A 57112-nucleotide genomic window follows, 5' to 3' on the forward strand; every position below is an offset into this window, starting at 1 on the left:
TTAAGGGACACTAGTTGGCGCCTGTACCAATCTGGTGAATAACAGCCTGGAGGCCGGCGCTCGCCATGTGGCGGTTCGGGTAACCGAGGAAACCGGGGAACTGGTCATCCGGGTTGTGGACAACGGCCCAGGTTTTGAGCCCTCGGACGCTGCCCGGCTGACCGAAGCTTTTTATACAACCAAGTCCCATGGCACGGGTCTCGGCCTTGCGGTGGTGCAGGCCGTTATCAAGGCGCATCAGGGACGGTTTTCCATTGAATCGCCGGAGCAGGGCGGTGCTGTAGCCACCCTGCGTTTGCCGCAATTACGTAACAGACACTGATCGGAGGCAACCATGGCCAAGGCCCAGATTCTGATTGTTGAGGACGACCATGACCTGCGTGAAGCGCTGGTAACCACCCTCGAACTGGCAAAATTCCGGGTTCGGGAAGCATGCAATGCCAGCGAAGCCCTTGAGCGACTGGCCGAGGCTCCGGTGGATATGGTGGTCAGTGATGTCAACATGCCGGGTCTGTCAGGGCACCAGCTTCTGGCAGAGGTGCAGCGGTTGTACCCGGGCCTGCCGATGATGCTGATCACGGCCTATGGCCAGATCAGCGATGCGGTATCCGCCATGCAGGCCGGTGCTATCGATTATCTGGTGAAGCCATTCGAACCGCGTTTCCTGGTGGATGCCGTCAGCAAGGTTGTTGGCGGCGGGCGTGAGAAAGCCAGTGATGAACCGGTGGCAGAAGACCCGATCAGCAAGCGGATGTTCCAGCTGGCGACCAAAGTGGCCGGCAGCGATTCCACCGTCATGATCTCGGGGGAAAGCGGAACTGGGAAGGAAGTCCTTGCCCGGTTCATTCACCAGCAGTCCCCACGGTCAGAGCAGCCGTTCGTAGCGATCAACTGTGCTGCAATACCGGAAAACATGCTGGAGGCTATCCTGTTCGGTCACGAGAAAGGTGCCTTTACCGGTGCCGTCGCCTCCTCGCCCGGCAAATTCGAGCAGGCCAACGGCGGCACCATTCTGCTGGACGAGATTTCGGAGATGGATCTGGGGCTTCAGTCCAAGCTCTTGCGGGTATTGCAGGAGCGGGAAGTGGAGCGGGTTGGTGGTCGCAAAACCATCAGCCTGGATGTCCGTGTTGTAGCGACCACCAACCGGGATCTGGCGGATTACGTTCGCGAAGGCAAGTTCCGGGAAGACCTTTATTACCGTCTGACAGTGTTCCCGATGCACTGGCAGCCGCTCCGGGAGCGGCCGCTGGATATCATGCCACTGGCTACTTCGCTGCTTAAAAAGCATTGCCGCAAAATGAAGCTGACCGGGATTACCTTTGCCCAGGACGCAAAAAGTGCGCTTATGAATCATCAATGGCCGGGGAATGTGCGGGAGCTGGACAATGCCATCCAGCGAGCGCTGGTGCTGCACCAGGGAAATGTCATTCACTCTGGCGATCTGTGTCTGGAGCTGGGCATCACCGGCCGGCCGGACCTTCGCAGCGCGGCGCCGGTTTCGATGACCGAAACCGTTGCCAACATAGCAGCGGGCGAGCCGGATATTTCAGACTCTGGCTTTTCCCCCCTAGACGAACCTTCTCATTTGCGCAGTGACGAGCCGGAGGGCGCGGTTTCGCTGGGAGATGATCTGAGGCAGCAGGAATTCCGTATTATTATTCAGACACTCCGGAAAGAGCGTGGGCGTCGCAACAGGGCCGCAGAGCAATTGGGGATCAGCCCCCGCACGCTCAGGTACAAGCTGGCCCAGATGCGCGACGCCGGAATCGATCTGGACGCCGAGATGGCCTTGGTCTGACCCCCTGCAAGACGAACTCCTTCATTGGCACCCCTCGGGGTGCCGTTTTTTTATCTTCGATTCCCCATGCCGGTGGGGTCATCCTGCCCCTCGTCAAAAGTCCGTCATGGAACTTTCAAGATTCCGTCCTTTGGTTCATAACCATCTGATATTTATATCTAAAATCTACTTGGCCTGCCAATTGCTTTACTGGAGCTAAGATCATCCCAAGAGCAATTCCGTCCCTGGGAGGGCGGAGCCAGGAGAGAGTTATGGTTCAGCGTGCCGACATCAACAGTGTTTTGTCCGATATCCGGTCCCTGCGTTCACAGATGATGCAGAACCAGCGGGTCGAGCAGGATCAATCGGTTCGTGGTCGCATAGACGGCCCTCGCCAGGTTCAGGAAACCCAGGAGACGCCCAGCTTCAATGACATGCTTAGCAACGCGGTGAACAACGTGAACGACCTCCAGAAAACGGCTGGGGATCTGCGAACCGCCTACGACATGGGCGATCCGAACGTAGACATCACCCGTGTGATGATTGCCGCCCAGAAATCCTCTGTCTCCTTCGAAGCGCTGACCCAGGTACGTAACCGGGTGGTTCGGGCCTACGAAGACATTATGAACATGCCGATCTGATAACGGAGCAGAGTCATGGCCAGCGTACCTGCAGAAACCAATGCCTCCAACATGCCCGCAGCCCGGGAGGGAGACGCGCCAGAGAGCCGCAGCGACCTGTTCATGGGGTTCAACCGGCTCAACCTGCTGCGCCAGATCGGGCTTATGGTGGGGCTTGCCGCCAGCGTGGCGCTGGGGCTGGCGGTCGTGCTCTGGGCTCAGGAGCCGAACTATCAGCCGGTGGTGGGTGATCTTTCATCCTACAATCCCCAGGATGTGACCACCATCCTCGAAAGCAACGGTATCGACTACAAGATGGATCCGCGTACCGGCGCATTGCTGGTTCCCTCGGATCAGGTCTACAACGCCCGTTTGAAGCTGGCGGCCGAAGGTGTCACCGATCGTCAAACCATGGGCTACGAGCTGCTGGACCAGGAGCGTGGTCTCGGCACGTCGCAGTTTATGGAAACCATCTCATACCGGCGCGGGCTTGAGGGTGAGCTTGCCCGCACCGTTGCCAGCATGCGTGGCGTTCGGAATGCCCGTGTGCACCTGGCTATCCCGGAGCGCTCTGTCTTTGTTCGCGATGCCCGTGATCCCTCTGCCTCGGTGTTTCTTGAAGTTTTCGCTGGTCGCCGGCCAGAACAGGAACAGATCAACGCTATTGTGAATCTGGTTGCCGGCAGTGTTCCCATGATGAGCAAGGAACACGTAACCGTTGTCGATCAAAACGGCAATCTGTTGACGGGCAAGCAAAGTCAGAGCAGTGCGGATCAGATGGCGGACCAATACGAATACACCGCCAAAGTCGAGGAGCGTCTGACACGTCGGGTTGCCTCTCTCATCGGACCCATCGTGGGTGATGGCCGCTATCGTGCCGAAGTGTCGGCGGATCTCGATTTCTCCTCGGTGGAGCAGGCAGAGGAATTGTTCAACCCCGAACAGCAGGCGGTGCGCAGTGAGCGTGAGCTGACCGAACGGCGCACTGCCGGCGCACAGGGCGGCATTCCCGGTGCGCTGGCAAACCAGCCGCCGGCTAATGCTACGGTGCCAGAGCAGGCTGCCGGCGGTGATGGTGAGCAGGCGGCGCCAGCACCGGTCAACGTGCGAAGTGAATCCACGCGGAATTATGAAATGGATCGTACTGTCAGCTACCGACGTCAGGAGCTGGGCAGAGTCAAGCGGGTGACCGTGGCTCTGGCGGTGGACGACATGAAAGTAGTGGATCCACAAACGGGCGAAGTCAGCTACGAGCCCTGGCCGGAGCAGGAGCTGCAGCGGCTCAGCATGCTGGTTCGGGACGCCGTGGGCTATTCAGCTGCCCGGGGTGACAGTGTTACGGTGATGAATACCGCATTTGCGCAGGAAGAATCCGTTGAATTCGAGGCTCCGGCCTTCTGGGAACAGCCCTGGTTCTGGGATCTGATGAAGCAAGTGCTCGCAGGCCTGGTGATTCTGGTGCTTGTGCTGGGGTTGCTGCGCCCAACGCTTAAAAGCCTGTCCGGCGGTGGCCAGCGGGAACGCGGCCTGGATTCCGGCTCCGGCAGTGGCGGTGGTTACGGGGGCCTTGATGACATCGAGGGTGGAGATGAGCTCCGCAAGGCCATGTCCGCCCAGGATGATCTGCTTTTGCCGGGTGCCACAGACGGTTATGATAGGCAGCTGAACGCATTGAAAGGGCTGATTGCCGAAGACCCGGCGCGGGTCGCACAGGTAATGCGCCAGTGGGTGAACGTCGATGACTGAGCAAGCCAATCAACAGGGTGGCGGTGAGCCGTCAAAGCCGCAGCGAAAAATTCCGCGTGTGGAGCAGGCTGCGATTCTGCTCATGTCACTGGGCGAAGCGGATGCCGCAGAAATCCTCAAGCACATGGGCCCCAAAGAGGTCCAGCGTGTGGGCGTGGCCATGGCCCAGATGAAGGATGTCAGCAAGGACGAAGTGACCTACGTGATGAACCAGTTTGTTGATGCCGTAGGCGGGCAGACCGGGCTTGGCGTAGGCAATGACGAGTACATCCGGACGATGCTCACCCAGGCGCTCGGCGACGACAAGGCATCCAGCCTGATCGATCGCATCCTGATTGGCGGCAATACCACCGGCCTCGATACTCTCAAGTGGATGGAGCCCCGGGCCGTTGGCGACATCATTCGCTATGAACACCCGCAAATCCAGGCCATTGTTATTTCCTACCTGGATCCGGATCAGGCCGCTGAAATTCTTGGCACCCTGGATGAGAAGGTCCGCCTTGATGTGATGATGCGTGTTGCGTCACTGGAGAGTATCCAGCCCCAGGCCTTGCAGGAACTCAACGATATCCTGGAGAAGCAGTTCTCGGGTGGCGCCGCCTCCCAGACCAGCCGCATTGGCGGGGTCAAGCGCGCAGCGGACATCATGAACTTCATGGATCGGAGCATCGAAGGCAATCTGATGGATTCCATAAAGGATATGGATCCGGACCTTGCCAGCACCATCGAAGACCTGATGTTCGTGTTCGATAACCTAAAGGAAGTGGACGACCGCGGAATCCAGGCGCTGTTGCGGGAAGTGTCCTCGGAAGTGCTGGTGGTGGCCCTCAAGGGCGCCGACGAGGAGGTTCAGAACAAGATCTTCAAGAACATGTCCAAACGCGCTGCGGAATTGCTGCAGGATGATCTTGAGGCCAAGGGGCCGGTCAAGGTCAGCGAAGTTGAATCCGCCCAGAAAGACATTATCACCATTGCACGCCGTATGGCCGAGGCCGGTGAAATCTCCCTCGGCGGTGCCGGCGAAGAAATGATGTGATGAAAGATTCCACCCGTGACGTCAATCGCATTCCCAAGGAACAGCTGACCGCCTATGAACGGTGGGAGCTGCCCCTGCTGGATGCCCGTGGCAATGAAGTAGCGCGGGAAGAGGAGCGCGAGGTCAAGCCCCTCACCGCCGCCGACATTGACGAGATTCGCGAGGCGGCCCGGGAAGACGGCTATAACGAGGGCCGGGAACAGGGTTACCAGGATGGCCTGAAGGCCGGCAAAGAGGAAGGCCACCAGGAGGGGCTGGAAACCGGCCTGGCAGAGGGCAGGGAGCAAGGCAAAAGTCAGGGCTACGACGATACCCGCAAGGAAATCGACACCAAGCTTGACCGTCTCGAACATCTACTCGGTGAGTTACTGCTGCCGATCAAGCGCCACGAGGACGAACTTGAAACCTCTCTGGTCAACCTGACCACGGTTCTGGCCCGGGCGGTGGTCTATCGTGAACTGACCATCGACTCCTCCCAGATCCGTCACGTGGTTCGCCGCGCCATGGAGGCGCTACCCTCCACCGCGGAAAACATCCGCATCCATATAAACCCGGAAGACTGTGAAATGGTTCGCGAGGTGACCGCCCGCCTCGAAGCGTCCGCTTCCGTCATTGAAGACGCCAGTATTCTGCCCGGTGGCTGTAAGGTGGAAACCCGTCACAGCCTGGTGGATTTCACGGTTGAGAAACGTTTCCAGCGGGCCGTGCAGAGCATGCTGGACCAGCAGATGAGCGACAGTGAGGGCGGAGAAACCGAGGAACTGGACTCCATGATGGAAGACTTGACCGGTTTCCATCGGGACGTGCTGGATTCCCCGGAGACCGGGGATTCCTCAGACGATCCGAAGCCGGCGCAAAATACAGGTGACGGTGATGACCTCGAGCCTCGCTGATCGCCTCAACCGCTTTCAGGAGTTTCTGGGAAGCGAGCCCGAGCCTGAACTTTCCGGCCGACTGACCCGCATGGTGGGCCTTACCCTCGAATGTGTCGGCTGCCCCATGGTGGTCGGTGACCGCTGTGTCATTTTTGGCCAGAACACCGGTAATGTTGAGGCGGAAGTGGTGGGCTTTGAGGACGACCGGGTGTATCTGATGCCCCTGACAGCAATCGAGGGGCTCAAGCCCGGTGCCAGGGTTGTGCCTCTGTCTGCCGCAAGCCGGGTGCCGGTTGGCCCCCAGCTGCTTGGCCGGGTGGTCGATGGCAGTGGCGAGCCCCTGGACGGAAAAGGCCCCTTGCAGGCCGAAGCCAGCGTGGCGCTCACCGGCGATATTATCAACCCGCTGAACCGCGCCCCGGTGCGGCAGTCGATGGATGTGGGTATACGGGCGATCAATGCGTTGATGACCGTCGGCCAGGGGCAGCGCCTGGGTCTGTTTGCCGGCAGCGGCGTGGGCAAGAGTATGTTGCTGGGCATGATGACCCGCTTTACCGATGCCGACATCACCGTGGTGGGCCTGATTGGTGAGCGGGGCCGCGAGGTAAAGGAGTTTATCGAAGACATCCTGGGCGAAGAGGGCCTTTCCCGCTCGGTGGTGGTGGCCGCGCCCGCGGACGATTCGCCACTGATGCGGTTGCGCGCCGCCATGCTGACCACCCGGATTGCCGAGTATTACCGGGATCAGGGCAAACGCGTGCTCCTGTTGATGGATTCTCTTACCCGTTACGCCCAGGCCCAGCGGGAAATTGCGCTGGCCGTGGGTGAGCCGCCGGCGACCAAAGGCTACCCGCCCTCGGTATTTGCCAAACTGCCCCAGTTGGTGGAGCGAACCGGCAATGGTCGCCCCGGAGGTGGTTCTATCACGGCGTTCTACACCGTACTGACCGAAGGCGATGACCAGCAGGATCCGATTGCAGACGCTGCCCGGGCGATTTTGGATGGCCACATCGTACTCTCCCGCCGGCTTGCCGAAGAGGGACACTACCCCGCCATTGATGTGGAAGCGTCGATCAGCCGGGTGATGCCGCAGGTAACCGAGACCGAACATTTTTCCAGGGCCCAGCGATTCAAGCAGGTGTACTCACGGTACCAGCAGGCCCGGGATCTGATCTCTGTCGGCGCTTACGTGAAGGGTTCCGATCCCGAGACCGATTTTGCCATCACTCACATCGGTAATATGCGCCAGTTCCTGCAGCAGGGCCTGAATGAGAGTGCACCACTGAAGGAAAGTGTTGACCAGTTGCTGGCGGTGGTGCCAGAGCGTCGATCCCCCGATCGGCGTAAGTCGGCCGTGCCGAATCCGGCAGCTGGCGGCGGAGGTGATGCCTGATGCTGCGTTCCCGGCGTCTGGAAGTGGTTCTTTCCCTGGAGGAGCGCAAGGAGCAGGAAGCCCTGGAGCGAATGGGAGAGGCCAGGAAGCTGGCGGAGCAGCAGCGCGAACAGGTCCAGAACCTGAATCGCTACCAGCAGGAGTACCGGGATCAGATTCGCAACAGCCAACAGGGGATTGTGCAGGTGTCCAGGCTCCAGGCGTGGCAGGCCTTTATTGCGCAACTGGATCAGGTAATCCGGCAGCAACAGACGCAGCTGGAGCAGGCGGAAAAGGTCTTCGAGGCGCGCAAAAAGGAATGGCAGCACGCCTGGGAGCGCCGGCGTGGCATGGAAAAATACATAGAAACCTGCCGCCAGCAGGAGCAGAGGGAGCAGGATCTCCGGGAACAGAAGCTTTCGGATGAGGCCGCGGGGCGGGCTTTTAACCAACGTCGACGCTGAATCTTGCTCCGCATCAAGCAAATACAGATGCAAAATCAGACCACTCAGCTATCCTTACCGGATGTAGGGCTGGTAGAACACGCCGGTCAAATGCTGCTCTTGATAGCCCGGGAGGTTTTGGAATGCCGATCCAGACGCGCCGCTATGATGACGGTCAGACTCTTGTTATCAGGATAGAGGGGCGTTTCGACTTCAGCACCCATCAGGCGTTCCGTGATGCTTACGAGCACGGTGATCCGCACATCCGGAATTACATTGTGGATCTGTCTGACACCACCTACCTCGATAGCTCGGCGCTGGGAATGCTGTTGTTGCTCCGTGATTATGCCGGAGGTGACAGTGCCGGAATCGTCATCGAAAACTGCAATAACGATGTCCGTCGTATCCTTTCAATCTCCAATTTCGAGCAACTTTTCAATATCCGCTGATGCTCGCGGACTGCCGGAGTACTCATGGATGATTCCGTTGCAGAACATAGCCGTCCCCTGAGAATACTGATCGCTGACGATTCAGACAGCGATCGCCTGATCCTCAAAACACTGCTGAAGCGACTGGGGCACGAAGTCCTTGATGTTGCAAACGGACTGGACGCGGTCTCTGTTTTCCAGCGGGAGGCGCCGGATCTGGTGCTGCTGGACGCCCTGATGCCTGTCATGGATGGCATGGAAGCGGCCCGTCAGATCAAGCTCCTGGCTGGCGAACGGCTGGTCCCCCTGATTTTCCTGACCTCCCTGTCTGAAGCCGGTGCCCTGGCCCGATGTCTGGAGGCCGGTGGCGATGACTTCCTGGGAAAGCCCTATAACCGGATCATCATTGAAGCCAAGATCAAGGCTTTCAACCGAATGCGATTGATGCACCGGACCCTCTCGGATCAGCGGGATCTCATTCGTGAGCGCAACCGACAACTTACCGAAGAGCAGGAAATCGCCAAACGGGTCTTCGATAACGTGGCTCATTCCGGCTGCCTGGATGCCTCCAATATTCGTTATCACGCTTCGCCCCTGTCCATTTTCAATGGTGATGTGTTGTTTGCCTCGCCCCGGCCGGCGGGCGGGATGCTGATCTTCATGGGGGATTTCACCGGCCATGGTCTGCCGGCTGCCATCGGCGCCATGCCTGTAGCCGAGATCTTCTACGGCATGGCCAATAAGGGTTTTAACGGCCAGGACGTGTTGCGCGAGATCAACCAGAAACTCAAACGGATTCTGCCGACGGGCATGTTCTGCTGTGGCGCCATGATTGAGGCGGATTTCAAACTTAATCAGTTGCAGATCTGGAACGGCGGTCTGCCGGATGGCTGGCTGATCCGGACCACCGGAGAACTCCTGGCATTGCCATCGCGGCATCTTCCCCTCGGTATCCTTGCACCAGATCAGTTCAATGCCGATTTCGAGAGGGTTGGTGCCGCCCCTGGCGACAGAGTGCTGATGATGACCGACGGCTTTCTGGAATCTGCCGACAGCGCCGGCAACGTGTTCGGTGAGCAGGGCGTTACCGGCACGCTTGACCGGCTGGACGATGGGGACCATCCGTTCGATGCCATGATGTCCGCGGTTCACCGGTTCACCGGCAACTTTGAGGATGGCGATGACCTGACGCTCTGTTGTCTGGAAATGATGGACGAGGCGGGGCTGGCTACCCTGCCAGATCGTGCCGCACCGTCTGCTCTTGCCGGGCCGGCGGAATGGCGCTGCAGCTATGAAATCCGGGAAAGGACCCTCGGAGAGTTCAGTCCCCTGCCTCTGTTGCTTCATATCTGTATGGAGGTGCCGGGTCTTCGACGGAAGAGCGGCGAAATCTATACCCTGCTGGCGGAACTCTACAACAACGCGCTGGAGCACGGTGTTCTGGAACTCCCGTCAGAATGGAAGCACTCACCGGAGGGCTTTGGCCGCTACTACGCGGAGCGCAATCGGCGCCTGGCCAACGTGGAGGGTCACTACATCCGGTTCACACTGCACCATTCCCTGAAACCGGATGGAGGTCGGCTTCGTGTTATCTGTGAGGACAGCGGCCAAGGGTTTGATTTTCACAATCATCCCAGCGTGGCCCCCGGTAATTCCCCAACCATGAGCGGGCGCTATGCAGGGCGGGGCCTGCTGCTGTTGAAACGTCTGGCGGAGACCATCAGGTTTCATGAACAGGGCAATCATGTTGAAATTGTCTACGATTGGCAGTTCGCCCGTACAGCGGAGAATCGAGATGACTGATAAACCACACCTGGACGAGGAGGCACTGGCTGAGCTTCGAGACGTCATGGAGGACGAATTCGAAGTGCTGATACAGACCTATGTTGCAGATTCCCGCGACAGGATTCGGGGATTGCAAGAAGCCCTGAGGGCTGACGATAGTGACGCCTTTGCCAAGACGGCCCATAGCTTCAAGGGCAGTTGTATCAATATTGGCGCCCCACGACTTGGCGATCTCTGCCTGAGGGCGGAAATCGCAGGAAAGGAATCCCGGCTGGACGATGCCTCGGGATTACTGGATGACATCGCCCGGGAATTCGAACAGGTAATCGCAGGCCTGGATGGCTTGATGGTGGGGTGAATCAGGTCTATTCAGGCCGTTTGTCAGGCGAAGCAGGTGTGCGCTGGCATCACAATTGCTTTGTCCTTCGCATTGAGTGGATTAACCGCCCATGCACCGGCCAAGTCCGGCAAGGTGAGGGCGACAATGCGATAAAAGCGGCAAGAGGTTGCCATGGCCCAGATGGTTCTTCCCCAAACCCCCGCGCCCGGGACGCAACAAGATCCCGGCCCGTCAAAATCCGGAGCCAGCCGAGATCCGGCTGACAGGAAAAGCGATTTCGACTCTGTCTCCCAGGCTGAGCAAAAGCGGCTCGATCGCCAGAAGGCGGATCGGGCCGCTGAGGCCAGATCTGCCGATGAATCCCGGGCGGCCCGGGACACACCTTCAGAGACGAAAACGGAAGCAAACGCGAACGCTGATCCAAAGGGTGGCGAAAAAGCCAACGCTGCCACGGATGCTGAATCACAGGACGCGGACTGGGCCGCTGTAGCAGGTGATGGCAAATCAGAGCCGACGGCGCTTCCCCTTACCTTTGTCGAGTTGCAGTCCTGGCTGAATCCAAAAGCCGGAGGTGCCGGTGAGTCCGCCATGTCAGCTACAATGCCGGGAGTCGGCGTCAATGCTGCCAACGGTGTTTCGGGCCAAGCGAATTCCGTTGCCGGATTGTTCAGTGGCCTTCTCACAGGGGCCTCGGGTCAGAAAGCTCAGTCCGGATCCGGCGGTGTTTCCGGCGATGCGACACTGACAGATGTCATGAAGGCCTCAGTGCTCACCGACTCCGGCCGCAATGCGGATTCCGGCTCGTTGATCAATTCTGGCCGCTTCCAGTCCGCCATGGATCTGGTGTCCCAGCAAGCGGCCAATAATGCCAATGGGGCAGCAAAACTGACGGCCGAGAACGCTGCGCCATTACGAGGTTATGCTACGTCCATTGATGTGCCGGTAGGCCATGCAGAGTGGGGCGACAAACTGGTGGGCAAGCTCAGCTGGCTGACTGCCCGTAACATGTCGGTTGCCGAAATCCACCTGACACCACCGGACATGGGCCCCATGGAGGTCAAGGTCCGGGTGCAGAACGAGCAGGCGAGTATTACGGTCCATTCGGCCAATCCCGTGGTCCGTGACCAGCTTGAACTGCATTCCCACCGGCTCAGGGATATGCTGGGTGAGCAGGGAATGTCGTTGGCAGGCTTCGATGTTTCCGATTCGCCTCGCCAGCAGACCGGCGAGCAGGGCACCGGAAACGATAATGGCTCCGGTGGCGGTTCGGCATCGCTGGTCGCTGGCGATCAGGACGATGAAGGCATCAGCTCCGGCAGCCTTGATCTCAGCTGGAAAGGCGAAGTAGACATCTTCGCCTGATACCCTTCGATATTCTCTTCCAATCTCCTTTGCCCATCCTTCCCGGCAACGCTAAACTGCTGTTCTGAACGGGAAGGTTGGGTGTTCTGGCCCGCCCTTTGCATCCAATCCTGAAAAGTCGCGGAAAATTGCTCCCCGTGACGGATTTCTGGCAAAGCGAACATTATGGCTGAAAATAACGAATCTGAAGCGGCTCCTGCCAAGAAGGGAAAACTGAAACTGATCATCATGCTGGTTGTGGTGGTGATCCTGGCCATTGTGCTGTCTGTGGTGGGTACCCTGTGGTTCCTGGGCGGCGGTCTTCCGGGCATGGGGGAGGAAGAGGGTGACGCAACCGAGGTTGCAGAGGAAACCTTTATTCCCAGCAGCTACTACCAGATGGAAAAAGCCATCGTTACCACGGTTCAGGCTGAGGGTCGCCAACGCTACGCCCAGGCTTATCTGGCGCTGGAGTCCACCGATCCACAGGCGCTTGAAGCTGCCAAGCTGCACATGCCTCTCATTCGAAGCCAGCTGGTGACAGTCCTTGGTAGCAGTAACTTCAACGAGCTGCAGACGCCCGAGGGCCGCAGTGGCCTGGCCGAGCGGATGCTAACCACGGTGAATCAGGTTCTGGAGCAGGAAGGCGAGCCCGCCATCAAACGGGTGTTATTCAGAAATTTTGTCGTGCAATAGCGCACGGGCCACGGTACTTCAGGGGCAGGACTACGTATGCAGGACTTGTTGTCACAGGATGAAATCGATGCCCTCCTCCACGGGGTGGATGACGGTGACATTGATACCTATGAAGAGACTGATGATACCGGTATAAAGTCCTACGACCTTGCCAGTCAGGACCGCATCGTTCGGGGCCGGATGCCGACCCTGGAAATGATCAACGAGCGCTTTGCCCGTTACACCCGCATCAGCCTGTTCAACCTGATGCGTCGCAACGCCGATGTCTCCACCGGCGGCGTGCAGATCATGAAGTTCGGCGAGTATATTCACACCCTCTACGTGCCCACCAGTCTCAACCTGTGTAAGGTTCGCCCGCTTCGTGGCACCTCCCTGTTCGTCCTGGATGCCAAGCTGGTGTTCAAGCTGGTGGACAATTTCTTTGGCGGGGAGGGGCGGCACGCCAAGATCGAGGGTCGCGAGTTCACCCCGACCGAGACCCGCATCGTGCAGATGGTTCTGGATCAGGTGTTCCACGATATGAAGGAAGCCTGGCACGCGGTCCTCAAGGTGGATTTCGAGTACCTGAGCTCAGAAGTGAACCCGGCCATGGCCAACATCGTCAGCCCCAGTGAGGTGGTCGTGGTCAGCACCTTCCACATTGAACTCGACGGCGGCGGCGGTGAGCTGCATTTTGCCTTGCCCTATTCCATGATCGAGCCCATCCGCGACGTGCTCGATGCCGGGGTTCAGAGTGATATTGACGATGTTGATGAGCGCTGGGTGAACGCGCTCCAGGAAGACATCAAAGAGGTCAATGTACCGATCAACACGACGGTCTGTCGCCGTCGGATCTCGTTGCGGGATATTGCCAAGCTGAAGGCTGGCGACATTATCCCGGTGGAGGTGCCCGAGCATTTGACGGTCACCGCCAACGGCATCCCCGTTTACAAGGCAACTCTGGGGACCCGTGACGGGAAACTGGCACTGCGGATTCATGAGCGGGCATCAAGGCCCAAGGTAAAGAAACAATTGAAGGTGGGACGCAATGGCTGACGACGACAAGAAAGACGAGCAGGAGCTCAGCGAAGACGAAAAGCTGGCTGCCGAGTGGGAAGCCGCCATGGAAGAGTCCGGTGATGAGGGCGAACGCGAGGACGAGTGGGCCGCTGCGATGGCAGAGGCCGGCGAGACCGGAGAGGCCGAAGACGATGTTCAGGCTGCGCCCATGGAGGAATTCGAGACCGGAAGCGAACCCTCCATGGGTGGTGGTCCTGCTCCGGATATCGACGTCATTCTCGATATACCGGTCACCATTTCCATGGAAGTGGGCAACACCCAGATCCCGATACGGAACCTGCTGCAACTGAACCAGGGCTCGGTTATCGAACTGGACAGGCTTGCGGGCGAACCGCTGGACGTGCTGGTAAACGGTACCCTGATCGCCCATGGCGAGGTGGTCATGGTGAATGAAAAGTTCGGCATCCGTCTCACCGATGTGATCAGCCCGGGCGAACGTATCAAGCGGTTGCAGAAGTAAAATGTGGTCCAAATCCATTGCGGTACTGGCGCTGCTGCTGATCAACCCGGCCTTTGCCCAGGAAACTGCCAAGACGGTTGCCCCTGATTCACCCGTGCGAGCCCCGGATACCGTTGGCACCATTGTCAGCCTGGGGTTGGGGCTGGTGGCAGTGATTGCCGTGATCTATGGCTGCGCCTGGATTATCCGCCGTATGAATGGCATGACCGGCATGAACAACAACGCCATCAAGGTGGTGTCGGTGATGGCCATTGGTGCTCGCGAGCGTATCGCGCTGATTGAGGTGGGCGGCCAGCAGATCCTGTTGGGTATTACCCCATCGGCGATCCGGACCCTGCATGTGTTTGACGACCCGGTTGTCGAGGCTGGCAGCGCCGGCTCCAGTGATTTTGCCCGGCGTCTGCAGGGCATGATCGGCAAATCCTGGACTTCCCCGACAAGGAACGACTAGCCCCATGCTTGCGGCAACCATCAAGCGACTGCTTCCATCCCTGATTGTCTTGGCGGGCTTTGTCTGGGCGCCACTGGCGCTGGCTCAGGAGCCTTCCGGCATCCCTGGTATACCGGCTTTCACAGTGACGCCCGGAGAAGGCGAAGGCGCGCAGGAATACTCGGTAACCCTGCAGATCCTGGCGCTGATGACAGCGCTGACGTTCCTGCCGGCCATGCTCATGATGATGACGTCTTTTACCCGCATCATCGTTGTGTTTGCGATCCTGCGCCAGGCAATTGGCCTGCAATCCACACCGTCGAACCAGATTCTTCTCGGCCTGGCCCTGTTTCTCAGCATCTTCATCATGAAACCGGTGCTGGAAGAGGCCAACCGGGTGGCGCTGCAACCCTACATGCAGGAGGAAGTAACCTCCCTGGAGGCGGTCGAGCTGGCAAGCCAACCGTTCCGGAAATTCATGCTGGAACAGACCCGTGAGAGCGATCTGGCCCTGTTCATGCGGATCTCCGACACACAGTACGATACACCGCAGGACGTGTCCTTCTGGATACTGATGCCGGCATTCGTAACCAGTGAGCTCAAAACCGCGTTCCAGATCGGGTTTATCCTGTTCATCCCGTTCCTGATTATCGATATGGTGGTGGCCAGTGTTCTCATGGCCATGGGTATGCTGATGCTGTCGCCGATCATCATTTCCCTGCCGTTCAAGATCATGCTCTTTGTTCTGGTGGATGGCTGGGCCCTGATCATGGGCACACTCGCCGCCAGTTACGGAATATAGGAGGCATCATGACTCCGGAAACCGTTATCGACATTCTGCGCGAAGCCCTGTGGATGATCGTGCTTCTTGCCTCGATCATCATCGGCCCGGGGCTGGTGATTGGTCTTGTGGTCAGTACCTTCCAGGCTGCCACCCAGATTAACGAACAGACCCTGAGCTTCCTGCCGCGCCTGCTGGTTACGTTGATTGTCATCATCGTCTGGGGCCCCTGGATGCTCACGCAGTTGCTGGATCATGCCAACCGGTTGTTCGGCAACATACCCTACCTGATTGGCTGACGGATGATACCGGCGGAGATCAGCGCGGATGTGATCGGCCAATGGGTCGGCCAGCACCTCTGGCCGCTGTTCCGCCTGGCCAGCTTCCTGATGGTGATCCCCATTTTCGGTGCCCAGCTGGTGCCGGCCCGGATCCGTCTCGGGCTGGCCTTGCTGATGACCATACTCATCGCGCCCATGATACCGCCCGTTCCTCAGGTGGAAGCCCTGAGCGCCGATGCCGTGGTCATTACCCTGCAGCAGATACTCATCGGCGTCGGCATGGGCTTTGCGCTGACCGCACTCTGGCAGTTGTTCGTGATTGCCGGCCAGATGATCGCCATGCAGATGGGGCTGGGCTTTGCCTCAATGGTCGATCCGGCCAACGGTGTGAACGTGCCCGTACTGTCCCAGATTTACACCATCACCATCACCCTGTTGTTCCTGGCCATGAACGGCCACCTGGTTGCCTTTGAAGTGTTTATAGAAAGCTTCCGGACCCTACCTATTGGGATGGAAGGCCTAGGCCAGACCGGAGTCTGGGAACTGGCCCACCGGATCAGCTGGATGTTCGCCTCCGCCATGCTCCTGGCGTTGCCGGCGGTTACCGCCGTGCTGATCGTCAACATCTCCTTTGGTGTCATGACGCGCGCCGCTCCCCAGATGAACATCTTCGCGTTGGGTTTCCCGATTGGCCTGATTTTTGGATTGTTTGCCATATGGGTGCTGCACGCCAATTTTCTGCCGCACTTCGATCAGTACGCCCGGGAAACCTTTGATTTCATGCGGGGATTGCAGGGGCAGCCGTAGAGATTTATGGCCGAAGAAGACGACAACAGTCAGGAAAAAACGGAAGAGGCCACCCCCCGAAGGCTCGAAAAGGCCAAGGAGGAGGGCCAGACTGCGCGCTCAAAAGAGCTGGCCACCATGGCCGTCCTCCTGGCAGGCGCCGGCGGCATGCTGATGTTCGGCGCCAGCCTGGGAGCCTCGTTGGAGGCGATCATGCGAGATAGCTTCGTTATCGAACGCTCCGCCATCTTCGACATGCGCCACATGAGCGTGCAGCTCATTGAATCCTCCAAGGAAGCGGCCTGGGCTCTCTCTCCCATTCTGGTATTACTGCTGATCGCCGCTATCTTCGGCTCCATCGGCATCGGCGGCCTGCTGATCAGCGGCAAAGCCGTGGCCCCGAAACTCAATCGCATGGACCCCATCAAGGGCCTCGGGCGCATGTTCTCAATGCGCTCCCTTATCGAGCTGGTAAAGGCCATTGCCAAGGTCGGTCTGGTAATGGCCTTGGCCATTCTGATCCTCGATCTACGCACGGAAGACTTGTTGGCCATTGCCGAGGAGCCGGTGGTGCCGGCCATGGAACATGTACTCTGGACCATCGCCTGGAGCTTTTTCCTGCTTTCCTGCGCCACCATCATCATCGCGGCGATCGACGTACCCTTCCAGATCTACGATCACCAGAAAAAACTGCGCATGACCAAGCAGGAGGTGAAAGACGAATACAAGGACACCGAGGGCAAACCCGAGGTCAAAGGCAAGATCCGCCAACTCCAGCGTGAAATGGCCCAGCGCCGGATGATGCAGGACGTGCCCACCGCAGACGTGGTGATCACCAACCCGACCCACTATGCCGTTGCCATGAAGTACGATCAGAAGGCGATGGCTGCGCCGATTGTGGTGGCCAAGGGGGCCGATGAGGTGGCCTTCAAGATCATGGAGATTGCCCGGGAAAACAAAGTCGAGATTCTGAGAACGCCGCCGCTGACCCGGGCGGTGTACCACAACACCGACATCGGCGAGGAGATTCCCGATGGCCTGTACATGGCCATTGCCCAGGTGCTCGCCTATGTGTTCCAGCTTCGGCAGTTCCGCAAGGGGCGTGGGCCTAAGCCCGGTATGCCTGATTTCCCGATTCCCTCGGACTTGCGGCGCGACGTCTAGTTTGGAGCTGGGTTTCTTTTGGTAGCCTGCGGGTTTGGGAGTTAGCGCGGTTGTGGGTGGCCTTTTCAGGACACGCTACGAGCACATCCATGTGCGCTTGACTGTGGCCATCCATGGCCACAGACAGTCCTTAAAAGGCCACCCACAACCACTTATCAACCCCCCCCCCTCGATATCGCTGAAAAATACTCATCCAACTCACGATCTTTTGGCGGATTCCCGTCAGGTTTGCGAGGTTCGTGGGGCTGCCTCCCAAAAATGTCGGCGGCCATGGATGGCCGACGCCAAGCGCACATGGATGTGCTCGTAGCGGTTTTTGGGAGGCAGCCCCACGAACCTCTTTCCCCTGAAACTGCAGGCTAGGGCAGGAGTCAACTGGCTAGATCAGCAGCCAGCCTCAATAACCCGAACCATCGGCTCCCCGCGGCTTTCAGGGATTGGCAGGATCCCATACCAGGACCTCGGGTCATGGACCGTGGTCGAGGTAAAGCCGCAGGACAGGAAGTGCTTGCGGGCCTGCTCGTCGGTCTGGAAGTGGAACGATACCTCGCTACGGGTAACGGCCCCGAGGACGCCACCGAGCACTTTGAGGGTAGTGTTCAGCACCGGCTGGCGGGGTTGGTAGTAGCTTTCGGAGAGGTAAACCGAACCCGGGCGTTTGGCCATGGCGGCGGCCAGTCGGCCCGTGGCCATCAGGCGGAGGGCCTTGCGGGCGGCCATGTCGGGCAGATCGGCTTCGACCATGTGGAGCAGAGGGTGTTTCTGCCGTAACCGAATGCCGCGGGGGGACATGGCCGGAGCTGTCAGTCGGCTTTCTGCTCATAAACGGCTTTACCCCAGGCCTCGCGGCTGCCGGGGAGGATCAGGTTCAGGATGATGGCGGTCACTGCGCACAGCGCAATGCCTTCCAGGTTGCCAAGAACCATGCCGCCAATGCCGAACACCAGGGTGACACCCACGATCACCAGGTTGCGAGACTGTGACAGATCCACCTGGTGACGGATCAGTGTGTTAAGGCCGACCACGGCAATGGAGCCGAACAGCAGGCACAGGATGCCGCCCATGACGGGGACCGGGATGGTCTGCAGTGCCGCGCCGAACTTGCCAACGAAGGCCAGTACGATGGCGACACAGGCAGCCCACCACATGACCTTGGGGTTGAAATTCTTGGTGAGCATAACGGCGCCGGTGACTTCCGAGTAGGTGGTGTTGGGCGGTCCTCCAAGCATGGAGGCGGCGCTGGTGGCCAGGCCGTCACCCAGCAGGGTGCGGTGCAGGCCCGGCTTTTCCAGGTAGTTCTTTCGGGTCACGTTGCCGATGGCCAGCACGTCACCGATGTGTTCAATGGCCGGGGCAATGGCGACGGGGATCATGAACAGCACGGCGCCCCAGCTGAATTCCGGCGCAACAAAGTTGGGAACGGCGAACCAGGCGGCGTCCCGGATTGGCGTGGTATCCACGATACCGGCAAACGCGGAGAGGATGTAGCCGGTGATAACGCCGAACATGATCGGAATCAGCCGGAAAATGCCTTTCGACCAGACCGACATGATGATGGTTACGGCCAGCGAGATCATGGCGATCCAGATCGCCGTGTCGTAGGGAATCAGCTGGTTGGCGCCATCACCGGTGCGGCCGGAGGCCATGTGAACGGCAACCGGCGCCAGGCCGAGACCGATAGTCATGATCACCGGGCCGATAACCACTGGCGGCAGCAGGCGGCGGACAAAGCCGGTGCCCCGCAGCCGCACCAGTCCACTGAGGAAAATATAGAGAATACCCGCTGCCATCAGGCCGCCGAGTGTCTCTTCCATGCCGAACTTGCCTTTGGAGGCAATCACGGGGGCAATAAAGGCGAAGGACGACGCGAGGAAAATCGGGATCTGACCGCCGGTCACCACGTGAAAGATCAGGGTGCCCAGGCCGGCGGTGAACAGGGCCACGTTGGGATCCAGCCCGGTAATCAGTGGCATCAGAACCAGCGCGCCGAACGCCACCAGCAGCATCTGGGAGCCAGCAATGGCCTGTTTCCAGACCGGGTCGTTGGTATGGTCCTGCATTCTTAAACGTCCTTTTGCTTGGTGCCGAAGATTTTGTCGCCGGCATCGCCGAGACCCGGAAGGATGTAGCCTTTGTCGTTGAGGCGCTCATCAACGGAGGCGGTGTAGATAGACACGTCCGGATGTTTTTCCAGAACCTTTTCAACACCTTCGGGCGCGGCAACCAGCACCAGGGCCCGGATCTCGGTGCTGCCGGCCTTCTTGAGCAGGTCAATGGTGGAGATCATTGAGCCGCCGGTGGCGAGCATCGGATCGACAATCATGGCCATACGCTGGTCCAGTTCGCCCACCAGCTTTTCAAGGTAGGTGCTGGCCTCGAGGGTTTCCTCGTTGCGGATCTGGCCGACAACACTGACCCGGGCCACCGGAATCAGGCTGAGGACACCGTCAAGCATGCCAAGGCCGGCCCGCAGGATCGGCACGATGGTGACCTTCTTGCCGTGAATCTGTTCCACGTTAACCGGCCCTGCCCAGCCTTCGATGGTCTTTTCCTGCAGATTGAAGTCTTTGGTGGCCTCGTAGGTCAGGAGTGCACCGACTTCCTGTGCCAGCTCCCGGAAATTCTTGGTGCTGATATCCGCACGGCGCATGATGCCGAGCTTGTGGCGGATCAGGGGGTGTTTTACCTCGTGGATTGGCATGGGGTCACCTGTGTGTCTGGTTGGAGTTTTGCGTCGCGATCAAATGGCGCAAGGATACCGCATCTGGCAAGGGGAGTCAGGCCGAAAATGGCCGGTTCCGTGCAATCCACTAAGGGCTGGTACGGATCTTGCGATAACCCTTCCAAACGACGCCCCGGTGTCAGATTTTCGACCTTCTAAACGCCTGCAGGCACGGCCAATCGGAGAAGTATCCGGCATGGACAGAGCTTTAGTCCTCAATAACGTCAAAACCCTGACACGGGGCAATCTTGGCATTCCCATCATGCTGATGGGCTTGCTGGGCATGATGATCCTGCCCATGCCCGCGTTCCTGCTGGACGTGTTCTTTACCTTCAACATCACTTTGTCGATCGTCATTCTGCTGGTGTGTGTGTACGCACTGCGGCCCATGGAGTTTGCCTCTTTTCCGACGGTTCTTCTGGTGGCCACGCTGTTGCGTCTTGCCCTGAACGTCGCGTCCACCCGGATTGTTCTGCTCAATGGCCACGAGGGCGGTGACGCCGCCGGTAAGGTGATTGAATCCTTCGGTGCGGTACTGATCGGTGGTAACTATGCCGTGGGTCTGGTGGTGTTTGCGATCCTGATGATCATCAACTTCCTGGTGGTGACCAAGGGCGCCGGCCGGGTGTCCGAGGTGAGTGCCCGTTTTACCCTGGATGCCATGCCCGGCAAACAGATGGCCATTGATGCGGACCTGAACGCCGGCCTGATCAATCAGGACGAAGCCAAGCATCGTCGTGCCGAGATTGCCCAGGAAGCAGATTTTTACGGTTCCATGGACGGTGCGTCCAAGTTTGTGAAAGGCGATGCTGTCGCTGGCCTGCTGATCCTTGCCATCAACATCGTCGGCGGGATCGCCATCGGTATGCTTCAGCACGATCTGGATTTCGGGCTGGCCATGGAGCGCTATGCGCTGCTGACCATTGGTGACGGCCTGGTGGCGCAGATTCCCTCGCTGCTGTTGTCTACATCGGCGGCGATCATGGTGACACGGGTTACTTCGAGCCAGGATATGGGCGGCCAGATCCTCCAGCAGATGTTCAGTGCGCCCAAGGCCCTGTCTATTGCTGCTGCGATCCTGATTATCCTGGGTCTGATTCCTGGTATGCCCCACGTGGCCTTCCTGGGTCTGGGGGTCCTGGCGGCCGGCGCTGCCTGGTATATCTGGAAGCACCAGAGACAGACCGTGGAGGAAGAGGGCGCATTCCCGGCCAGGGGCGCTGGCGGCGCAGCACCGCGGCCTGCAGGTCGGGATCTGCCGCCGGGCGGTGACGCTGGTGGCGATCAGGGTCGTCAGCTGCCGGCACCCGGAGAGACCAAGGAGCTGGGCTGGGACGACGTGTCCACCGTCGATATCGTCGGTCTGGAAGTGGGTTACCGGCTGATTCCGCTGGTCGACAAGTCCCAGGGTGGCCAGTTGCTCAGCCGCATCAAGGGGGTTCGTAAAAAGCTGTCCCAGGATCTGGGCTTCCTGATGCCTTCGGTCCATATTCGCGACAATCTGGATCTGATGCCCAACGTCTACCGCATCACCCTGATGGGGGTGACCATTGCCGAGGCGGAAATCCATCCGGACCGCGAACTGGCCATCGACCCGGGTCAGGTATTCGGAAAGATAGAGGGCATTGAAGGCAAGGATCCGGCGTTCGGTCTGGATGCCAGCTGGATTGAGCCGGACAAGAAAGACCAGGCCCAGACGCTCGGCTATACCGTGGTTGATGCCAGTACGGTGGTCGCCACCCATCTGAACCAGGTGCTGCAGAAACACGCCCACGAACTGCTGGGCCATGAGGAAGTCCAGAAGTGGCTGGATCAGCTGGAGAAGATTTCTCCGAAGCTGGCCGAGGAACTGGTGCCCACCACCGTTTCCATCAGTCTGCTGCTGAAAGTACTGCAGAACCTCCTGAAGGAGGAGGTGCCGATCCGGGATATGCGGTCCATTGCCGAGGCCATCGTGAACGTGCATCCGAAGAGCCAGGATCCGAAGCTGCTGACCACCGTAGCCCGGCAGTCCCTGCGCCGGATGATTGTTCAGAGCATCTGCGGCAACGAATCGGAGATACCGGTCATCACCCTGGACCCGGATCTGGAACAGTTATTGCTAAAGTCAGTTCAGCAGAGTCAACAATCCGGCGGTCAGGAAGATATTGGCCTGGTTCTGGAGCCGAATATGGTTGAAAAGCTCCAGCGCTCCCTGCAGGAGAGTGTTCAGCGCCAGGAGATGCTCGGCAAGCCGGCCATTCTGCTGGTTTCCGGGCCCCTGAGGCCGGTACTGGCGAAGTTTGCCAGTTATGGGGTAGAGCGCCTGCATGTGCTCTCGTACCAGGAAATTCCGGATAACAAACAGATTACGATCGTGGCGTCCGTTGGCCAGTAACGGCGCGGATGACAGAGCGGACAGCGCCGGCACGGCGTTGCCGGTGGAGGAAGAGGCATCATGAAAGTAAAACGGTTTTTTGCTCAGACCATGGCAGAGGCGCTCAAGCAGGTCAGTGAACAGATGGGGCCGGACGCCGTGATCCTTTCCAATCGTCGGGTCGACGGCGGTGTCGAAATTGTGACTGCGCTGGACTATGACGAGAATATGGCGCGCCAGCGACTGGGCAACCAGGCAGAAGAAGCCACCAACGGGTCCCGCTTGGCCGAGATGCAGGCCGACCAGCACAGGCGTCTTGAGGACGAGCTGAGCCGGTCCCGGGACCGCATCCGTGAAGTACGGGAAAAGCGGGCATCGCAGGGCGCGAGCTACGCCGGTTCGTTCGCTGCCATTCAGGAAGAGGTGAGCGGTGGTTTTGGTGATATTGAACCTCTGCCACAGGCGCCGAGGGAAGCCTATTCCGATGAGCTGGCGCAGATGCGGGCCGAGATCAGCTCGCTCAGAGACATGATGCAGGGCCGTCGGCCGCAACCGGAGCCGGAGGTTTCTGCGACCACCGCCGTGCAGCAGAGGCTTGCCGAGCGCTTGCAGGAGTTCGGCCTCGGCAGTGATCTGGCGGGGTCAATTTCCCGTCGTCACAAGGCGGGGCGTCTGGAAGACGGTTGGAAGCAGTCCCTGAAAATACTGTGTACCGGGGTCCGGACCTCCCGCATGGAGTGGCTGGATGAGGGCGGCGCCTACGCGTTGGTGGGGCCGACAGGGTCCGGGAAAACCACCACCATCGGAAAACTCGCCGCTCGCTACGTGCTCAAACACGGTTCCGACTCGGTGGCACTGGTGACCACCGACCGTTACCGTGTGGCAGCTCATGAGCAGCTGTTTGTTTTCGGGCGCATCCTGAATGTGCCCGTTCGTGTGGTAGACGAGAGCCACAGTCTCGACGATATTCTGGACGAGCTGTCAGACCGTCACCTGGTACTGATCGATACCGCCGGGCTGACCAGCGCGGACAAAGGCTATCAGGAACAGCTGGCCGAACTGGCGCGCAGCCATCACAATATCAAAACGCATCTGGTAGTCTCGGCAACGAGTCAGCCGCGCATCATGAAATCCGTCTGGCATTGCTATAAGATGGCAAATCTTGCGGGCTGTGTGATGACCAAGATTGATGAAGCCCTCACGCTGGGTGAATCTCTCGGCTTTGTGATGGAAACCGGTCTGCCGGTAGCCTATTACACAGACGGCCAGAAGATTCCTGAAGACCTGCACCACGCAGAAGCAGTTCCGCTGGTGCGGTTGGCCGTGGACCGGCTTAAAACACTCCAGCAACAGCAGGCGGTCGCAGAGGGGGCCTGAACTCATGAACCCCGGACCGGACAAACAAACAGTGAGCGTCCGAACAACAGCCCCCGGCTAGACGTGGCGAGAGACAAAAAACAGTATGAGCAAAGCACAACCGGTACAGGTGATTGCAGTTTCCGGCGGTAAAGGTGGAGTCGGCAAAAGTAACGTGTCGGTGAACCTCGGAATCGCCCTGGCGCAGAAAGGCCGGAGAGTGGTGCTGCTCGACGCCGACCTGGGGCTGGCCAATATCGACGTATTGCTTGGCATTACCGCCAACCGTAACCTCCAGGATGTTCTGGCGGGCGACTGTGATCTCAAGGACGTTCTGGTGAATGGTCCCGGCGGCATCAAGATTGTTCCTGCCTCTTCCGGTACCCAGAGAATGACCCAGCTCAGCCCCATGGAGCATGCCGGGCTGATTAACGCGTTCAGCGAGCTGGGGGATCAGATTGATGTCCTGATCGTGGATACCGCTGCCGGTATTTCCGAGTCAGTGGTCAGTTTTCTGAGAGCGTCGCAGGAGCTGCTGCTGGTTGTCTGCGACGAGCCGACCTCGATCACCGATGCCTATGCCCTGATCAAGCTGATGAACCGTGATTATGGAACCAACCGCTTCCGTATTCTTGCCAATCAGGTCCGGAATGAGCAGGAAGGCCGGCATCTGTTTGAAAAACTGACCCGGGTCACCGAGCGCTTCCTCGATGTGGCACTACAATACGTAGGAATAGTCCCCTACGATGAGGCCGTGAAGAAAGCAGTTCAGCGGCAGCGTGCGGTGCTGGACGCCTATCCCAGGGCGAAAGCTTCACTGGCCATCAAGGCGCTGGCGGACAAGGTAGATAGCTGGCCGTTGCCGTCCTCTCCCCGCGGGCATCTGGAATTTTTTGTGGAGCGGCTCGTCGAAGTCTGAATCGGATCCAGTCAAACAAAAAACCGGATACATGACATTGGCGAAAAACCTCGGAATCTATAACCAGTCAAGTGCGCAGAAGCCGGCTCAGCTTATTGAGCAGCACGCGCCGCTGGTCAAGAAAATTGCCCTTCACCTGATGGCTCGCCTGCCGGCGTCCGTCCAGCTTGAAGACCTGATGCAGGCCGGCATGATCGGTCTGCTCGAGGCCGCACAGCGTTACAGTTCTACCAAAGGTGCTACCTTCGAGACTTACGCCGGTATCCGTATTCGCGGCGCCATGGTGGACGAAATCCGCAAGGGTGACTGGGTGCCACGTTCTGTTCATCGCAACGCCCGTCGCATTTCCCAGGCCATCAAGGCCGTTGAAGATAGACTTGGCCGCGAAGCCCACGACCAGGAAGTGGCCGAAGAGCTGGGTATGGGGCTGCCCGAATACCACTCCTACCTTTCCGGTTCCAACAGCGGTCGACTTTTTAGCCTCGACGAGCTCAATGAATCCGGAGAGCTGCCGATAGAACAGACAGAGACGCAGGATAATCCCCTTGAGGGGTTGTCCTCCGATGCCTTCCGGCGGAGCCTCGCTGAGGCGATTGAAGACCTGCCGGAGCGGGAAAAGCTGGTGTTGAGCCTTTACTACCAGGAAGAACTGAACCTCAAGGAGATTGGCGCGGTGCTCGGCGTCAGTGAGAGCAGGGTAAGCCAGATTCACAGCCAGGCAGCCCTGCGCCTTCGGGGACGGCTCTCGGATTGGCGTCAGGAATCGGACAACTGACCGCGTTCAGTCTGTGTCGCCAACGAGGTAGTCTGTAGTTTTTGGTAACCGATGCTTTACAACCGAAGCAAAGGTCCGACAATAAGCGGTTAAAACAGCGGCCTGCTAGACTTTGAACGCAAAGGTCAAACGAATTCCGGGTGTTACTAACTGGAGGTCCCATTGGACAAAAACATGAAAATCCTCATTGTGGACGACTTCTCCACAATGCGACGGATCATCAAGAACCTGCTGCGTGATCTTGGCTTCACCAACACCGATGAAGCTGACGACGGCAACACGGCACTGCCAATGCTCAAAAGCGGCAAATACGATTTTCTGGTGACCGACTGGAACATGCCTGGCATGTCAGGCTTCGACCTGCTCAAGGCCGTTCGGGCGGACGAGAATCTGAAAACCCTGCCGGTATTGATGGTAACTGCTGAGGCCAAGCGCGACCAGATCGTTGCCGCTGCCCAGGCAGGCGTAAACGGGTATGTGGTCAAGCCGTTCACCGCTGCCGTGCTCAAGGAAAAGATTGAGAAAATCTTTGAAAGAATCCAGTAACCAGAGGTCGGATGGCTCTCATGAGCGATAGCAAAAAGAACCATCGGGGCCTTGAACCGGAGGTGACGGAAAAGCTCCAGCGGCAGGCAGCGGAACTGGCCGAGAGTGTTGATGCGGGTGATTATGCCAAAGCCATGACCCTGATCAATGAACTCAGCGAAGTCAGGGATCAGGGTCTGTACCGTGAGGTAGGGCGGCTGACGCGGAGCCTGCACGAAGCAATCCGGAACTTCCAGATTGATCCCCGTAACGCCGAGCAACAGGAAGCACTGTCAAAGATGACAGATGCCTCTGATCGTCTCGAATACGTTGTGCAGATGACCGGTGAAGCAGCCAACCGGACCATGGACCTGGTTGAGGAAACCATGCCGGTGGCCAATGCCCTCAGAGACGAGGCCGCCGCGTTGCGTGATGAGTGGCAGCGCCTGCGTCGCCGGGAAATGCAGCCGGCTGAGTTTCGCGAGCTGTACGGCCGGATTGATCGCTTTTTTGTCAGCATGGCAACCGATGCCGACACCATGTACAGCAACCTGTCGGAAATCCTGCTGGCTCAGGATTATCAGGATCTGACAGGTCAGGTCATCCAGAAGGTCACCGCCCTTGTGAAAGAGGTTGAGGAGCAGATGCTCAGCCTGGTGGTGATGGCCAGTCATGTGGACCAGCTCACGGGCACGGTGCACCAGATTGAAGAAAAAGAAGAGTCTGCAGAGAAGGGCGTCGGGCCCCAGATCAAGGCCGATGAGCGTGAAGATGTAGTTTCGGGGCAGGACGACGTAGACGACCTGTTGTCCAGTCTCGGTTTCTGAATAATGAGGGTAACGCATGGCGTTTGATGCTGATGAAGAGATTTTGCAGGACTTCCTCGTAGAAGCCGGCGAGATCCTCGAAAAGCTGTCAGAGCAGTTGGTAGATCTTGAGCGACATCCTGACGACAGTGATCTGCTCAACGCCATCTTCCGTGGTTTCCATACCGTGAAAGGCGGAGCCGGCTTCCTTCAGCTTGAAGCGCTGGTGAACTGCTGCCATTCCGCGGAAAACGTTTTCGACATCTTGCGTAATCACAAGCGCAAGGTGGATTCCGAACTGATGGACGTGGTTCTAGAAGCACTCGACTACGTCAATGCCATGTTTGAGCAGGTCCGCAATCATGAGGAGCTGACACCGGCTCCGGACGAACTTATTGCCCGTCTGGATGCCCTGGCCCAGCCTGAAGGCGAGGGGGCACCGGCCGCTGCCGCTCAACCTGAGCAGGAAGAGAGCGAACCGGCAGAAGACGGTGGCGACATCACCGACGACGAGTTCGAACAGCTTCTGGACGCACTGCAGGACGAGAAATCAGCGGAGGTTTCCTCGGCTTCGAGCGCCGGATCGGCCGGCGGTGACCAGGAAAGTTCTGGAGACGACGAAATAACCGACGACGAATTCGAAGCGCTACTGGACCAACTGCACGGAAAAGGTCAGTTTGCCGGTGCGCCAGCTGGCGAGGAAGAGGCTTCTGGTAAAGAAGAAAAGCCGGCTGCCAAGGCCGGATCTGCTGGCGGCGACGACCTGATCACCGACGACGAATTCGAGAAACTGCTGGACGATCTTCACGGCAAGGGCGGAAGCCCGACCGCGGGCGGAGAGCCTTCAGCCTCGAAAGAGCCTGCAGCTCCAAAACAGCCCTCAGCGCCGAAACAGCCTGCATCTTCAAAAGAGCCGGCTTCACCGAAAGCAAACACGTCAAAGCCCGAAAAATCGAAGCCGGCCGAGAAGCCGGAGGCCAAAGGCGCTGCCGCACCGGCGATGCCTGCTCGCGAGAATGCCCCGGCCGCGGAAACGACGGTTCGTGTCGACACCAAGCGGCTCGATGACATCATGAATATGGTGGGTGAGCTGGTGCTGGTGCGTAACCGCTTGCAGCGTCTGGGTGCTGAAAGTGAAGACGAACACATGCACAAGGCGGTATCCAACCTGGATGTGGTTACGACTGATCTCCAGTCCGCCGTCATGCAGACCCGCATGCAGCCGATCAAAAAGGTGTTCGGCAGGTTCCCCCGCGTTGTGCGCGATCTCGCCAGAAACCTCAAGAAAGAGGTGAACCTGGTGATGCATGGCGAGGAAACCGATCTGGACAAGAACCTGGTTGAAGCGCTGTCTGATCCGCTGGTTCACCTGGTGCGGAATTCGGTGGACCACGGGATCGAGGCTCCGGAAGTCCGCGAGAAGGCCGGGAAGCCACGCCAGGGCACGGTTACCCTCTCTGCCGAGCAGGAGGGAGACCATATTCTGCTGTTTATCGAGGATGACGGCGCGGGCATGGATCCGGAAGTCCTGCGCCGCAAAGCAGTCGAAAAGGGTATCTACGACCAGGACGCCGCGGACCGGCTGACCAATTCGGAGTGTTACAACCTTATTTTTGCCGCCGGATTCTCCACCAAGGAGCAGATTTCGGATGTGTCCGGACGTGGCGTCGGCATGGATGTGGTGAAAACCAAGATTGGCCAGCTCAATGGCCAGTTGAGCATCGAATCCGAGCTGGGCAAGGGCTCTCGCATTGTCATCAAGGTTCCGCTGACGCTCGCCATCATGCCCACCCTGATGATCATGCTGGGCGATCAATCCTTTGCGTTGCCGCTGGTCAACGTGGTCGAGATTTTCCATCTGGACCTGACCAAGACCAACATCGTCGATGGGCGCGAGTGCATTGTGGTTCGGGATAAAGTCTTCCCGCTATTCCATATCAAGCGCTGGCTGGTTCGTGGCGGTGCTGGCCAGGAGGTGCCCGATAACGCCCATGTTGTCATTGTGGCCATGGGTACCAAGCAGGTCGGGTTCGTGGTCGACCAGCTGGTTGGTCAGGAAGAAGTGGTTATCAAGCCCCTTGGGCGAGCGCTCCAGGGTACGCCAGGCATGGCCGGTGCCACTATTACCGGCGATGGCCGGATTGCACTCATTATTGATGTGCCAAGCCTGTTGCAACATTACGGTTGAGCCGGGCCTTCCGGCGCTTTTTGCCAGAGAAGGCCGAAGAACGATGGATTGGGTAGGAGAAGTGGATGACAGTTTCTGTCCTGGTCGTTGACGATTCAGGGTTTTTTCGCAAGCGGCTGACGGAAATCCTGACCAGCTCCGGCCAGATCAAAGTGGTAGGTGCTGCGACCAATGGTCGGGAAGGCGTTGAGCTGGCCGAGAAACTGCGTCCCGACGTGATTACCATGGATTATGAGATGCCCGTGATGGATGGCATCTCTGCCGTGCGCGAAATCATGCGCAAACATCCGATACCGGTGCTCATGTTCTCATCGCTCACCTATGAGGGCGCCCGGGTCACACTGGATGCGCTCGAGGCCGGCGCCGTTGATTTTCTGCCCAAGAATTTCGAAGAAATTGCCCGGGACAACAGTCAGCTTCAGAAAATCTTGATTGAGCGGATTCTGGATGTAGCCCGCAGTCGTCCCGGCAACCGTTCTCCTGCGCCTTCCCGCGCGGAACCTTCAGCTCCGGCCTCCCGGGCGCCGGAGCCTGCAGGGCGCCCGCGTCCGGAACCAGCACCGCGTCAGCGTCCTGACACCCGGGCTCCGGCAGCGTCGGCAGGTTCTCCGGGCGAAACCGAGGCCCCCAGGCGCCATGGCCGCCGTGGGCCGGCCAAGCATTACGCCGTTGTTGGCATTGGTACTTCAACCGGCGGCCCGGTTGCCCTGCAGCGGGTACTGACGGTGTTGCCCGCGACCTTCCCGGCACCGATTGTTCTGGTGCAGCATATGCCGGCGAGTTTTACGCCTGCCTTCGCCGAACGCCTTAACAAGCTCTGCCGGATTGAAGTCCGGCAGGCTGAGGATGGTGATGTGTTGCGGCCCGGCCTGGCTTTGCTGGCGCCCGGCGGCAAACAGATGATGGTCGAGAATCGGGGCGGACAGCCCAGGATCCGTATTCTGCCCGGAGACGAGCGGCTCAATTACAAACCCTGCGTGGACGTTACCTTCGGTTCTCTTGCCCGCAGCTTTCCGGGCAAGACGCTGGGCGTCATTCTTACCGGGATGGGCTCGGACGGCAAAGAAGGCTGTCGGATGATGAAGCAGAGCGGTTCCGATATATGGTCCCAGGATGAAAAATCGTCTGTGATCTACGGCATGCCGATGGCCGTCGCCAAGGCAGGGCTGACGGATGATGTATTGTCCCTGGACGAGATCGGGCCACGCCTCGCGGAAGGTGTGTGCTGATGGATATCCTGAGCCTGCTCGGGGTCATACTGGCCTTTGCCGCAATTCTTGGCGGTAACCTGCTGGAAGGCGGAGCGGTTGGCTCACTGTTTAATGGGCCGGCGGCCATCATCGTCATCGGTGGCACTCTGGCCGCGACTATCCTGCAGACCTCGTGGCCCATGCTGAAGCGGGCTTTCACTCAGGTGCGCTGGGTCTTTTTCCCGCCGTTTATCAACCTTGAAGACGGTATCGGAAAAGTCATTGACTGGAGTGTAAAAGCTCGCAAGCAGGGCTTGCTAGGCCTTGAAGGGCTTGCCGAGCGCGAGCCGGAGCCCTTTGCCCGCAAGGGGTTGCAGTTGCTGGTCGACGGTGCCGAAACCGAGACCATCAGGGGCATCATGGAAGTTGATCTGGAATCCCGTGAGCAGAGGGATCTGGAGTCGGCCAAGGTGTTCGAGGCCATGGGTGGTTACTCGCCAACCATCGGCATTATCGGGGCTGTCATGGGCCTGATCCAGGTGATGACCAACCTTGAGGATCCCCAATCCCTGGGTAGCGGGATCGCAACCGCCTTTGTAGCCACCATCTACGGTGTGGCGCTGGCCAACCTCCTGTTCTTCCCGGTCGCTAACAAGATGCGCGGTATCGTGCGGGAGCGCACCCGCTATGAGGACATGATGATCGATGGCCTGATTGCCATCGCCGAGGGTGAAAACCCGAAATCCATCGAATTGCGGCTGCGGGGCTTCCTGCAGTAAGCATGCGCAGGCCAACTTATGCGGCGCCGTAGGCAACCCCAGGATGATCTGCACAACAAGGAGCGGTGGCTGATTTCCTACGCGGATTTCATCACCCTGCTGTTCGCCTTTTTCGTCGTGATGTACTCGGTATCGTCCGTTAACGAAGGCAAATACAAAGTCCTTTCTGAAACCCTGACCGGCGTGTTCAATGCACCCCAGCGCTCCTTCCAGCCAATCGAGATTGGCGACCAGCCCCAGAGATCGCTGAATGCGCCTGCCGAGAACGTAATCCCGCCGGCGGTGACCGAAGCGCCCCGAAATCCGGAGATGGACGCGCAGGCGCGGACCGAAGCGCTGCGAGCCATGGCTGACCAGCTTTCCATGGAGTTTGATGAGCTGATCAACCAGGGCGTGGTGTCGCTTGAGACCAGCGACCAGTGGCTGGAGCTGAATCTGCCCAACAGTCTGTTGTTTGGCAGCGGCGATGCCGAGCCCCATTACGATGCGTTCGAGGTGGTCGAGAAAATCGCCACGGTTCTGAACAACCGGGACAACGCTGTCAAAGTGGAAGGCTTCACCGATAATCAGCCGATCAGTACCTCCCGTTTTCCGTCAAACTGGGAATTGTCAGCCGCCCGGGCGGCTGCCATGGTCCGGATGCTGGTGATGGAGGGCATCGAGCCGGAACGTCTGGCGGCTGTCGGCTATGGCCAGTATCAGCCGGTTGCCCGGAATGACACTGAGGAAGGGCGCCGCAGAAACCGCCGGGTGGTATTGCTGATCTCCCGTGACGCCAGTATTCGCGGTGCCATGCGCTGACCCGATCGTCGGCAGATGCGTATAGAGCCATTGGCATGGTTCCTGTATTACTCCCCGTTAACAATAAGGCGCCGGCAACAGCTTGCCGGATTTTCCGAGGACTGGTTCAAGTTGCCCGCGGAATGGCCGATAAACGGGACTGTGGCAACGGTTAATTGCCGGCCACACCGATGTATTCTCTGGAGAATCAAAGCGTGCGAATCTGGGCAGTAGCCAATCAAAAAGGTGGTGTCGGTAAAACCACGAGTGTGGTCGCCCTGGGCGGCTTGCTTGCCGAACGCGGCAAGCGTGTTCTCGTTGTGGATCTGGACCCGCATGGCTCGCTCACCAGCTGGTTCGGTTACGATCCGGATACAATCGCGCACAGTGTTTTCGACCTGTTCCAGCACCAGGGCAAGGTTCCGGAAGGGCTACCCGCCCAACTGATTACGGAGACCAGCTGCAAGGGCCTGTCCCTTTTGCCGGCGAGTGCAGCCCTGGCTACCCTTGAGCGACGAATGATCGGCGTGGAAGGCATGGGGCTGATCATTTCCCGGGCCCTGACTCAGCTTTGGGACGACTTTGATTATGTCCTGCTCGACAATACTCCCTCTCTGGGGGTTCTGATGGTTAACGCCCTTGCGGCAGCCCAGCATCTGATCATTCCCGTGCAAACCGAATTTCTGGCCATCAAGGGCCTGGAGCGCATGCTCCACACCCTGAAGATGATCATGCGTTCCCAGAAAAACGAACTTTCTTACACCATTGTGCCCACCTTGTATGACCGGCGGACACAGGCGTCGGTGAAAAGCCTGAACCTGTTGCGGAAGACCTACCGCGAGTCCCTCTGGCAGTTTGCGATTCCGGTGGACACCAAGTTTCGGGATGCCAGCCAGGGCGGCATAACACCGTCCGCGCTGGATGCCGAAACCCATGGTGTCCGCGCCTACAGCCATCTGCTGGATGATCTCATGGCCCGGGTGGGCAGGGTGAAGGAGCGTCAGCATGGCTGACGATAAATTGACACGGCTGGCGGATCCGGAAACTGCCATTGCCAGTTATCTTGACGAACTGCTGCACACGGCCACTGATACGGCGCTTCGGGAGGAAATCGAAGCGCCGGAACCGGTGAAACCTGCACCTCCGGAACCGCGGGTGGCAACCCGCACGAAACCGGCATCTGTGCCAACCGTCGAAAAACCGCCGGCAAGACCTGAACCACCCAAACGGGTCCGGGAAACGCCGGCGGAACCTGAGAGGCCAGTGGTGCGACAGGTGCCGGAAGCGCCGGTGCCGAAGGCAAGGATTGAAGCTCAGCCTGCGCCGGAGCCGGCCGCGCCGCCGTCCCGCCCGGAGTGGTCAGAACAGCCCTTTGAGTGCCTCATTTTCACGGTGGCCGGTCTGCAGCTGGCGGTGCCTCTGATTCTGCTCGGTGCCATTCACCGCATTGAAGAAGAGATCCGGCCCATCCCGGGAAGTCCACGCTGGTACATGGGAATCCGCCCGGACCGGGATCAGAACCTGAGGGTGGTGGATACCGCCGAATGGATCATGGCAGGGCGGGTGCCGCCCGATGCCCGGGACAACTACCGGTTCGTGATCCGGCTGGATAACAGCGACTGGGGGCTCGCCTGTGATGACGTCGCCCAGTCCTTTACCCTCCGGCCGGACGAAGTGCGTTGGCGCACAGCCCGAAGCAAGCGTCCGTGGCTGGCCGGCACTGTGATTGACCACATGTGTGCGCTGATTGATGTGCGCACCATGGCAGACTTGCTGGTGAGGGCGGAAAGAGAGCACCATCTGGATCTGAGCTGACGCAAACAATGGTTACTGAATGAAACCGAGCCGTGCTGGCACGGTTTGTGCCCTTAACTATAGTATTGGGCACTGATGATATTTTTTTGACGATCAGGTTGCCCGCCGGGCAGCCCAAGAGGAGAAACATCGCTATGGCATCCCCGAGCGGACAAACCAATCAGGCCCAGGACGATCAGGTACTGCAGTACGTTACCTTCCGGCTGGATGATGAGACCTACGGTCTGAACGTCATGCAGATTCAGGAAGTGCTGAGATACACGGAGATTGCTCCGGTTCCGGGGGCCCCGGATTATGTGCTCGGCATCATCAACCTTCGGGGTAACGTGGTTACCGTTATCGACACCCGCCGGCGCTTTGGCCTGGCCGATGCCGAAGTAACCGATGCCACCCGGATTGTGGTTATGGAATCTGCCAACCAGGTTATGGGCATTCTGGTGGATTCTGTCGCCGAGGTGGTGTACCTGAAAGCCAGCGAAATTGAAACTGCACCGAACGTGGGTAACGAGGAAAGTGCCAAATTTATCCAGGGCGTGTGCAACAAGGATGGCGAACTGATCATTCTGGTTGAGTTCGACAAGATGCTGTCAGACCACGAGTGGGCTGAAATCGCGGCACTGTGATCCGGGGCAACCCGCTACAGGCCTCACGATGGATGCCTTCCGTGGCAATTAACGGGAGACATCCGTCATGTTTGCAGAAATTCCTTCATACCTTCCCTGGGCGCTGACTGTTGCGGCCCTGTCTCTGGTTTTCGTTCAGGGCCTGGTTCTCGGGCGCCAGGTACGTAGCCTCCGAGCAACGCTGAAAGAGCGCTGTGATACCCTTGGCCGGGAACTGCATGCCACCACCAGTGGCAGCATGGGGGTAGGGCAGCGGTTGGTTAGCTGTGAGCGTCAGTTGCACGAGCTGAGGACCACGCTCGACGAAATGCGCCAGAACGATCCGCTGCGAATCTCTTACGATGAAGCCTCTCGACTGATTGATCTCGGCGCCGATATCGACGATCTTATGAACACGTGCGGAATTTCCCGTCCCGAGGCCGAGCTGGTGTCAGCACTCAGAAAACGTCAGGCGGCCTGATACCAAGCCGTTACGGACGTTGTTGAATGAAGAGAGTCTATCCGAGGGCCCTTGAGGCCCTTCGATCTGTATCCCGCCATGATTTTGTTTCCGGTTCCGACCTGGTTGCCTCGATAACCGGCCACTCCATTCCCCGCGAAGAAACTGTCAGCCACATTCTCTCCCTGCTCCCGGAAATAGAACCGGATCAGATGGTGATGCACGTGGGCGGTGGCTCAGGCTATTTTGCCGCTGTGCTGTCCGGGCTCGCCCATCGGGTCCTGTACGTGGAGCGGAATGCCGTTGTCGCCGAGGCTGCCAGAGAGCGGTTTGTCCGTCTGGGTATGCACAATGTGGATGTCGTTGTTGCCCGTGCGGAAGAGGCGCCCGAGCCTGATCCACTCTGTGATCTCGTTTTGTGTACCTCGTTTGTCAGGGACCAGACTGCCCTGGCGCACCTGGTTCGTGAGGGGGGGCGCCTGGTGTGTCTTGAAGGGCGAGCGGGACCCGTCCCGAGCCTGGCCATGTTCGAAAAACAGGGTGCCAAGCTCAAGCGTATGCGCACCCTGGGCTGGGTCGACTTCAACCGTAACGTCGAGCAGATCCTCATTGATCAGGGTGTCGTGGACGAAGCGGTCCTGGCCGAGGCAAAGGCGGAGGCAGCGAAGCAGAATTGCCGGCTGCTGGACGTGCTCCGCCGGAAACTGAATCTTGAAGAGATTGATCTCTACCGTTCTCTTGCCCGTCAGCGGGGCATGACCTTCACCGATGCGGACGAGCTTCTGCCGGATCTCCATCCGGCGCTTTTCCGGCGATTTTCCCGAACGTTTCTGGATCTCTCACGACTGATACCCATCGCCGAGGAAGATGGTCGGATCACGGTTGTGACCGACGATCCCGATGCGCGCACTGATCAGCTCGAGCGGTTGAGTCCTAACCAGGTGGTTGACTGCCTGCTGGTTACACCGACGGACTTTCGTCGGCTCTGGTCAGCTCTTGATCTGACTGCCAAAGGGCGCCGCTTTGCAGCGGATCAGGAACCAACCCCGAACCAGGCGGCGGACCCGACTGGCAGCAAGGATCAGCTTCTGGGCAAGGATCCGAAAAACAAGCACGTCAGCCCCTATCTGGTGTCTGTCTACGAAGCCATTCTGATGGACGCTGTAAGTGAAAAAGCCAGCGACATCCATATAGAACAGTACGGTGACCGGATTCGCATTCGCCTGCGGGTGGATGGCGATCTCCATGATCTGCCCCAATACCAGTTGTCGCCCCGGGAGATCAAAGGGGTGATCAACGTGATCAAGCTGCGTGCCGAGCTGAACATCGCCGAGCACCGGCTGCCCCAGGGCGGACGTTCGCGCCTGCAACTGGGCGACATGGCCTACGATCTGCGGATCCAGACCCAGCCGTCGCTCCATGGGGAAAATGCGGTTATACGCCTGCTACCCCAGACAGGGCGTGCCATGACCATCGCCGAACTCGGCATGTCATCCATGATCGGTGCCCGCTATCAGCGACTGCTGGATAACCCGGCGGGGCTGGTGCTGGTGGTGGGGCCGACCGGCTCCGGCAAGTCCACTACCCTGTATGCCGGGCTGCAGACCCTTGCCGATGATGGCCGTCGGAAAGTGATAACGGTGGAAGATCCCATCGAGTACTCCATCGATAACATCCAGCAGACCCGGGTGCGGTCGGAAATTGGCTTTGGTTTCGCCGATGCCATGAGAGCGTTTGTCCGGGAAGATCCGGATGTGATTCTGGTGGGCGAGATTCGCGACCAGGAAACCGCGCTGGAAGCAATCCGGGCCTCCCAGACCGGGCACGTGGTCCTGTCGACGCTGCACTGCAACGACGCGGTGGATTCGTTGCAACGGCTGTACGATCTGGGCATCCACCCGAACTCCATCGCTGGTGAGCTGTTGGCCGTTATTGCCCAGCGCCTGGCCAAGCGTATCTGCAAGCATTGTCGTCAGTCTGCAGAGCCGGATCCGGTGATTCTGTCCGAGGTGTTTCCGGATGGCCCCCCGGCGGATTTTGGCTGCTTTGAAGGCGCTGGCTGCGACAAATGCAATGGTCGGGGTACCCAGGGTCGAGTGGCAATTGTCGAGTACATGGAAGTCGATTCGGACATCCGGAACGCCATTTCCAGCCAGCCGCCCATCGGGGAGCTGCGCTGGCGAGCTCTTGATGCCGGCCTGGTGACCATGCGGGACAGCGCCCTGGACCATGTGATTGAAGGCATTATTCCGCTTTCCGAACTGCCGCGGATTCTCCCGAGGCAGCGCATGGCACCGGAAGTTCGGGGCGGCCGCAGGAGTCAGGAATGAGCAACAAGCAATCTGTTAACAAGGCGGCCCAGCGGGAGCCCGTGGAGGTAGTCTACGCCGCGGAGCTGGACAAGCTCAGGAGTATGGATCATGGCCCGGTGCCACCAGGCTGGCAGATGTCGCCGCGGGCGGTGGAAAAGTTCGTCATGGGGGATGAGAAACTCGGCATTGAGCGGAAGTTCGTTGCCGACCGGGCCATGGTGGTCCGGATCATCATTTCCCTGTGCACCAGCCGCGGCTGCCTTCTGGTCGGCGAGCCGGGTACCGCCAAATCCTGGTTGTCGGAGTTGCTGGCCGCCGCCATTTCGGGAAGCTCCACGTTAACCTTGCAGGGTGGGGCGGTGAGCAGCGTCGGGCAACTGCTGTATAGCTGGAACGAAGCGGTACTGCATACCGAGGGCCCCTGCCTGAGGGCGTTGGTACCCAGCCCCTTGCTGCGGGGCATGATGGAAGGGCAAATGGTCCGGTTTGAAGAGATCGCCCGCTGCCCACAGGCGCTGCAGGATGCGCTGCTCTCTGTGCTGTCCGACAGGGTGGTGGTGATTCCCGAGCTGGCGGGCGAGGACGGTGTGGTGCTTGCGCGGGAAGGCTTTAACGTCATCGCCACGTCCAACAGTATTGATGAGGGTGTACACCGGATGAGCGCCGCCCTGAAGCGGCGCATGGACTTCGAGGAAATACGCCCGATCCGCAATCTGGCCGACGAGATGGATGTGGTTCTCCGGGAGGTTGGCAGGGCCAACAGTCGGGCCGGGATAGAGGTGGCACTTGAAGAATCGGTCATCGAGGTACTGGTGACCATGTTCCACGAGCTGCGCAATGGTCAGACACTTGATGGACGCAGTACCGACCGACTCGCCGGTTCGGCTCTTTCCGCCGCGGAAGCCGTGTCGGTCGCTCACGCGGCCAGCCTCAACGCCTGGTATTACGGTGGCGGAAGCATCACGGTTGAGCAGCTGATGCACCACATCATCGGCTCGGCCCTGAAGGACCAGCCGGAGGATCGGCGCCGGCTGCGTCATTACTTTGAAACCACGGTGGCGCCAAGGCGTGGCGACAACTGGCAGCAGGCCTGGGCGCTGCGCTCACTGATTCACTGAATCATCCGGTGCGCCGGGTTTGCGATCTTCTGGGGTGAGCCCGCGAATGTGGAAGGCAAACGCCAGGATCTCCGCAATTACCCGGTAGAGCGATTCGGGAATCTCTTCGTTCAGTGACAGGCGGGCCAGAATGCTGGCCAGCTCCGCATTTTCGTAAAGGGGAACGTTGTGCTCCCGGGCGATTCGGATGATCTCCTCCGCCAGCTCGTGGGTGCCAGTGGCGCTGATGGTGGGCGCTTTCTCACCGTCGTACTTGAGCGCAACGGCGGCCCTGCTTTGCTGTTCTGTTTCTGATGTCATGCCCGTGTATCCACCAGTCTGTGTTCGAGTCGGGTGACGCTGCTTTGCGGCGTGCCGCGGCGGCAATCCAGGTCTGTCACTTCCAGGCCCAGATCGGTTAGGCTCTGTCGCAACGCGGGAAGCTCCTGGTTCACCTGACGCAGGGTTGTCTGTTTTTCTGCCCAGACCCGGGCGCTCACTGCCTGTTGGCGAAGGGCAACATCGAAATGCAGGGAGCCAGCCTCATCCAGGTCCATGGTCAGTGAAAGCCGCCACTCGGCTGTGGTGGTTTTCGCGGATCGGGTTTCCGATTCCCGGTCTTCGGGATATTGTTCGATCCGGACCTGCGCCAGCCTCGGTTCATTCTGTGGCGTCAGCCATGGCAGATCGAGTACGAGGGTAGAGGCAGGTGCGGGCCCTGCTGCATCGCCGCCACCACGGGCAGTAAGTACCTGGCTGTGCAACTGGTTGACGGTGATCCGGTTGAGCATTCCGGCCAGCAGGCGGAGCATCTGCCCGACGCTGGGCGCTTCGCCACTGCCGGGGGCCTGGGGTGTGGCCAGTGGTTGCGGAAATTGCAGTGGCGCCTGCATCAGCTCCGGCGTTGAAATGGGTGTCAGCCGGTTGAAGTGTTCCGGTGCACTGCCCTGTTGGACAAGCAAGGCGGTGATCACTCTACCGAGCGCCAGCTTGAGATCGGGCAACTGGGCAGAGGGTGCCTGGGCCAGTCGCGACTCGGCGAACAGGCCACTTTCCGAAAGCCATTGGCGGACCTGTTGCGATGTCGTGTCCTGGCTGCCAGAACCGGGAGTCAGACTGTTCCCCGAAGGCAGCCTTGCCACCATTTGTTCAATAGCCTGCCTGGCGGCCTCCGGCAGAGGTTGGGGGCCTCGAGATGAGGGCAGTTGGCCCGGTAGCGGGTCTTGCCGGAGGCCTTGTGTGAGAGTGCCCAGCAGTCTTGCCAGTCCGGCATCCAGGGTTTGCTGCCAGGGCAGTCGCTGGGCCAGCGCTCGGGCGATACCGGCTTCGGGTGCGGGTGCCAGTTTGCCCATCAGCTGCAGCTCATTGCCGGCCCGCATCACTTTTACCCAGTCACCGGTTGCCAGTTCAGTCTTGCCGACGGCCGCCTGAACCAGAAGAGACTTGCCGCGAATGTCCAGTAACAGGTCCGCGCTGTTACCGCCCTGACGGTTGATGATCTCGGCCACCCGGGCCAGGGTGGTTTCCCGGTTCGTCAGCTGCAGCTGATCGAGCAGTTGCCGCGCTGATGCGGCCACGGGCTCCCGGGCCGCTTCGGTTGAGACTGAAGGCCGGGACGTCTGTGTTGCAGGCTGGGCTGGAGGTGTCGGGGGCTGTTGTCCGTTGGGTAGTTTCATCGTCACTGATTTGATGTTGGACAAGAGTAATCCGCCGGCGCTTTTGTTATAATACGCCGCGCCGGCAGGTCATGCGCGAACAATGTTCATGGTCGCCGCTGTCACGAATGCACCCGATGCCGTCTTCACGCGCATCGTCCTGGTTACGGGGTCCTGATGTCTGAGCCGTTATTACAGGCTGTCGATCTGCAGTGCGAGCGGGATGAACGGATCCTGTTCCGTGACCTGTCGTTCTCCATACTGCCCGGTACGGTCGCCCGTGTCGAGGGGCCGAACGGCTCCGGCAAGACCACGCTGCTGCGAATGCTGGCCGGCCTGAACGACGCCTGGTCCGGCAATCTGCTCTGGTGCGGCAAGTCCAGGTCTGCCCAGCGGGAAGAATTCATCCGCAATACCCTGTATCTTGGCCACCGGCCTGGCATAAAGCCGTTGCTGACACCGATGGAGAATCTCCGGGCACTGACGGCCGGGCGGCGGCCGCTGCCAGATCCCGTTCTGCGTCAGGCGCTTGATGGCACCGGATTGACCGGGTTCCAGGATGTGCCCTGTCGCAATCTTTCGGCGGGGCAGCAAAGACGGGTTGCCCTGGCGCGCCTGTTGATTGCCGACGAGCCGCTCTGGCTGCTGGATGAAGTTTTTACCGCCATTGATGCCAGCGGTGTCAGCGCCATTGAACAGCTGCTTCAACAACGGGCTGCCGAGGGAGGTGCGGTGGTAGTGACGACCCATCACGATCTCAGATTGCCCGGTATGCAACGCATTGTGTTGGGCGGAGGGTCGACCGATGAATGCTGATTGCAGGCCGGCACTGACTTTGCGGCAAGACACCGTCGGTGCGCTGGCGGCAATGCAGACCGTGTTTGCCCGGGATATGAAGGTGGCCTTCCGGCAGCGCCAGGATCTGCTCAATCCGCTGTTGTTTTTTGTCATGGTCGTAACCCTTTTTCCCCTGGGGGTTAGCCCGGAAGTGTCATTTCTGCGGGAGGCCGGGGCCGGTATCCTGTGGGTAGCGGCGTTGCTATCGGTGTTGTTGTCGCTGGACCACCTGTTTCGCCATGATTTTGACGACGGCACGCTCGAGCAACTTGTGCTTCAGCCCCAGCCCCTGTTTCTGCTGGTACTGGCGAAAACAGCGGCGCACTGGGTGTTAACAGGCTTGCCGCTGGTGGTACTAACGCCGGTTTTGGGCGTAATGGTCCATCTTGACGGGAACTCCATCGGAGTTTTGTGTCTAACGCTGCTGATCGGTACACCGGTGCTGAGTCTGATCGGGTCAATCGGCGCGGCGCTGACGCTTGGATTACGGTCGGCAGGGGTGCTCTTGTCCCTGTTGATCATTCCGCTGTACATTCCCGTCCTGATTTTCGGAACAGGTACGGTGGCTTCGGCCGCAGAGGGCGCTCCCGCGGGAGCCTATCTGGCCCTGATGGGCGCGTTTCTGGTGCTGGCACTGACCCTGGCACCCTTTGCATCGGCAGCGGCGCTGCGTATCAGCCTGTTCAACGGGTAAAACAAGGTAACGGTAGGACGGTAACCATCTGATGTGGCAATTTTTTCACAAGCTGGGTTCTCCCAAATGGTTCTTCGGGATTGCAGCCCGGCTGATGCCCTGGCTACTGGCAGGTGGCATCCTGCTGTTGATGGCAGGCATTGTCTGGGGGCTGGCCTATGCTCCCAAGGATTACCTGCAAGGCAACAGCTACCGCATTATTTTCATCCACGTCCCCACGGCCTTTCTCGCCCAGTCGGTCTACGTGATGATGGCGGTGGCGGCTGTCGTCACTCTGGTCTGGCGCATGAAGCTGGCGGATGTATTCGTCAAGTCGGTCGCACCGGTGGGGCTGGTACTGACCTTTCTTTCCCTGTTTACCGGAGCGGTCTGGGGTAAGCCCACCTGGGGTACCTGGTGGGTCTGGGATGCCCGGCTGACCTCGATGCTGATTCTTCTGTTCCTGTACGGTGGTGTCATTGCCCTGGACAGGGCAATCAACGACGAAAAATCCGCGGCGCGGGCTGTATCGGTGCTGGTTCTGGTCGGGGTGGTGAATATACCGATTATCCAGTACTCCGTTGAATGGTGGAATACGTTACATCAGCCGTCGACGTTCAAACTGACTGAAAAGCCGTCCATGCCGGCGGAAATGTGGGTACCGCTGCTCCTTTCGGTACTCGGGCTGTACCTGCTGTTCGGCTGGCTGGCCTGTTTGCGTATGCAGACCGAGATTCTTCTGCGCGAGCAGAGAACGCGCTGGGTTAAAGATTATGTGTTGGCCGGGAGGGGCTGAAGCATGGCATTTGAATCCTTTTCGGCATTTATGGTGATGGAAGGTCACGGGCCCTATGTCTGGGCCTGTTACGCCGTATTTTTCCTGCTGATGATTGGCCTTATGGTATGGTCCCTGCGTCGCCGCAACGCCGCTATTGAGGCCTGCCGTCGCGGTTATGAGTTCCAGGCAGGCCGGCAGGACCAGCAGGCCGCATCGGCTTCGGCAGCGTCCTTCACCCGCGTCAAGGTTTCCCAAGACTGAAAGGCAGATAGCTCATGCATCCAATCCGAAAAAAGCGACTGACAATCGTCCTGTTCCTGCTGGTGGGGCTGGGCATCGCGGTGGGTCTGAGTACCTATGCGCTGCGCCAGAACATCAATCTGTTCTATGACCCCAGCCAGATTTCCGCCGGCGAAGCGCCGGTGGATGTCAGAATCCGGGCCGGTGGAATGGTCGAGGAGGGCTCGGTTCTGCGTGATCCGGACAGCCTGATGGTTGAGTTCAAGGTGACCGACTTCAACGCGTCTGTGCCGGTTCAGTACACCGGTATCCTTCCGGATCTGTTTGCCGAGGGGCAGGGTGTGGTTGCCATGGGCAGGCTGAATGAAAGTGGCCGCTTTGTGGCCGATCAAGTGCTGGCCAAGCACGATGAAAACTATATGCCGCCGGAAGTCGCGGATGCGCTGGAGAAGGCCTCGAAGGGTCGGCATGCAGCCAGTGGCAGTGCGGAAACCGTGTCCTACTAACCGATTTATCTAACAGCCTGGTTTCTGGAGGCCTTTAATGTATCCCGAACTCGGACAGCTTGCACTGATTCTCGCACTGTTGTTGGCAGTGCTTCTATCTGTAGTCCCTTTGGCCGGTTCTTTGACCGGCAGAAACAATCTTCAGGCGTTCGCCAGGCCGCTGGCGTCCGGCGTGTTTGTCTTCGTGGGGCTTGCTTTTGCCGTCTTGACCCATGCCTTCGTGACTGACGACTTTTCGGTGGCCTATGTGGCCAATAACAGTAACAGCCTGTTGCCCTGGTATTACAAGTTCAGCGCTGTTTGGGGCGGTCACGAGGGCTCGCTGCTACTCTGGATACTGATGCTGGCGGGCTGGACGTTGGCGGTCGCTATTTTCAGCCGTCGCCTGCCGGCGGTGATGATCTCCCAGGTGCTCTCGGTGCTGGGCATGGTCTGCGTCGGCTTCCTACTGTTTATCGTGATTACCTCCAATCCGTTCGACCGTTTGTTGCCCAATGTGCCCGCCGATGGCGCAGATCTGAACCCCCTGCTCCAGGATTTCGGGCTGATCGTGCATCCGCCGATGCTCTACATGGGCTATGTCGGCTTTGCCGTTGCTTTCGCTTTTGCCATTGCTGCGCTGATCAATGGCCGCCTCGATGCCGCCTGGGCCCGTTGGTCGCGCCCCTGGACCACGGTTGCCTGGGCCTTTCTCTCTCTGGGTATCGCCCTCGGGAGCTGGTGGGCCTACTACGAGCTGGGCTGGGGCGGCTGGTGGTTCTGGGATCCGGTCGAAAATGCATCGTTGCTGCCCTGGTTGTCGGGGACTGCACTCATGCACTCGCTGGCCGTTACCGAGAAGCGCGGCGTGTTCAAGAGCTGGACCGTACTGCTTGCCATTGTCACCTTTTCACTAAGTCTGCTGGGCGCTTTCCTGGTCCGTTCCGGCGTGCTCACCTCTGTGCATTCTTTTGCGGCGGACCCGGAGCGGGGCACCTTCCTGCTGGGCCTGCTGGCAGTAACGGTGATCGCAAGCCTGGCGCTCTATGCGTTCCGGGCGCCGGTGGTTCACGTCCGGTCGCGCTACGGCTCGTTTTCCCGAGAGGTTTTCCTGCTTCTTAACAACGTACTGTTGGTTTCCGCCACGATTCTGGTGGCGGTCGGCACACTGTATCCGCTGGTTCTTGATTATCTGGAACTGGGCAAACTGTCGATCGGTGAACCGTTCTTCAATCTGACGTTCAGCCCACTGGCCGTCGCAACGGGCCTGTTGCTGGGCGCTGGTATCTTCTCCCGCTGGAAGAAAACCGATGGTGGCTGGCTGGCGCGCAAACTGCTGTGGCCCTTGGCAATCAGCATCGTTGCCACCACGGCGGTCCTGATCGGCTATGGTGGGTTCAAGCCCTGGGCTTTCCTCGGCGTGTTTTCTGCCATGTGGGTAACCGTTGCTACTTTCTGGGATCTCTGGGAAAAATCATCGTCCCGAAAAGGCCGTCTGCACGGCCTCAAGCGGCAGTCCCGCAGCTATTACGGCATGGTGCTCGGGCATCTGGGCCTGGCCATTACCATGGCGGGGGCTACGGTGGTTTCCAACTACGGCATTGAGCGTGATGTTCGCATGGTGCCGGGCGATGTCGCGACCGTCGGCGATTATCATTTTGTATTCAGGGATATCGGCGCGCGCCAGGGCGCTAACTTTACGGCTCAATATGGCACCTTCGATGTCATGTTGGATGGCGAGCGTGTTTCCGTGCTTCATCCCGAGAAGCGCCAATACTCCGTGGGGATGAGCGTCATGACCGAGGCCGATATCGACGCCGGTCTGTTCCGGGACATCTACGTGGCCACTGGTGAGCGCATCACCGACGAGGCTTGGGCCATCCGGCTGCAATACAAGCCGCTTGTTCGCTGGCTCTGGCTGGGCTCGCTGTTTATGGCAGCCGGCGGCTTCCTGGCTATCGCTGATCGCCGCTACCGCATCCGGGAGGGAGCTGACACGAAGGTGCAGACCGATACTGTCGCGCCTGAGCCAGGTTCTGCGACGTCCGCTGGAGTTACCTCATGAAGCGGTTCCTGCTCTTTCTGCCACTGCTGATTGCCCTTGTTGTTGGTGTCGTGCTGTTCGCGGGTATCGGCAAGGATCCGACCAAACTGGAATCGGCTCTGGTTGGCAAACCGGTGCCAGAGTTCAGTCTGAAAGATTTGCACAACGCTGATGTCGTGCTCGATCAGAGCCTGTTTCGTGGCCAGGTCACTCTGCTGAATGTCTGGGGCACTTGGTGCCCCGCCTGCAAGGACGAGCACGACGACCTGATGTGGCTGGCCGAAGAGAAAGGCGTCAACATCATTGGTCTCAACTACAAGGACAACCGCGAGGATGCGCTGTTGTGGCTTGACCGTTTGGGCGACCCTTACCGGAAAATCATCTATGACCCCCGGGGCACACTCGGGTTTGATCTGGGGGTATACGGCGCGCCGGAAACCTTCGTGATTGATGCCGAAGGCGTGGTTCGCTATCGCCATGTGGGTGTGGTCAATAAGGCGGTCTGGGAACAAACGCTGCTGCCTGTGTTCAATGACGCTCAGGGGAATGGCTGATGGTCCGGATCGTTTATTTGATGTTGGTGCTTCTGCTTTCCGGTGCCGCTGCAGCCGAGGTGGCCGACGTATACGATTTTTCGGATCGGGCTCAGGAGCAGCGTTACCAAAACCTGATCGCGGAATTACGCTGCCCGAAATGCCAGAACCAGAACATCGCCGATTCCAACGCGCCTATCTCCAAGGATATGCGCGATGCGGTCTACCGGATGATGAAAGACGGCGCCAGCAACGAGGAGATCGTTGAGTCCTTGGTAGGCCGATTCGGTGAGTTTGTCCGCTACAAGCCGGAATTCGATAGCCGGACCTTTTTACTCTGGGCGACCCCGGCCATTACTGTGCTGGGTGGGCTTCTCGTGGTGGCCGGTGTGGTCATCCGCTCCCGGCGGGCCGGGCCGGAAAGCCCAGCGCTGAGTGCCGAAGAAAAAGCCCGGGTCGACAAAATGCTGGCAGACCGGGACAGATGGTCCTGACGCTGGCTTTACCCGGAATGCCCTGGTCGCCACCTCATTCTTAATTCTGAACCTGTGATTGAAACTCCATGACTGACACTTTCTGGATTGCTGCAACGGTACTGATCATTCTTGCCCTTATGTTTGTGATGTACCCGGTCTTTTTCCATCAGTTGGGTGCGAGAAAACAGACGGATCTGAAAAACCAGAACCTGATGGCCTACCGCTCCCGGATGAAGGAACTCGATAGCGAATACGAGGCCGGTATTCTGGATGACGAGAATTACCGCCAGCTCAAGGGAGAGCTCGCCGGCAGCATGCTGGACGATGTGCCGGAACAGGAACAGGAACAGGAACAGGCGCGGCCTGTAATCCGTGGCCGAAAAAGTGCCATGGCAGTGGCGCTGGTGGCGATTCTTCTGATCCCGGCGGCTACCGTTTACCTATATGAGCGTTGGGGGGCGATGGACCGGGTTGAGCAGTTCATCACCATGGAGGAGATGGGCGCCACCGACGGATTCAGACAGGCCCAGATGATTGAACTGTCAGGACAGCTCCGGGAACGGCTGGAAGCCAGCCCGGATAATCCGGATGGCTGGGCAATGCTGGGGCGCACCTACATGCGACTGGAGCGCTATGATGATGCGGCCTGGGCGTTCAGGCAACTGGCCAACAATGTCAGTGACGATGAGCGGGCAGAAGCCGTCGCTTATGGTCTTTCTGCCCAGGCGCTGTTCTTCGGTAGCCAGGGTGCCATGACGGAAGAGGTCACCGCGGCCATTGAACAGGCTCGTGACCTGAACCCGGATGAAGTCAATGCCCTGGGATTGCTGGGTATCAATGCCTTCAGCCAGGAGAATTACCGGGAAGCCATCGAGTTCTGGGAGCGAATACAAACCGTTGCACCGGACCACCCGCAGATCGCGTCCATACAGGAAGGGATTCGTGAAGCCTACACCCGTCTGGGTGAGGAACCGCCGGCGCGGGTGGCCGAACCTGAAGCATCCGGTGTCGGGGTTACTGTTCGAGTGACGCTCGCCGAGGACTTGCAGGACCAGGTGCCGGCGGATACCACGCTGTTTCTTTTTGCGCGTCAGGCCAATGTCCGGCAGGGGCCTCCGCTGGCCGTTGCGCGGCTGACAGCAGACCAGTTGCCGGTGGAAATTCGCCTGGACGACCGGTATGCGATGTCACCCCAGGCCACCATTTCCAGTGTTGACCAGGTCGTCGTGACGGCCCGTCTCAGTCGTTCCGGCAGTGTCAACGCACAGGCGGGTGACTGGCAGGGCAGCACCGACACGCCCGTGGCGGTAAACGAAAGCCAGGACGCGCCGGTAGCGGTTGTGATCGATCAGCAACTGATCGATTAATCTTCAGGACAGGCCTTTTGGGTAGAGCGGAGGCAGGTCCGCGCTGGTTTGCGACCGCCTGTGCTTCCGGAGCTGCTCAAGAGCCCTTGCCAATGGCCGACCATCCCAGGTGTCGTTCTCGTGGCCGGGCGCAAAGAGCCTGGCCTGGAGCCGTCTGAGTTCCGTTGCCAGTGTCTCGTCGCCAAAATGATCGACAACGTCGGCCGCCGAACGGAAGCCGTGGCCGGGGGCGTGCAGGTTTGCCCATTCCACCAGAAGTTCCGGTGTTACTGCTCTGCCATCCCTCACGGCCTTGATCAGACGGTCGAAGGCAGCATCTTCATGCCTGTCGTCGGTCGAGATCGGCGTGACTGTCTGGCTTTTGCGTGACCACCACCATGCCAACAGGGTGCCGGCCCAGAGAAGCCCCAACACCAGGCTGAGCCACTGCCAGAGCCCGGTTTCGGCCGAGGCGGTTTCAACCGATGCTTCAGTGGCGGCAACGTCCGGTTCCGGGGCCGACTCTACATCAGCGTCTTGCGGCGGTTCGCCGGCGGCAACGGCATTCGGGTCTTTTACGGTCAGTGTTTTCTCCGGTATCACGGCAACACGTTCGCGGTCCGCTTCCGTGTCCCACCAGTGAATGCGAATGGCAGGCAGGGTCATCTGCCCAGCCTCAACAGGCACCAGAGCTACGGACTGGTTCAGTGAGGATGTGAGGCCAGCGGGTGTGGTTTCGGTCTGACGTTCCGGCTCTTCGGGATAACTTCTCAACCCGTCTGGTACGGCATCAGGCAAGGGCGGCAGGGCCTCCGCGGGCAGTCCCGCTGCCGTCAGCCGGATTTCGCGGGTAATGTTTTCGCCGGTGGCGACTTCCAGAGACGGCGGAAGCCCGGACTCTTCAAGCGCTACGCCGGTTGCCGGTAACCACGTTTTACCACTGAATTGTGGTGGTACATCCTTGACCGGCACCTCAAACAGCTCCTCGCTGTCCCGCAGAAAACGGAGGCTACCGGAAGCGTCTCTTGCCTGGCCCTCGAAACGCACTGGAGGAAGGTTGAGGGTCCCCGCTCGCTGGGGGAATAGCGCATACCGGCGTTCCACAACACGGTATCTCACACCGTTGCGATAGCGGGAGAATTCCTGCTGCCGGCCCAGGGATTCAATGATGACATGGGGATGGGTCGGCTCGGACAGCTCTCCACGAATAAGGTTGCCCCGGAAGAAAAGCCGAACGGTCAGAATCAACTGCTCCTGCACATACACTTCATCTTTGTCGGCAGACAGCTCGATAAAGCTGTCGCGGCCGGGTGCGGCCTGATCCGGGGGTGAGCCATCCACCACTTCCACCGTTACCGGCTCTGACACTGCCCCTTTAAAAGTGAGCGCCGGGATGGTCAGCTTGCCGGTGGTTTTGGGTGCGAGCTGGTAGGTCCAGGTAATCTCGCCCACCATCTGGTTGTTCACGGTGCGGATACTGTATTGCTGGTTCTGGGCCAGAATCTCGAAATCCGGTTCCACTTTCTCGATATCCGGCTTGGGCAGGTTGGACATGTCGAAGTCAAACAGGTTGCCCAGGTTGATATCGATCTCCATGCTGCCCTTCACGGTCAGTGTGAGGACCTCACCCTCGTAAAGGCGGGTCCGGTCGGGCTCGACCGTCAGTTGCTGTGACTGTGTCTGTGCCTGGGCCGGCAGCCAGATTACTGTTAAGAGTGCCGTCAGCAGAAAAAGACAGACGGCGGGTGTAATCAGCCGTTTTACCATGGTGTATCGCCCTCATCGGATGGAGTCTGGCGTTGTTCATACTGCTGCAGGAACTTGCGCTGTAATAATCCGCCCGGATTGTCAGGGACGCGCCTGAGCCACTGCTCCTGGCTCTGGGTCAGCGGCGTTTCAGAGATAGGGGCGGGTGCCGGGGACTGGCCGGACGGGGTTTCCTGCTCCCCGGAAGCCTGCTCGGGATCTCCGCGCTCGCCCGCCTGCTGTTGATTCTGTTCAGCCGTCTGGCCGCCTTGCTGATTCTCCGTGTCGGAAGAAGACTCGTTGTTTTCCGGGTTCTGCTGCCGACTGTTCCCCTGACTGCCGGGATTCTCGCTTTCACTGTTTCCGTTCTGGTCCTGACGGTTTTGTTGCTGATTACTGCCGTCGCCCTGGGAGTCCCGGGAATCCTGTTGGTTGTTATCCTGATTGCCGTTCTGGTTCTGCTGTTTTTGATTCAGAAGTTCCTCGACAATTCTCCGGTTGTGAAGGGCGTCTTCCATGTCGGGCGCTGCGTTCAGCGCCGCATCATAGGCAGCCAGGGCCTCTTCCAGTTTTCCGGCACGGGCCAGGGCATTGCCCCGGTTGTAACTGGCACGGGGACCCTGATTGCGCGCAAACGCTTCGGCGGCGCTGTCGAACTTGCCGGAACGATAGAGCGCAGAGCCCCGCCATTCCGGGTCTTCAAGCTGGCGGGCGGCTGATTCCGGGTTGTCCTGAATCAAGGCGGGAGCTCGCTGATCTTCCCTCTGCCAGAGTTCTTCCCAGCTTATGGCGGCTGCCGGCTGCGGCCAGACCGGCAGCAGGATCAAAGCAAGCGCACTGAGAGCCCCCCGGCGCCACCCCACCAAAACCAGCGGCAGCGCGAGCCAGAGCAACCAGTAACCGTCATCCTGCCAGCGATTGACCGTCAGGCCGTCCTCGGAATCCTGCCAGTCGTCACTGTCCCGCGGGCTCAGGTCGAGCGCTTCAATATCGGTGTCGTCCAGGGTCAGCTCATGGCTCTGGCCGCCGCTGCTGCGGGCGAGTGCCGCCAGCGCTTCGGGTTCAGCACGACTGATGACAATGTCGCCGTTCTCCCTTATGAAACCGCGCCGGGCGAGGGGAATGGGGCCTCCGTTCTCGGTGCCGACGACCAGGGTATTGAGCGCGTATCCGGTGCCGGAAAGCGTGTCCCGAATGGTACCTTCGTAGTCGTCATTGATGCTGTCCGTGATTAACAGGATGCGACCTTCGCCCGGTGCGCCTTGTTCCAGCAATGCCTTTGCGCGGGCAACGGCGAGATCGGCCCGGTTGCCTGTCGCCGGCATGATCACCGGGTCCAGCACGTTGAGCATGCCCTCAATCGTACGGCCATCATCGGTCAGCGGTGTCACCACGTGGGCATCGCCGGAAAAGACGAGCAGGCCGGTCAGGCTGCCTTCCCGAAGTTCGAGAATATCCCGGATCTTCCGTTTGGCCCGGGTCAGTCGATCAGGTTCCACGTCCGTTGCCAGCATGGACAGTGAAAGGTCCAGTGCGATCACGAGGCTGTCGCCGGGTTGTTTCAGCGGTGTCGGTGCCTCCCGCCAGGCCGGTCCGGCCAGGGCCAGGGACAGAATGATCAGAGCCAAAGAGGCCGGAACCAGAGGTGACTTGTTCGACTGGCCCGAGCTGCCGTTGTGACGAATCAGGGGCGAGAGCAGGCGGGCCGGAATAAGCCGGGACCATCCGCTGTCGCCCATGCGGAGTTGCCGGAATGCAAGATACAGTATCGGTATCAGCAGGATTAACAGCAGCCAGAGCGGGCGCAGGAAATGGAAGTCAGCCCACATGCGTTTCCTCCTCCTTGCTCCGGCGGGTTTCAGCAACAAGTTCCCGCCCGTGGCGGACGAGGAACAGCGCCAGCCACAGAATGACCGCGAGCCCGGCAGGCCAGACATAGAGCTCGGTTACCGGCCGATAGAACTTGCCTTCAAGCTCGATCGGTTCCAGTCGATCAATGCTCTCGTAGATAAGCTCCAGCTCGGGCAGGCTGCGCGCCCGGAAATACTCCCCGCCGGTCTGCTGGGCCATGCGGGTTAGCAGGTTTTCGTCCAGATCCCTGGATGGGTTGACCCGGCGCGAACCCAGCAGCCCACGCTGGACCATGGACTCGGCGCCAATACCAATGGTGTACAGGCGAATGCTGGCGGCCGCGGCGATTTCGGTAGCTTTGTCTGGGGTGATTTCGCCCGCAGTATTGGCGCCATCAGTCAGCAGGACCACAACGCGCTGATCCTGGGGCCGGTTTCTCAGGCGTTTCGTTGCCAGGCCCACGGCGTCGCCAATGGCCGTGGCGCGCCCGGCCATGCCAAGGCCCGCCTCACGCATCAGGGTTCTGACCGTCTCCAGATCGAAGGTGAGCGGCGCCTGTACGTAGGGCTCGGTGCCGAACAGGATCAGACCTAACCGGTCACCCTGGCGGCGGGAGATAAAGTCATCAAGCACGCGCTTGACCGCCTGCAATCGATTAATACTCCGGCCCTGAAGGACCATATCCTGTTCATCCATGCTGGGGGAGATGTCGACGACCAGCATGAGATCCCGGCCGGAAACGGGCATCTGGACCTGCTCGCCCACATGCTGCGGCCGTGCCAGAGCAACCACCAGAAGCGTCCACATCAGGAACAGCAACAGTTGCTGCCAGAGCGGTACGGCATTGCCACGACGACTGACACCGGGCAGGTCCGACAGCCAGTGGCCAACCGGCAACACGGGCGCGTCGACCGATTGCGCTCCGGGCTTGCGCCATTTGAGAATCAGGGGCAAGAGCACCAGAACCAGAACCAGAGCCCAGGGCCAGGCGAGATTCAGCATTTCTGACCTCCCAGCCACAAACGGGCGAACGCCAGGGCGTCGGCCGGCTTGGTTGAAACCTCAGGTCGCCAGGCACTGTGAACCAGCGCTTCGGCGACCGGTCTGGACGCAACCCGGTCCTTCGGGGCGGTCTTTAACAGGAATTCCACCCAGGCATCGCCGGTCAGCGCTTCCGGGTGCTGTTCCGGGTAGCGCTCGCGGGCGGCCTGCTTCAGCAGGGTGTTCAGTTGTGTGAACCACGCGGGGGTCGTGGCTGCTGATCGTTCCAGTCTGGCGAGTTCGGCCCGAGCGGAGCGGAACCACCGGTTTCTTTGTCTCCGCCGGATAAACAGCCAGACCAGGGCAGCAAGCACAGCAATGAGCAAAATGGCCAATACCCACCAACCTGGCGCCGGAGGCCAGAGGCCCCCTGTTTCAGGCAGGTGAATGTCCCGAAGCTGGCTGAGTGGATCCTGCGGGTTCATCCTATGCGGCCTCCGGGTCCCAGCAGCAATTTGAGGGTCGCTGCGGGGTCATTCGCCGTGGACACTTCTGCCATGGTAACGCCGGAGGTACGGAAACACTCTGCCAGCCGGTGTTCATGGTTGGTGACTTTCTCGTGCCAGGCCTTCTGGAACCGGAGGTTTCCGGCATCGAACCACACCGGTCCGTCCGGGCCGGCCACCGCAAAGCGTCCGCTTTTCGGCAACTCTTTTTCCAATGGATCCACGATCCTCAGGGCGCTAACGCCGTTATGGCGGGCGAGCGCGCCGAGCAGGGTGCCCGTCTCCTCTGAGATATCCAGGAAATCGCTGATCACGAAAATCCGGCTACCGGTATGGGCCACCCTGCGAGCCTCGGTCAGTGCCATGTCCAGGCGGCTCTGGCCGGACGGCTCGTTTTGTTCCGGCCCTCGATTATCCCTTCTTTGCAGTTCATCGAGAGTATCCAGCAGTCGCAGCACTGATTTCTTCCGCCGCGCCGGGCGAAGCACTCTCAGGGCCTCGTCGTTAAAGACAATGCCACCTACCTGATCGCCCGACCAGAGTGCCAGCCAGGCCAGAATGGAGGCGATCTGTGCGCAACGAACCTGCTTGAAGGCGCCGGTACTGGCAAAAAACAGGCTTGGGCCGAGATCGCAAAGAAGAAGAACGGGCCGTTCCCGTTCCTCCTCATAAAGCTTGGTATGGGGCTCCTGACGCCGCGCCGTTACCCGCCAGTCGATGCTACGGATGTCGTCCCCGGGCTGGTACAACCGTACCTCGGCAAACGCCATGCCCCGGCCGCGTTGCGGCGAGCGCTGCAAGCCGGCCTGACGCGTCCGAACCGGGCGGGCAGAGGGCAGTTTCAGTGCCCGTGCGTCTGCCTGCAGGCGGATCAGATCCGGTAGGCCGATGTGCGTTATTGCGTCGGTGTTGCCCATGCCTGACGGCTCCCGTGTCTTGCTTCCGTCGATGGCTTCAGGCGCTCACCGGAACACGTTCGATCAGCCGTTCGATAACCGTGTCAGCGGTCATGCCTTCGGCCTCTGCTTCGAACGTGAGGAGGATGCGGTGTCGTAGCACATCGAAGGCCATGGCTCGGACATCGTCGGGTGTTACGTAATCCCGGCCGTCTAGCCAGGCCAACGCCCGGGCGCAGCGGTCCAGGGCGATGGTGCCACGGGGGCTGGCGCCGAAGGCTGTCCACCGGGCCAGTTCCGGGTCCAGTGCCGCCGGGTCGCGGGTTGCCAGCACCAGGGCCAACAAATATTGCTCTACGGGTTCCGCCATGTAGATGTTCGCGACTTCCGCGCGGGCATCAAACACCTGGTCTGGCGTCAGGCGAAGGTCCGTTTTCGGAAGGCCGTGACGATAATCGTTACGGGCCAGTTGCAGGATGGCCTTCTCCGCTTCCGCCGACGGGTAGTGGATAACCACGTGCATCAGAAAGCGGTCCAGCTGGGCTTCGGGCAGCGGGTAGGTACCTTCCTGCTCAATGGGATTCTGGGTGGCCATCACCAGGAACAGCCGGTCCAGCGGAAACGTGCGCATCCCGACGCTGATCTGGCGTTCACCCATGGCCTCGAGAAGGGCAGACTGCACCTTGGCAGGCGCACGGTTGATTTCATCCGCAAGCACCAGGTTGTGGAAGATGGGGCCGCGCTGGAATTCGAACTGCCCGGTTTCCGGGCGGTAGATTTCACTGCCCATAACGTCTGAGGGCAGCAGGTCTGGCGTAAACTGGATTCTGTGAAAGTCGCCTTCCAGATGGTCGGCAAGCGCCTTGATCGCCGTGGTTTTTGCCAGCCCCGGGGCGCCTTCTACAAGCAGGTGGCCGTCGGCAAGAAGCGCGATCAGCAGACGATCCACCAGTTTTTCCTGCCCGATTATCCGTTTGGCTAACTGTTCCCGTAACTCACCGAACGTATGCTGTAGCGACATTGGAAATGACTGCTCTCTGTATCTGAGGATTTTCCGGAGAAACCCGTATCGTGCGTAGGTAGTTGCCGAAGTTTTGGCGTCTGGCCGGCAAAAATCAAGGGTTTGACTATGCTTATGTGACGATACGCCGATTACGTTTATTTCACACTAACTGAGGTCGACCATGAATGCGCTGACAGTGGCCAGCAAGGATCAATTCTTTGAACAGTTGGCTGACGCTTTCGCTAAGAAGATTTCCAAAACCGAAGCCAAGAAAATCAGCGAATTTGCCAAGCAGCATTATGCTCATATTCCCCTTGAAGAGTTGGTCAGTCGACGATTTGCGGATACCTACGGCGCCGTTCTGGCCGCCTGGCAGTTTCTGCAGAAGCGGTCTGCCGAGGAAACTCCGGTTGCTGTTTTCAACCCCGACCTGGAGAGTGACGGTTGGCAATCGACCCACACCGTTGTTTTTATCCTGCATCCGAACATTCCGTTTCTGATCGATTCCCTGCGCATTGCGATCAACCACCGGGAGATCGGTACCCATTCTATCCAGCACTCGATCCTGCAGGTGAACCGCGACCAGAATGGCAAACTCGAGAAGCTGCACACGTCTAAAAAGAAAGCCTCCGGTTCGGACTACGAGGCGTTCATTGTCCTCGAGATTGATCGGCACAGTAATCCCGAGGATCTCCGTGATCTGGAAGATACCCTGCAGAACGTGCTTCATGAGGTGCGGATCGCTGTCAGCGACTTCCCGGTAGTTACCGAGAAAGTGAACGAGATTCTCGGTGAGCTGGACAACACCACGGCGGGCATTAACGAGGAGCAGAAAGAAGAGGCCAGGGCGTTTCTGGAATGGCTCGCCCGGGACCATTTTACGTTCCTTGGCTACGATGAGTACGACTTTGCCAAGGACAAGAGTGGCATGGTGGTGCGTCGGGTAGAGAATTCCGAACTGGGTATCCTCCGGGTCAATAACGAGCGCCCGGACCGGGTTCGCCTGAACGAACTGCCGCAGCGCACGCGCCACGAGATGACCCGAAGCGATGATATTTTCATCTTCGCCAAATCGGCCCAGCGCTCGCGGGTGCATCGGCCCGCCTACCCGGACTACATCGCAGTCAAGAAATTCAACAGCAAAGGCGAGGTGGTCGGTGAACGGCGGTTCCTGGGCCTTTACACCGCCCGTGTCTATAACGAACGGCCGGACGAGATTCCCCTGCTGCGCCGTAAATTTCAGAGCGTGATGAAACGGTCCGGTTTTCTGCGTGACGACTACGCCGGTAAAGAACTCGAGCAGATCCTGACAGTGTATCCCCGGGACGAACTGTTCCAGATCGAGCAGGACGAGCTGCTCAAGGTGGCCAAAAGTATCCTGTACATCCAGGAGCGTCGCCGGATCGAATTGTTCCTGAGGGAAGACGTTTATGGCCAGTTCGTGACCTGCCTGGCGTTTTTTCCGAGGGACATCTACAACACCGAACTACGGCTGAAAGTCGAGCAGGTGCTGGTTGACCGGTTGGGAGCGGAAGACGTCGAGTTTGTCACCCACTTTTCCGAGTCGGTCCTTGCGCGGGTCCAGTTCACCATTCGGGTACCCCAGGTCGAGAACCGCCAACTGCCCATGGAGGAGATCCGGGAAAAGGTTATCGAGCTTGCCCAGTCCTGGCGTGATGGGTTGTCTGAAGCCCTGAGTGAGGCCTGGGGCGAAGAGCAGGGCAATGAGCTCTATCGCTTGTGGGCGGGCGGTTTTCCGGCCAGCTACACCGATATGTTCTCGCCAAGGCGAGCGGCGATCGATCTGGAGCATATCGCTTCATCGGCGAACAATCATGACCTTGCCATGAGCTTCTACCGGGCTCTGGAAGAAGACGAGAGCACGCTGCATTTCAAGCTTTTCTACCCGGACGAACCGTTGCCGCTTTCCGATGTGATGCCGATCTTCGACAACCTCGGCTTCCGGGTTATCGGCGAACACCCCTTCGAGGTCATCGACCGGCACAACAAAACGGTGTGGATTCACGACTTCACGCTCCAGGCTCACCAGGGGACTGTTGTCGATATTCATCGTATCCGTCCGATCTTTGAGGAGCTGTTCCGCCGGGTGTGGTACGGAGAAGCGGAAAACGACGCCTTCAACCGGATGCTGCTCTCTTCCTACATGAGCTGGCGGGAAATCGCGCTGTTGCGGACCTACGCCCGGTATATGCGCCAGATACGCTTTTCCAACAGTCAGACCTTTATCTCCAACACGCTGGTGAACCACGTTGAACTGACCCGCCTGCTGCTGGAATTTTTCGAAATACGTTTCAATCCGGAGCGTTACCAGAGCCCCGGGAAGAGTGAGGCAGCCCAGCAGAAGCTGGAGATCGAATTCAATGCCGGCCTCGAAGACGTTGAGAATCTGAGTGAAGACCGGGTGCTTCGACTCTACCTGGAGCTCATGCAGGCGACCCTGCGTACCAACTACTATCAAACAGACGAGGCTGGCGGCCCCAAGCCCTACATCAGCGTGAAGTTCGATCCTGCCCGGATCCCGGACATGCCCCTTCCGATGCCGATGTTCGAGATTTTCGTGTACTCGCCGCGCGTCGAAGGCGTACACCTGCGGGGTGGCAAGGTCGCCCGCGGCGGCTTGCGCTGGTCAGACCGGTTTGAGGATTACCGCACCGAGATTCTGGGGCTGGTCAAGGCCCAGCAGGTCAAGAATGCGGTTATCGTGCCGGTCGGCGCCAAAGGTGGCTTTGTGGCCAAGCGCCTGCCGGATCCGTCGGACAGGGAGGCTTTCCAGGCCGAGGGCATCGAAGCCTATAAGACATTTATCCGGGGGTTGCTGGATATCACCGACAATCTGGTGGATGCCGGCATTGCGCCGCCGGAACGGGTGATCCGTCATGACGACGACGACCATTACCTGGTTGTGGCGGCTGACAAGGGTACGGCAACCTTCTCGG

56 protein-coding genes and 1 pseudogene (1 of these 57 cut by a window edge) are annotated in these 57112 nt (G+C 59.3%); 46 read left to right on the forward strand and 11 right to left on the reverse strand.

Features of this window, described 5'->3' with window-relative positions:
• Positions 1–25: 25 nt before the first annotated feature.
• From KYE_RS10410 to flhB, 20 genes and pseudogenes are all read left to right on the forward strand, one after another.
• Positions 26–322, forward strand: a pseudogene (locus KYE_RS10410) (ATP-binding protein); the annotation flags it as partial.
• A 12-nt stretch (positions 323–334) separates the two neighbouring features.
• Positions 335–1801 carry a sigma-54-dependent transcriptional regulator gene (locus tag KYE_RS10415; RefSeq protein WP_008173057.1) on the forward strand — a complete coding sequence of 489 codons (1467 nt, stop codon included), beginning with the start codon at positions 335–337 and terminating at the stop codon, positions 1799–1801.
• Positions 1802–2052: 251 nt separating this feature from the next.
• Positions 2053–2421: a flagellar hook-basal body complex protein FliE gene (gene fliE / locus KYE_RS10420; RefSeq protein WP_008173058.1), complete on the forward strand. Its 369-nt coding sequence runs from the start codon at positions 2053–2055 to the stop codon at positions 2419–2421.
• Positions 2422–2436: 15 nt separating this feature from the next.
• A complete protein-coding gene (gene fliF / locus KYE_RS10425; RefSeq protein ID WP_008173059.1) occupies positions 2437–4146 on the forward strand; it encodes a flagellar basal-body MS-ring/collar protein FliF in 1710 nt (569 codons plus the stop codon).
• Entirely contained in the window at positions 4139–5182 is a 1044-nt protein-coding gene (fliG, locus tag KYE_RS10430; RefSeq protein ID WP_008173060.1) for a flagellar motor switch protein FliG, read from the forward strand. The genes fliF and fliG overlap by 8 nt, the downstream gene beginning before the upstream one ends.
• Entirely contained in the window at positions 5182–6075 is an 894-nt protein-coding gene (locus KYE_RS10435) for a flagellar assembly protein FliH (protein WP_008173061.1), read from the forward strand. The genes fliG and KYE_RS10435 overlap by 1 nt, the downstream gene beginning before the upstream one ends.
• Entirely contained in the window at positions 6056–7450 is a 1395-nt protein-coding gene (gene fliI, locus KYE_RS10440; protein ID WP_008173063.1) for a flagellar protein export ATPase FliI, read from the forward strand. The genes KYE_RS10435 and fliI overlap by 20 nt, the downstream gene beginning before the upstream one ends.
• Positions 7450–7893: a flagellar export protein FliJ gene (gene fliJ, locus KYE_RS10445; protein WP_008173065.1), complete on the forward strand. Its 444-nt coding sequence runs from the start codon at positions 7450–7452 to the stop codon at positions 7891–7893. The genes fliI and fliJ overlap by 1 nt, the downstream gene beginning before the upstream one ends.
• 122 nt (positions 7894–8015) lie before the next feature.
• A complete protein-coding gene (locus tag KYE_RS10450; RefSeq protein WP_008173066.1) occupies positions 8016–8321 on the forward strand; it encodes an STAS domain-containing protein in 306 nt (101 codons plus the stop codon).
• 24 nt (positions 8322–8345) lie between these two features.
• A complete protein-coding gene (locus tag KYE_RS10455; protein ID WP_008173067.1) occupies positions 8346–10103 on the forward strand; it encodes a PP2C family protein-serine/threonine phosphatase in 1758 nt (585 codons plus the stop codon).
• Positions 10096–10443, forward strand: coding sequence for an Hpt domain-containing protein (locus KYE_RS10460; protein WP_008173068.1), 348 nt, complete (start codon positions 10096–10098; stop codon positions 10441–10443). Before KYE_RS10455 ends, KYE_RS10460 begins: the two co-directional genes overlap by 8 nt.
• Positions 10444–10596: 153 nt before the next feature.
• A complete protein-coding gene (locus KYE_RS10465; protein ID WP_008173069.1) occupies positions 10597–11787 on the forward strand; it encodes a flagellar hook-length control protein FliK in 1191 nt (396 codons plus the stop codon).
• A gap of 165 nt (positions 11788–11952) precedes the next feature.
• Complete coding sequence (gene fliL / locus KYE_RS10470; RefSeq protein ID WP_008173070.1) at positions 11953–12462, forward strand: flagellar basal body-associated protein FliL; 510 nt, start codon at positions 11953–11955, stop codon at positions 12460–12462.
• A 36-nt stretch (positions 12463–12498) separates the two neighbouring features.
• Positions 12499–13497, forward strand: coding sequence for a flagellar motor switch protein FliM (gene fliM, locus KYE_RS10475; RefSeq protein WP_008173071.1), 999 nt, complete (start codon positions 12499–12501; stop codon positions 13495–13497).
• A complete protein-coding gene (gene fliN / locus KYE_RS10480; protein ID WP_008173072.1) occupies positions 13490–13981 on the forward strand; it encodes a flagellar motor switch protein FliN in 492 nt (163 codons plus the stop codon). Before fliM ends, fliN begins: the two co-directional genes overlap by 8 nt.
• 1 nt (position 13982) lies before the next feature.
• Positions 13983–14432 carry a flagellar biosynthetic protein FliO gene (fliO, locus tag KYE_RS10485; protein ID WP_008173073.1) on the forward strand — a complete coding sequence of 150 codons (450 nt, stop codon included), beginning with the start codon at positions 13983–13985 and terminating at the stop codon, positions 14430–14432.
• A gap of 4 nt (positions 14433–14436) precedes the next feature.
• On the forward strand, positions 14437–15213 hold the full coding sequence (fliP, locus tag KYE_RS10490; protein WP_008173074.1) for a flagellar type III secretion system pore protein FliP: 777 nt from the start codon (positions 14437–14439) through the stop codon (positions 15211–15213).
• 8 nt (positions 15214–15221) lie between these two features.
• Complete coding sequence (gene fliQ / locus KYE_RS10495) at positions 15222–15491, forward strand: flagellar biosynthesis protein FliQ (RefSeq protein ID WP_008173075.1); 270 nt, start codon at positions 15222–15224, stop codon at positions 15489–15491.
• A 3-nt stretch (positions 15492–15494) separates the two neighbouring features.
• Positions 15495–16280, forward strand: a complete 786-nt coding sequence (gene fliR, locus KYE_RS10500; protein WP_008173076.1) for a flagellar biosynthetic protein FliR — start codon at positions 15495–15497, stop codon at positions 16278–16280.
• A gap of 6 nt (positions 16281–16286) precedes the next feature.
• A complete protein-coding gene (flhB, locus tag KYE_RS10505; RefSeq protein WP_008173077.1) occupies positions 16287–17423 on the forward strand; it encodes a flagellar biosynthesis protein FlhB in 1137 nt (378 codons plus the stop codon).
• Positions 17424–17807: 384 nt separating this feature from the next.
• Here flhB and KYE_RS10510 read toward each other — a convergent pair whose 3' ends face one another.
• Genes KYE_RS10510 through upp form a run of 3 tightly spaced genes read right to left on the reverse strand, consistent with a single transcriptional unit; the run spans position 17808 to position 20124 of the window.
• Entirely contained in the window at positions 17808–18215 is a 408-nt protein-coding gene (locus tag KYE_RS10510; protein WP_008173078.1) for a hypothetical protein, read from the reverse strand.
• 11 nt (positions 18216–18226) lie between these two features.
• On the reverse strand, positions 18227–19483 hold the full coding sequence (locus tag KYE_RS10515) for a uracil-xanthine permease family protein (RefSeq protein WP_008173079.1): 1257 nt from the start codon (positions 19481–19483) through the stop codon (positions 18227–18229).
• Positions 19484–19485: 2 nt separating this feature from the next.
• The gene (upp, locus tag KYE_RS10520) at positions 19486–20124 is read right to left on the reverse strand and encodes a uracil phosphoribosyltransferase (RefSeq protein ID WP_008173081.1); all 639 of its coding nucleotides are present in this window, start codon (positions 20122–20124) and stop codon (positions 19486–19488) included.
• 217 nt (positions 20125–20341) lie between these two features.
• On the opposite strand from upp, the gene flhA reads away from it, so the two are divergent.
• From flhA to KYE_RS10600, 16 genes are all read left to right on the forward strand, one after another.
• Positions 20342–22522, forward strand: coding sequence for a flagellar biosynthesis protein FlhA (gene flhA, locus KYE_RS10525; protein WP_008173082.1), 2181 nt, complete (start codon positions 20342–20344; stop codon positions 22520–22522).
• Positions 22523–22582: 60 nt separating this feature from the next.
• Complete coding sequence (gene flhF, locus KYE_RS10530) at positions 22583–23878, forward strand: flagellar biosynthesis protein FlhF (RefSeq protein ID WP_008173083.1); 1296 nt, start codon at positions 22583–22585, stop codon at positions 23876–23878.
• 85 nt (positions 23879–23963) lie between these two features.
• Positions 23964–24776: a MinD/ParA family protein gene (locus KYE_RS10535; RefSeq protein ID WP_008173084.1), complete on the forward strand. Its 813-nt coding sequence runs from the start codon at positions 23964–23966 to the stop codon at positions 24774–24776.
• 31 nt (positions 24777–24807) lie between these two features.
• Positions 24808–25551 (forward strand): RNA polymerase sigma factor FliA, encoded by a 744-nt coding sequence (locus KYE_RS10540; protein WP_008173085.1) that lies wholly within the window; start codon positions 24808–24810, stop codon positions 25549–25551.
• A 162-nt stretch (positions 25552–25713) separates the two neighbouring features.
• Positions 25714–26097 carry a chemotaxis response regulator CheY gene (gene cheY, locus KYE_RS10545; protein ID WP_008173086.1) on the forward strand — a complete coding sequence of 128 codons (384 nt, stop codon included), beginning with the start codon at positions 25714–25716 and terminating at the stop codon, positions 26095–26097.
• A gap of 20 nt (positions 26098–26117) precedes the next feature.
• Positions 26118–26903, forward strand: coding sequence for a protein phosphatase CheZ (locus KYE_RS10550; RefSeq protein WP_008173087.1), 786 nt, complete (start codon positions 26118–26120; stop codon positions 26901–26903).
• Positions 26904–26919: 16 nt separating this feature from the next.
• The gene (locus tag KYE_RS10555; RefSeq protein WP_008173088.1) at positions 26920–29070 is read left to right on the forward strand and encodes a chemotaxis protein CheA; all 2151 of its coding nucleotides are present in this window, start codon (positions 26920–26922) and stop codon (positions 29068–29070) included.
• A 65-nt stretch (positions 29071–29135) separates the two neighbouring features.
• Entirely contained in the window at positions 29136–30299 is a 1164-nt protein-coding gene (cheB, locus tag KYE_RS10560; RefSeq protein ID WP_008173089.1) for a protein-glutamate methylesterase/protein-glutamine glutaminase, read from the forward strand.
• Positions 30299–31039, forward strand: coding sequence for a flagellar motor protein (locus tag KYE_RS10565; protein ID WP_008173090.1), 741 nt, complete (start codon positions 30299–30301; stop codon positions 31037–31039). The genes cheB and KYE_RS10565 overlap by 1 nt, the downstream gene beginning before the upstream one ends.
• Positions 31040–31057: 18 nt before the next feature.
• Positions 31058–31840: a flagellar motor protein MotD gene (gene motD, locus KYE_RS10570; protein WP_008173091.1), complete on the forward strand. Its 783-nt coding sequence runs from the start codon at positions 31058–31060 to the stop codon at positions 31838–31840.
• Positions 31841–32034: 194 nt separating this feature from the next.
• On the forward strand, positions 32035–32832 hold the full coding sequence (locus KYE_RS10575; RefSeq protein WP_039881985.1) for a ParA family protein: 798 nt from the start codon (positions 32035–32037) through the stop codon (positions 32830–32832).
• Positions 32825–33634, forward strand: a complete 810-nt coding sequence (locus tag KYE_RS10580) for a chemotaxis protein CheW (RefSeq protein WP_008173093.1) — start codon at positions 32825–32827, stop codon at positions 33632–33634. Before KYE_RS10575 ends, KYE_RS10580 begins: the two co-directional genes overlap by 8 nt.
• A 134-nt stretch (positions 33635–33768) precedes the next feature.
• Positions 33769–34257, forward strand: coding sequence for a chemotaxis protein CheW (locus KYE_RS10585; protein WP_008173094.1), 489 nt, complete (start codon positions 33769–33771; stop codon positions 34255–34257).
• Between the two features lie 67 nt (positions 34258–34324).
• Positions 34325–34717, forward strand: a complete 393-nt coding sequence (locus KYE_RS10590; RefSeq protein WP_008173096.1) for a DUF2802 domain-containing protein — start codon at positions 34325–34327, stop codon at positions 34715–34717.
• 26 nt (positions 34718–34743) lie between these two features.
• A complete protein-coding gene (locus KYE_RS10595; protein WP_008173097.1) occupies positions 34744–37026 on the forward strand; it encodes an ATPase, T2SS/T4P/T4SS family in 2283 nt (760 codons plus the stop codon).
• On the forward strand, positions 37023–38126 hold the full coding sequence (locus KYE_RS10600) for an ATP-binding protein (RefSeq protein ID WP_008173098.1): 1104 nt from the start codon (positions 37023–37025) through the stop codon (positions 38124–38126). Before KYE_RS10595 ends, KYE_RS10600 begins: the two co-directional genes overlap by 4 nt.
• Here the strand turns inward: KYE_RS10600 and KYE_RS10605 are convergent.
• The gene (locus KYE_RS10605; RefSeq protein WP_008173099.1) at positions 38112–38426 is read right to left on the reverse strand and encodes an EscU/YscU/HrcU family type III secretion system export apparatus switch protein; all 315 of its coding nucleotides are present in this window, start codon (positions 38424–38426) and stop codon (positions 38112–38114) included. The two genes, KYE_RS10600 and KYE_RS10605, sit on opposite strands and share 15 nt — an antisense overlap.
• Positions 38423–39682: a flagellar hook-length control protein FliK gene (locus KYE_RS10610; protein ID WP_008173100.1), complete on the reverse strand. Its 1260-nt coding sequence runs from the start codon at positions 39680–39682 to the stop codon at positions 38423–38425. The genes KYE_RS10605 and KYE_RS10610 overlap by 4 nt, the downstream gene beginning before the upstream one ends.
• Positions 39683–39937: 255 nt before the next feature.
• On the opposite strand from KYE_RS10610, the gene ccmA reads away from it, so the two are divergent.
• The 9 genes from ccmA to ccmI all read left to right on the forward strand — a co-directional run bounded on the left by ccmA (position 39938) and on the right by ccmI (position 47193).
• A complete protein-coding gene (gene ccmA / locus KYE_RS10615; protein WP_008173101.1) occupies positions 39938–40576 on the forward strand; it encodes a cytochrome c biogenesis heme-transporting ATPase CcmA in 639 nt (212 codons plus the stop codon).
• Positions 40566–41291: a heme exporter protein CcmB gene (gene ccmB, locus KYE_RS10620; RefSeq protein ID WP_008173102.1), complete on the forward strand. Its 726-nt coding sequence runs from the start codon at positions 40566–40568 to the stop codon at positions 41289–41291. The genes ccmA and ccmB overlap by 11 nt, the downstream gene beginning before the upstream one ends.
• A gap of 31 nt (positions 41292–41322) precedes the next feature.
• On the forward strand, positions 41323–42066 hold the full coding sequence (gene ccmC, locus KYE_RS10625; protein ID WP_008173103.1) for a heme ABC transporter permease CcmC: 744 nt from the start codon (positions 41323–41325) through the stop codon (positions 42064–42066).
• Between the two features lie 3 nt (positions 42067–42069).
• The gene (ccmD, locus tag KYE_RS10630) at positions 42070–42309 is read left to right on the forward strand and encodes a heme exporter protein CcmD (RefSeq protein WP_008173104.1); all 240 of its coding nucleotides are present in this window, start codon (positions 42070–42072) and stop codon (positions 42307–42309) included.
• 14 nt (positions 42310–42323) lie between these two features.
• Complete coding sequence (ccmE, locus tag KYE_RS10635) at positions 42324–42794, forward strand: cytochrome c maturation protein CcmE (RefSeq protein WP_008173105.1); 471 nt, start codon at positions 42324–42326, stop codon at positions 42792–42794.
• Between the two features lie 37 nt (positions 42795–42831).
• Positions 42832–44838, forward strand: coding sequence for a heme lyase CcmF/NrfE family subunit (locus KYE_RS10640; RefSeq protein ID WP_008173106.1), 2007 nt, complete (start codon positions 42832–42834; stop codon positions 44836–44838).
• The gene (locus tag KYE_RS10645) at positions 44835–45371 is read left to right on the forward strand and encodes a DsbE family thiol:disulfide interchange protein (protein WP_008173107.1); all 537 of its coding nucleotides are present in this window, start codon (positions 44835–44837) and stop codon (positions 45369–45371) included. The genes KYE_RS10640 and KYE_RS10645 overlap by 4 nt, the downstream gene beginning before the upstream one ends.
• Positions 45371–45844, forward strand: a complete 474-nt coding sequence (locus KYE_RS10650; RefSeq protein WP_008173108.1) for a cytochrome c-type biogenesis protein — start codon at positions 45371–45373, stop codon at positions 45842–45844. Before KYE_RS10645 ends, KYE_RS10650 begins: the two co-directional genes overlap by 1 nt.
• A gap of 68 nt (positions 45845–45912) precedes the next feature.
• Complete coding sequence (ccmI, locus tag KYE_RS10655) at positions 45913–47193, forward strand: c-type cytochrome biogenesis protein CcmI (protein ID WP_008173109.1); 1281 nt, start codon at positions 45913–45915, stop codon at positions 47191–47193.
• Positions 47194–47196: 3 nt separating this feature from the next.
• Here ccmI and KYE_RS10660 read toward each other — a convergent pair whose 3' ends face one another.
• From KYE_RS10660 to KYE_RS10685, 6 genes are read right to left on the reverse strand one after another with little or no spacing between them, the layout of a single operon-like run.
• Positions 47197–48939 (reverse strand): BatD family protein, encoded by a 1743-nt coding sequence (locus KYE_RS10660; RefSeq protein ID WP_008173110.1) that lies wholly within the window; start codon positions 48937–48939, stop codon positions 47197–47199.
• Positions 48933–50747, reverse strand: coding sequence for a vWA domain-containing protein (locus KYE_RS10665; protein ID WP_008173116.1), 1815 nt, complete (start codon positions 50745–50747; stop codon positions 48933–48935). The genes KYE_RS10660 and KYE_RS10665 overlap by 7 nt, the downstream gene beginning before the upstream one ends.
• Positions 50737–51771 (reverse strand): vWA domain-containing protein, encoded by a 1035-nt coding sequence (locus KYE_RS10670; protein ID WP_008173118.1) that lies wholly within the window; start codon positions 51769–51771, stop codon positions 50737–50739. Before KYE_RS10670 ends, KYE_RS10665 begins: the two co-directional genes overlap by 11 nt.
• Positions 51765–52235 (reverse strand): DUF4381 domain-containing protein, encoded by a 471-nt coding sequence (locus KYE_RS10675; protein WP_008173120.1) that lies wholly within the window; start codon positions 52233–52235, stop codon positions 51765–51767. The genes KYE_RS10670 and KYE_RS10675 overlap by 7 nt, the downstream gene beginning before the upstream one ends.
• Positions 52232–53173: a DUF58 domain-containing protein gene (locus KYE_RS10680; RefSeq protein ID WP_008173122.1), complete on the reverse strand. Its 942-nt coding sequence runs from the start codon at positions 53171–53173 to the stop codon at positions 52232–52234. The genes KYE_RS10675 and KYE_RS10680 overlap by 4 nt, the downstream gene beginning before the upstream one ends.
• 37 nt (positions 53174–53210) lie before the next feature.
• Positions 53211–54173, reverse strand: a complete 963-nt coding sequence (locus KYE_RS10685) for an AAA family ATPase (protein ID WP_008173123.1) — start codon at positions 54171–54173, stop codon at positions 53211–53213.
• A gap of 163 nt (positions 54174–54336) precedes the next feature.
• Here KYE_RS10685 and KYE_RS10690 point away from each other — a divergent pair, with 163 nt between their 5' ends.
• On the forward strand, positions 54337–57112 hold the 5' portion of the coding sequence (locus KYE_RS10690; RefSeq protein WP_008173124.1) for an NAD-glutamate dehydrogenase. Its footprint extends 2111 nt past the window's final position; the window shows 2776 of its 4887 coding nt (coding positions 1–2776); the start codon lies at positions 54337–54339; its stop codon lies off the right edge, out of view.

The sequence above is a fragment of the Marinobacter manganoxydans MnI7-9 genome, from assembly GCF_000235625.1.
GTDB classification, from domain to species: domain Bacteria; phylum Pseudomonadota; class Gammaproteobacteria; order Pseudomonadales; family Oleiphilaceae; genus Marinobacter; species Marinobacter manganoxydans.

Coding starts and splice junctions, on each gene's coding strand:
- KYE_RS10415 (WP_008173057.1), top strand. CDS start 335: ATGGCCAAGGCCCAGATTCTGATTGTTGAGGACGACCATGACCTGCGT.
- fliE (WP_008173058.1), top strand. CDS start 2,053: ATGGTTCAGCGTGCCGACATCAACAGTGTTTTGTCCGATATCCGGTCC.
- fliF (WP_008173059.1), top strand. CDS start 2,437: ATGGCCAGCGTACCTGCAGAAACCAATGCCTCCAACATGCCCGCAGCC.
- fliG (WP_008173060.1), top strand. CDS start 4,139: ATGACTGAGCAAGCCAATCAACAGGGTGGCGGTGAGCCGTCAAAGCCG.
- KYE_RS10435 (WP_008173061.1), top strand. CDS start 5,182: ATGAAAGATTCCACCCGTGACGTCAATCGCATTCCCAAGGAACAGCTG.
- fliI (WP_008173063.1), top strand. CDS start 6,056: ATGACCTCGAGCCTCGCTGATCGCCTCAACCGCTTTCAGGAGTTTCTG.
- fliJ (WP_008173065.1), top strand. CDS start 7,450: ATGCTGCGTTCCCGGCGTCTGGAAGTGGTTCTTTCCCTGGAGGAGCGC.
- KYE_RS10450 (WP_008173066.1), top strand. CDS start 8,016: ATGCCGATCCAGACGCGCCGCTATGATGACGGTCAGACTCTTGTTATC.
- KYE_RS10455 (WP_008173067.1), top strand. CDS start 8,346: ATGGATGATTCCGTTGCAGAACATAGCCGTCCCCTGAGAATACTGATC.
- KYE_RS10460 (WP_008173068.1), top strand. CDS start 10,096: ATGACTGATAAACCACACCTGGACGAGGAGGCACTGGCTGAGCTTCGA.
- KYE_RS10465 (WP_008173069.1), top strand. CDS start 10,597: ATGGCCCAGATGGTTCTTCCCCAAACCCCCGCGCCCGGGACGCAACAA.
- fliL (WP_008173070.1), top strand. CDS start 11,953: ATGGCTGAAAATAACGAATCTGAAGCGGCTCCTGCCAAGAAGGGAAAA.
- fliM (WP_008173071.1), top strand. CDS start 12,499: ATGCAGGACTTGTTGTCACAGGATGAAATCGATGCCCTCCTCCACGGG.
- fliN (WP_008173072.1), top strand. CDS start 13,490: ATGGCTGACGACGACAAGAAAGACGAGCAGGAGCTCAGCGAAGACGAA.
- fliO (WP_008173073.1), top strand. CDS start 13,983: ATGTGGTCCAAATCCATTGCGGTACTGGCGCTGCTGCTGATCAACCCG.
- fliP (WP_008173074.1), top strand. CDS start 14,437: ATGCTTGCGGCAACCATCAAGCGACTGCTTCCATCCCTGATTGTCTTG.
- fliQ (WP_008173075.1), top strand. CDS start 15,222: ATGACTCCGGAAACCGTTATCGACATTCTGCGCGAAGCCCTGTGGATG.
- fliR (WP_008173076.1), top strand. CDS start 15,495: ATGATACCGGCGGAGATCAGCGCGGATGTGATCGGCCAATGGGTCGGC.
- flhB (WP_008173077.1), top strand. CDS start 16,287: ATGGCCGAAGAAGACGACAACAGTCAGGAAAAAACGGAAGAGGCCACC.
- KYE_RS10510 (WP_008173078.1), bottom strand. CDS start 18,215: ATGTCCCCCCGCGGCATTCGGTTACGGCAGAAACACCCTCTGCTCCAC.
- KYE_RS10515 (WP_008173079.1), bottom strand. CDS start 19,483: ATGCAGGACCATACCAACGACCCGGTCTGGAAACAGGCCATTGCTGGC.
- upp (WP_008173081.1), bottom strand. CDS start 20,124: ATGCCAATCCACGAGGTAAAACACCCCCTGATCCGCCACAAGCTCGGC.
- flhA (WP_008173082.1), top strand. CDS start 20,342: ATGGACAGAGCTTTAGTCCTCAATAACGTCAAAACCCTGACACGGGGC.
- flhF (WP_008173083.1), top strand. CDS start 22,583: ATGAAAGTAAAACGGTTTTTTGCTCAGACCATGGCAGAGGCGCTCAAG.
- KYE_RS10535 (WP_008173084.1), top strand. CDS start 23,964: ATGAGCAAAGCACAACCGGTACAGGTGATTGCAGTTTCCGGCGGTAAA.
- KYE_RS10540 (WP_008173085.1), top strand. CDS start 24,808: ATGACATTGGCGAAAAACCTCGGAATCTATAACCAGTCAAGTGCGCAG.
- KYE_RS10550 (WP_008173087.1), top strand. CDS start 26,118: ATGAGCGATAGCAAAAAGAACCATCGGGGCCTTGAACCGGAGGTGACG.
- KYE_RS10555 (WP_008173088.1), top strand. CDS start 26,920: ATGGCGTTTGATGCTGATGAAGAGATTTTGCAGGACTTCCTCGTAGAA.
- cheB (WP_008173089.1), top strand. CDS start 29,136: ATGACAGTTTCTGTCCTGGTCGTTGACGATTCAGGGTTTTTTCGCAAG.
- KYE_RS10565 (WP_008173090.1), top strand. CDS start 30,299: ATGGATATCCTGAGCCTGCTCGGGGTCATACTGGCCTTTGCCGCAATT.
- motD (WP_008173091.1), top strand. CDS start 31,058: ATGCGGCGCCGTAGGCAACCCCAGGATGATCTGCACAACAAGGAGCGG.
- KYE_RS10580 (WP_008173093.1), top strand. CDS start 32,825: ATGGCTGACGATAAATTGACACGGCTGGCGGATCCGGAAACTGCCATT.
- KYE_RS10585 (WP_008173094.1), top strand. CDS start 33,769: ATGGCATCCCCGAGCGGACAAACCAATCAGGCCCAGGACGATCAGGTA.
- KYE_RS10590 (WP_008173096.1), top strand. CDS start 34,325: ATGTTTGCAGAAATTCCTTCATACCTTCCCTGGGCGCTGACTGTTGCG.
- KYE_RS10595 (WP_008173097.1), top strand. CDS start 34,744: ATGAAGAGAGTCTATCCGAGGGCCCTTGAGGCCCTTCGATCTGTATCC.
- KYE_RS10600 (WP_008173098.1), top strand. CDS start 37,023: ATGAGCAACAAGCAATCTGTTAACAAGGCGGCCCAGCGGGAGCCCGTG.
- KYE_RS10605 (WP_008173099.1), bottom strand. CDS start 38,426: ATGACATCAGAAACAGAACAGCAAAGCAGGGCCGCCGTTGCGCTCAAG.
- ccmA (WP_008173101.1), top strand. CDS start 39,938: ATGTCTGAGCCGTTATTACAGGCTGTCGATCTGCAGTGCGAGCGGGAT.
- ccmB (WP_008173102.1), top strand. CDS start 40,566: ATGAATGCTGATTGCAGGCCGGCACTGACTTTGCGGCAAGACACCGTC.
- ccmC (WP_008173103.1), top strand. CDS start 41,323: ATGTGGCAATTTTTTCACAAGCTGGGTTCTCCCAAATGGTTCTTCGGG.
- ccmD (WP_008173104.1), top strand. CDS start 42,070: ATGGCATTTGAATCCTTTTCGGCATTTATGGTGATGGAAGGTCACGGG.
- ccmE (WP_008173105.1), top strand. CDS start 42,324: ATGCATCCAATCCGAAAAAAGCGACTGACAATCGTCCTGTTCCTGCTG.
- KYE_RS10640 (WP_008173106.1), top strand. CDS start 42,832: ATGTATCCCGAACTCGGACAGCTTGCACTGATTCTCGCACTGTTGTTG.
- KYE_RS10645 (WP_008173107.1), top strand. CDS start 44,835: ATGAAGCGGTTCCTGCTCTTTCTGCCACTGCTGATTGCCCTTGTTGTT.
- KYE_RS10650 (WP_008173108.1), top strand. CDS start 45,371: ATGGTCCGGATCGTTTATTTGATGTTGGTGCTTCTGCTTTCCGGTGCC.
- ccmI (WP_008173109.1), top strand. CDS start 45,913: ATGACTGACACTTTCTGGATTGCTGCAACGGTACTGATCATTCTTGCC.
- KYE_RS10660 (WP_008173110.1), bottom strand. CDS start 48,939: ATGGTAAAACGGCTGATTACACCCGCCGTCTGTCTTTTTCTGCTGACG.
- KYE_RS10665 (WP_008173116.1), bottom strand. CDS start 50,747: ATGTGGGCTGACTTCCATTTCCTGCGCCCGCTCTGGCTGCTGTTAATC.
- KYE_RS10670 (WP_008173118.1), bottom strand. CDS start 51,771: ATGCTGAATCTCGCCTGGCCCTGGGCTCTGGTTCTGGTTCTGGTGCTC.
- KYE_RS10675 (WP_008173120.1), bottom strand. CDS start 52,235: ATGAACCCGCAGGATCCACTCAGCCAGCTTCGGGACATTCACCTGCCT.
- KYE_RS10680 (WP_008173122.1), bottom strand. CDS start 53,173: ATGGGCAACACCGACGCAATAACGCACATCGGCCTACCGGATCTGATC.
- KYE_RS10685 (WP_008173123.1), bottom strand. CDS start 54,173: ATGTCGCTACAGCATACGTTCGGTGAGTTACGGGAACAGTTAGCCAAA.